Source organism: Phyllobacterium myrsinacearum (assembly GCF_014138285.1).
In the GTDB taxonomy this organism is placed as follows: Bacteria; Pseudomonadota; Alphaproteobacteria; order Rhizobiales; family Rhizobiaceae; genus Phyllobacterium; species Phyllobacterium myrsinacearum_A.
This window is the reverse complement of the sequence record NZ_JACGXN010000011.1, coordinates 1-57671: the sequence shown is the minus strand read 5'-3', so window position 1 is coordinate 57671 and position 57671 is coordinate 1. Positions and strand designations below refer to the sequence as shown.

The 57671-nt window shown below is 54.7% G+C and carries 50 protein-coding genes and 3 pseudogenes (1 of these 53 running past the window's edge); 29 read left to right on the top strand and 24 right to left on the bottom strand.

Annotated elements, in window-relative coordinates; genetic code table 11:
* A protein-coding gene (locus FHW16_RS23165) for an SDR family NAD(P)-dependent oxidoreductase (protein WP_182551662.1) crosses the window boundary here: on the top strand, positions 1 to 426 show its 3' portion. Its footprint begins 384 nt before the window's first position; the window shows 426 of its 810 coding nt (coding positions 385-810); the start codon falls outside the window, past its left edge; the stop codon is at positions 424 to 426.
* Positions 427 to 792: 366 nt separating this feature from the next.
* On the opposite strand, the gene hisD is transcribed toward FHW16_RS23165, so the two are convergent.
* A complete protein-coding gene (gene hisD / locus FHW16_RS23160) occupies positions 793 to 2082 on the bottom strand; it encodes a histidinol dehydrogenase (RefSeq protein WP_182551661.1) in 1290 nt (429 codons plus the stop codon).
* A 195-nt stretch (positions 2083 to 2277) separates the two neighbouring features.
* Here hisD and FHW16_RS23155 point away from each other — a divergent pair, with 195 nt between their 5' ends.
* The 15 genes from FHW16_RS23155 to FHW16_RS23085 all read left to right on the top strand — a co-directional run bounded on the left by FHW16_RS23155 (position 2278) and on the right by FHW16_RS23085 (position 23274).
* Positions 2278 to 2826, top strand: coding sequence for a cupin domain-containing protein (locus FHW16_RS23155; protein ID WP_182551660.1), 549 nt, complete (start codon positions 2278 to 2280; stop codon positions 2824 to 2826).
* A gap of 97 nt (positions 2827 to 2923) precedes the next feature.
* On the top strand, positions 2924 to 3964 hold the full coding sequence (locus FHW16_RS23150) for an ABC transporter substrate-binding protein (RefSeq protein ID WP_182551659.1): 1041 nt from the start codon (positions 2924 to 2926) through the stop codon (positions 3962 to 3964).
* A gap of 125 nt (positions 3965 to 4089) precedes the next feature.
* Positions 4090 to 5151 carry an ABC transporter ATP-binding protein gene (locus FHW16_RS23145; protein ID WP_182551658.1) on the top strand — a complete coding sequence of 354 codons (1062 nt, stop codon included), beginning with the start codon at positions 4090 to 4092 and terminating at the stop codon, positions 5149 to 5151.
* Entirely contained in the window at positions 5148 to 6326 is a 1179-nt protein-coding gene (locus FHW16_RS23140; RefSeq protein ID WP_182551657.1) for an ABC transporter permease, read from the top strand. The genes FHW16_RS23145 and FHW16_RS23140 overlap by 4 nt, the downstream gene beginning before the upstream one ends.
* Positions 6323 to 7117: an ABC transporter permease gene (locus FHW16_RS23135; RefSeq protein ID WP_182551656.1), complete on the top strand. Its 795-nt coding sequence runs from the start codon at positions 6323 to 6325 to the stop codon at positions 7115 to 7117. The genes FHW16_RS23140 and FHW16_RS23135 overlap by 4 nt, the downstream gene beginning before the upstream one ends.
* 620 nt (positions 7118 to 7737) lie before the next feature.
* A complete protein-coding gene (locus tag FHW16_RS23130) occupies positions 7738 to 8523 on the top strand; it encodes an IclR family transcriptional regulator (RefSeq protein ID WP_182551655.1) in 786 nt (261 codons plus the stop codon).
* Complete coding sequence (locus FHW16_RS23125; RefSeq protein ID WP_182551654.1) at positions 8520 to 12368, top strand: hydantoinase B/oxoprolinase family protein; 3849 nt, start codon at positions 8520 to 8522, stop codon at positions 12366 to 12368. Before FHW16_RS23130 ends, FHW16_RS23125 begins: the two co-directional genes overlap by 4 nt.
* Before the next feature lie 55 nt (positions 12369 to 12423).
* On the top strand, positions 12424 to 14046 hold the full coding sequence (locus FHW16_RS23120) for an OPT/YSL family transporter (protein ID WP_182551653.1): 1623 nt from the start codon (positions 12424 to 12426) through the stop codon (positions 14044 to 14046).
* Positions 14047 to 14309: 263 nt separating this feature from the next.
* The gene (locus tag FHW16_RS29310; RefSeq protein WP_182551652.1) at positions 14310 to 14483 is read left to right on the top strand and encodes a GSU2403 family nucleotidyltransferase fold protein; all 174 of its coding nucleotides are present in this window, start codon (positions 14310 to 14312) and stop codon (positions 14481 to 14483) included.
* 69 nt (positions 14484 to 14552) lie between these two features.
* The gene (locus FHW16_RS23110) at positions 14553 to 15032 is read left to right on the top strand and encodes a GNAT family N-acetyltransferase (protein ID WP_182551651.1); all 480 of its coding nucleotides are present in this window, start codon (positions 14553 to 14555) and stop codon (positions 15030 to 15032) included.
* A 214-nt stretch (positions 15033 to 15246) separates the two neighbouring features.
* Entirely contained in the window at positions 15247 to 16686 is a 1440-nt protein-coding gene (locus FHW16_RS23105) for an MFS transporter (RefSeq protein WP_182551650.1), read from the top strand.
* A 224-nt stretch (positions 16687 to 16910) separates the two neighbouring features.
* Entirely contained in the window at positions 16911 to 17552 is a 642-nt protein-coding gene (locus FHW16_RS23100) for a hypothetical protein (protein WP_246711920.1), read from the top strand.
* A 126-nt stretch (positions 17553 to 17678) separates the two neighbouring features.
* The gene (locus tag FHW16_RS23095) at positions 17679 to 18896 is read left to right on the top strand and encodes a PLP-dependent aminotransferase family protein (RefSeq protein WP_182551649.1); all 1218 of its coding nucleotides are present in this window, start codon (positions 17679 to 17681) and stop codon (positions 18894 to 18896) included.
* 256 nt (positions 18897 to 19152) lie between these two features.
* Positions 19153 to 21849 carry a DNA translocase FtsK gene (locus tag FHW16_RS23090; RefSeq protein ID WP_246711919.1) on the top strand — a complete coding sequence of 899 codons (2697 nt, stop codon included), beginning with the start codon at positions 19153 to 19155 and terminating at the stop codon, positions 21847 to 21849.
* Between the two features lie 135 nt (positions 21850 to 21984).
* The gene (locus tag FHW16_RS23085) at positions 21985 to 23274 is read left to right on the top strand and encodes an Hsp70 family protein (RefSeq protein WP_182551647.1); all 1290 of its coding nucleotides are present in this window, start codon (positions 21985 to 21987) and stop codon (positions 23272 to 23274) included.
* Between the two features lie 34 nt (positions 23275 to 23308).
* Here the strand turns inward: FHW16_RS23085 and FHW16_RS23080 are convergent, their stop codons facing one another.
* The 4 genes from FHW16_RS23080 to FHW16_RS23065 form a co-directional block, all read right to left on the bottom strand.
* A complete protein-coding gene (locus FHW16_RS23080) occupies positions 23309 to 23605 on the bottom strand; it encodes a hypothetical protein (protein ID WP_182551646.1) in 297 nt (98 codons plus the stop codon).
* Between the two features lie 232 nt (positions 23606 to 23837).
* Positions 23838 to 24131, bottom strand: a complete 294-nt coding sequence (locus FHW16_RS23075) for a YkgJ family cysteine cluster protein (RefSeq protein WP_182551645.1) — start codon at positions 24129 to 24131, stop codon at positions 23838 to 23840.
* Between the two features lie 5 nt (positions 24132 to 24136).
* Positions 24137 to 24319 (bottom strand): hypothetical protein, encoded by a 183-nt coding sequence (locus FHW16_RS23070; protein WP_182551644.1) that lies wholly within the window; start codon positions 24317 to 24319, stop codon positions 24137 to 24139.
* A 157-nt stretch (positions 24320 to 24476) separates the two neighbouring features.
* Complete coding sequence (locus tag FHW16_RS23065; RefSeq protein WP_182551643.1) at positions 24477 to 25145, bottom strand: TetR family transcriptional regulator; 669 nt, start codon at positions 25143 to 25145, stop codon at positions 24477 to 24479.
* A 213-nt stretch (positions 25146 to 25358) separates the two neighbouring features.
* On the opposite strand from FHW16_RS23065, the gene FHW16_RS23060 reads away from it, so the two are divergent.
* Positions 25359 to 26522, top strand: coding sequence for an efflux RND transporter periplasmic adaptor subunit (locus FHW16_RS23060; RefSeq protein ID WP_182551642.1), 1164 nt, complete (start codon positions 25359 to 25361; stop codon positions 26520 to 26522).
* Positions 26519 to 29662 carry an efflux RND transporter permease subunit gene (locus tag FHW16_RS23055; RefSeq protein ID WP_182551641.1) on the top strand — a complete coding sequence of 1048 codons (3144 nt, stop codon included), beginning with the start codon at positions 26519 to 26521 and terminating at the stop codon, positions 29660 to 29662. The genes FHW16_RS23060 and FHW16_RS23055 overlap by 4 nt, the downstream gene beginning before the upstream one ends.
* Positions 29663 to 29712: 50 nt before the next feature.
* Here the strand turns inward: FHW16_RS23055 and FHW16_RS23050 are convergent, their stop codons facing one another.
* On the bottom strand, positions 29713 to 30213 hold the full coding sequence (locus tag FHW16_RS23050) for a DUF3592 domain-containing protein (protein WP_182551640.1): 501 nt from the start codon (positions 30211 to 30213) through the stop codon (positions 29713 to 29715).
* A gap of 49 nt (positions 30214 to 30262) precedes the next feature.
* Between FHW16_RS23050 and FHW16_RS23045 the strand changes: the two genes are divergently transcribed.
* The 4 genes and pseudogenes from FHW16_RS23045 to FHW16_RS23030 all read left to right on the top strand — a co-directional run.
* The gene (locus tag FHW16_RS23045; protein ID WP_182551639.1) at positions 30263 to 30613 is read left to right on the top strand and encodes a VOC family protein; all 351 of its coding nucleotides are present in this window, start codon (positions 30263 to 30265) and stop codon (positions 30611 to 30613) included.
* Positions 30614 to 30736: 123 nt separating this feature from the next.
* Positions 30737 to 31120, top strand: coding sequence for a hypothetical protein (locus FHW16_RS23040; protein WP_182551638.1), 384 nt, complete (start codon positions 30737 to 30739; stop codon positions 31118 to 31120).
* A 184-nt stretch (positions 31121 to 31304) separates the two neighbouring features.
* Positions 31305 to 32175, top strand: a pseudogene (locus FHW16_RS23035) (IS110 family transposase); the annotation flags it as partial.
* Positions 32169 to 32379: pseudogene (locus FHW16_RS23030) on the top strand (transposase); the annotation flags it as partial. The pseudogenes FHW16_RS23035 and FHW16_RS23030, both read left to right, overlap by 7 nt.
* A gap of 184 nt (positions 32380 to 32563) precedes the next feature.
* Here the strand turns inward: FHW16_RS23030 and FHW16_RS23025 are convergent.
* The 11 genes from FHW16_RS23025 to FHW16_RS22975 all read right to left on the bottom strand — a co-directional run bounded on the left by FHW16_RS23025 (position 32564) and on the right by FHW16_RS22975 (position 41855).
* A complete protein-coding gene (locus tag FHW16_RS23025) occupies positions 32564 to 32848 on the bottom strand; it encodes a DeoR family transcriptional regulator (RefSeq protein WP_432652078.1) in 285 nt (94 codons plus the stop codon).
* 71 nt (positions 32849 to 32919) lie between these two features.
* The gene (locus FHW16_RS23020) at positions 32920 to 33231 is read right to left on the bottom strand and encodes a toxin-antitoxin system TumE family protein (RefSeq protein ID WP_182551721.1); all 312 of its coding nucleotides are present in this window, start codon (positions 33229 to 33231) and stop codon (positions 32920 to 32922) included.
* Between the two features lie 92 nt (positions 33232 to 33323).
* Entirely contained in the window at positions 33324 to 33653 is a 330-nt protein-coding gene (locus FHW16_RS23015; protein WP_182551636.1) for a hypothetical protein, read from the bottom strand.
* Between the two features lie 111 nt (positions 33654 to 33764).
* Positions 33765 to 34031: a hypothetical protein gene (locus FHW16_RS23010; protein ID WP_182551635.1), complete on the bottom strand. Its 267-nt coding sequence runs from the start codon at positions 34029 to 34031 to the stop codon at positions 33765 to 33767.
* A 455-nt stretch (positions 34032 to 34486) separates the two neighbouring features.
* Positions 34487 to 35248: a 2-dehydro-3-deoxy-D-gluconate 5-dehydrogenase KduD gene (gene kduD / locus FHW16_RS23005; protein WP_182551634.1), complete on the bottom strand. Its 762-nt coding sequence runs from the start codon at positions 35246 to 35248 to the stop codon at positions 34487 to 34489.
* The gene (gene kduI / locus FHW16_RS23000; protein WP_182551633.1) at positions 35245 to 36084 is read right to left on the bottom strand and encodes a 5-dehydro-4-deoxy-D-glucuronate isomerase; all 840 of its coding nucleotides are present in this window, start codon (positions 36082 to 36084) and stop codon (positions 35245 to 35247) included. The genes kduD and kduI overlap by 4 nt, the downstream gene beginning before the upstream one ends.
* Positions 36085 to 36259: 175 nt before the next feature.
* Complete coding sequence (locus FHW16_RS22995) at positions 36260 to 37546, bottom strand: ABC transporter substrate-binding protein (RefSeq protein WP_182551632.1); 1287 nt, start codon at positions 37544 to 37546, stop codon at positions 36260 to 36262.
* An 82-nt stretch (positions 37547 to 37628) separates the two neighbouring features.
* The gene (locus FHW16_RS22990; protein ID WP_182551631.1) at positions 37629 to 38912 is read right to left on the bottom strand and encodes an ABC transporter substrate-binding protein; all 1284 of its coding nucleotides are present in this window, start codon (positions 38910 to 38912) and stop codon (positions 37629 to 37631) included.
* A gap of 19 nt (positions 38913 to 38931) precedes the next feature.
* On the bottom strand, positions 38932 to 40008 hold the full coding sequence (locus FHW16_RS22985) for an ABC transporter ATP-binding protein (protein WP_182551630.1): 1077 nt from the start codon (positions 40006 to 40008) through the stop codon (positions 38932 to 38934).
* Positions 40009 to 40045: 37 nt separating this feature from the next.
* Positions 40046 to 40939: a carbohydrate ABC transporter permease gene (locus FHW16_RS22980; RefSeq protein ID WP_182551629.1), complete on the bottom strand. Its 894-nt coding sequence runs from the start codon at positions 40937 to 40939 to the stop codon at positions 40046 to 40048.
* Entirely contained in the window at positions 40932 to 41855 is a 924-nt protein-coding gene (locus FHW16_RS22975) for a carbohydrate ABC transporter permease (RefSeq protein ID WP_182551628.1), read from the bottom strand. Before FHW16_RS22975 ends, FHW16_RS22980 begins: the two co-directional genes overlap by 8 nt.
* A 190-nt stretch (positions 41856 to 42045) precedes the next feature.
* On the opposite strand from FHW16_RS22975, the gene FHW16_RS22970 reads away from it, so the two are divergent.
* From FHW16_RS22970 to FHW16_RS29225, 6 genes and pseudogenes are all read left to right on the top strand, one after another.
* On the top strand, positions 42046 to 43167 hold the full coding sequence (locus FHW16_RS22970; RefSeq protein WP_182551627.1) for a porin: 1122 nt from the start codon (positions 42046 to 42048) through the stop codon (positions 43165 to 43167).
* A gap of 547 nt (positions 43168 to 43714) precedes the next feature.
* The gene (locus FHW16_RS22965) at positions 43715 to 44902 is read left to right on the top strand and encodes a glycoside hydrolase family 88 protein (protein WP_182551626.1); all 1188 of its coding nucleotides are present in this window, start codon (positions 43715 to 43717) and stop codon (positions 44900 to 44902) included.
* Between the two features lie 51 nt (positions 44903 to 44953).
* A complete protein-coding gene (locus FHW16_RS22960; protein WP_182551625.1) occupies positions 44954 to 46024 on the top strand; it encodes a LacI family DNA-binding transcriptional regulator in 1071 nt (356 codons plus the stop codon).
* Positions 46025 to 46044: 20 nt separating this feature from the next.
* Entirely contained in the window at positions 46045 to 47475 is a 1431-nt protein-coding gene (locus tag FHW16_RS22955; RefSeq protein WP_182551624.1) for a sulfatase family protein, read from the top strand.
* A 953-nt stretch (positions 47476 to 48428) separates the two neighbouring features.
* Positions 48429 to 48626, top strand: a pseudogene (locus tag FHW16_RS22950) (transposase); the annotation flags it as partial.
* Positions 48583 to 48816: a transposase gene (locus tag FHW16_RS29225; protein ID WP_182551622.1), complete on the top strand. Its 234-nt coding sequence runs from the start codon at positions 48583 to 48585 to the stop codon at positions 48814 to 48816. The pseudogene FHW16_RS22950 and the gene FHW16_RS29225, both read left to right, overlap by 44 nt.
* 155 nt (positions 48817 to 48971) lie before the next feature.
* On the opposite strand, the gene FHW16_RS22940 is transcribed toward FHW16_RS29225, so the two are convergent.
* The 7 genes from FHW16_RS22940 to FHW16_RS22910 all read right to left on the bottom strand — a co-directional run bounded on the left by FHW16_RS22940 (position 48972) and on the right by FHW16_RS22910 (position 56801).
* On the bottom strand, positions 48972 to 49880 hold the full coding sequence (locus FHW16_RS22940; protein ID WP_182551621.1) for a PHP domain-containing protein: 909 nt from the start codon (positions 49878 to 49880) through the stop codon (positions 48972 to 48974).
* A complete protein-coding gene (locus tag FHW16_RS22935; protein ID WP_182551620.1) occupies positions 49870 to 51540 on the bottom strand; it encodes a dipeptide ABC transporter ATP-binding protein in 1671 nt (556 codons plus the stop codon). The genes FHW16_RS22940 and FHW16_RS22935 overlap by 11 nt, the downstream gene beginning before the upstream one ends.
* 2 nt (positions 51541 to 51542) lie before the next feature.
* On the bottom strand, positions 51543 to 52427 hold the full coding sequence (locus FHW16_RS22930; protein WP_182551619.1) for an ABC transporter permease: 885 nt from the start codon (positions 52425 to 52427) through the stop codon (positions 51543 to 51545).
* Positions 52420 to 53397, bottom strand: a complete 978-nt coding sequence (locus tag FHW16_RS22925; RefSeq protein ID WP_182551618.1) for an ABC transporter permease — start codon at positions 53395 to 53397, stop codon at positions 52420 to 52422. The genes FHW16_RS22930 and FHW16_RS22925 overlap by 8 nt, the downstream gene beginning before the upstream one ends.
* A gap of 56 nt (positions 53398 to 53453) precedes the next feature.
* Positions 53454 to 55037, bottom strand: a complete 1584-nt coding sequence (locus tag FHW16_RS22920; RefSeq protein WP_182551617.1) for an ABC transporter substrate-binding protein — start codon at positions 55035 to 55037, stop codon at positions 53454 to 53456.
* A gap of 433 nt (positions 55038 to 55470) precedes the next feature.
* A complete protein-coding gene (locus tag FHW16_RS22915) occupies positions 55471 to 55920 on the bottom strand; it encodes a pyridoxamine 5'-phosphate oxidase family protein (protein ID WP_182551616.1) in 450 nt (149 codons plus the stop codon).
* A 44-nt stretch (positions 55921 to 55964) separates the two neighbouring features.
* Positions 55965 to 56801, bottom strand: a complete 837-nt coding sequence (locus tag FHW16_RS22910; protein WP_182551615.1) for a universal stress protein — start codon at positions 56799 to 56801, stop codon at positions 55965 to 55967.
* Between the two features lie 187 nt (positions 56802 to 56988).
* Here FHW16_RS22910 and FHW16_RS22905 point away from each other — a divergent pair, with 187 nt between their 5' ends.
* The gene (locus tag FHW16_RS22905) at positions 56989 to 57522 is read left to right on the top strand and encodes a flavodoxin domain-containing protein (protein WP_182551614.1); all 534 of its coding nucleotides are present in this window, start codon (positions 56989 to 56991) and stop codon (positions 57520 to 57522) included.
* The last annotated feature ends 149 nt before the right edge of the window (positions 57523 to 57671 follow it).

Below are 57671 nucleotides of genomic sequence, written 5' to 3'. Positions count from 1 at the left end.
CCCAGGATGCAGGCAGCCAAGTGGGGCCGTGTCGTGAACATTTCGAGCCTGGCCGGTTTGATGCCTCCGGCCGCCAGACCCGACTACTCGGCCTGCAAGGCTGCGATGAACGCCATGACAGCGTCGATGGCCAAGGCGGTCGCGGCCGATGGCGTGACAGTCAATACGATTTCGCCCGGCACGATACACAGCGCCAGGCTGGATACCCGGTTTCGCGAGGTTGCTGTAGAGCGCGGGCTTGCACAAGACTCTCCATGGGAACTGATCGAGCAGGCAGTACTGCCTATATTCGCCCAGGTACCCGTCGGTCGCGTTGGAACATTGGAAGAGATAGCCGATGCCATCTCATTCCTCGTAAGTCCCAGAGCCGGGTACATAACCGGAGTCAATCTCAGGCTCGACGGCGGGATGCTGCCGACTGTCTAGCTCATCGCGTTCCAATAAGGTGGTGCTTGCCTTACAAAAGCGCGACCTTTTCTGGCCGAACTACAAAGACGACACTCTCCAATCCCATCTCGGGTCGGCGGAGGTCAGAGCAGACAGGGAATTTGCACGCTCCCCATGATCGCTTCCTGCTTTCCTTCGACTCGACCGCCTCGAGATCGCCGTTATCTCCTCCATAGCGCAGGCCGAGCGGAAACCGATGATAGAGCGAGACAGCCCGAGCAATGATCCGGGGCGGGAGATGATAATTTTTGCAATCGGTGATGGTTCATTCCCATGATCATCATCGATTGTTCCTTAAGTCAAAACAAGTGACATCCCCGCGCCGGCCGTTGAGCCTGCAAAAACTTATGCGGATTGATCATGCAGGCGCATGGCTGCCGCCCTCCTGTGTCCTTCCATACCCTCGGTGTGACTTTGTCTGATAGCTGAAGGCGCTACTGCAGCCACACCTCGTTGGTCGAGCCATTGATGTGTGCAGATCTTCACATATGAACCCACCCAGAGGCCCCCCGTATAACGGCCGGCAGCCATTGTCGGCAGCGTATGGTTCGTGCCGCAACACTTGTCCGAGTAGACGACACTTGCAAGTTCGCCGATGAAAAGGGATCCGTAGTTCCGCAATTTCTGCGCTGTGGCCTGCGCGTCTCGGGTGTGCACTTCAAGATGCTCGGCCGCAATGAAATCCGAATAGGCGATCATGGTTTCCTCATCGTCACAAACGACAATCTCGCCATAATCGCGCCAGGCCACGCCTGCAACGTCGGCTGTAGGCAAGGTTGCGAGCTGGCGTTCGATCTCCTTCAGTACCGTTTCTGCCAATGCGATATCGGTTGTTATCAGACCTACGCGGGTACGCACGTCATGTTCAGCCTGGGCAAGCAGATCGGTGGCTATCATCCGGGCATTGCCCGTTTCATCGGCGATAACGAAAATCTCACTGGGTCCGGCCAGTTGATCAATACCGACCTGGCCGAACACTTGCCGCTTTGCTTCGTTTACATAAGCGTTGCCTGGTCCGACGATCTTGTCCACTGCCGGAACGCTTTCCGTGCCAAAGGCCATGGCCGCGATCGCCTGGGCTCCGCCTATCCTGAAGATGCGATCTGCGCCTGAAAGGTGACATCCGGCAATCATCGCCGGATGAGCATTGGGCGGCAGACACGCTACAACTTGATCACATCCTGCAACCTTCGCTGGCACGATCGTCATGACGGGTGCGGACAGGATGGGATAGCGGCCTCCCGGCACATAGGCGCCGACAGTCTCTATAGGGATGACTCGATGCCCAAGATGAAGACCAGGAAGCGCGTCAAATTCCAGCGGCAGAATCGTCGCCAATTGCGCTTTGGCAAAAGCCGTCACACGTTCAATAGCGAATTCGGTGTCTTTCCTTGTTTGTGGATCCAGATTTGCCACAGCATCGCGACGCTGTTGCAAGGTAACCTCAAAAACCGCGAGATTCGATTTGTCAAAGGTTGCCGCATATGTCCGAACCGCCGCGTCGCCGTTGCTTCGCACATTCGCAATGATGTCTTTCACCGTGGTTTCGATCAGCGCCGTATCCCCTGAAGTCTCAAGTGCGGCACTCTTGAGATAGGTTATTTTACCCTTAAAGTCTTCCAGACGGCGTGCCATGCAGATCTCTCTTGATGTGGGAGCAATGATAATTTCCCGCACAATCAGACAGGTCGGCCCCGCTTGCAATTGCCCGGAGCGTATACGTCTAGTATTCTCACCAGCACATAAACATGCTTGTGATCCGTATCTTGTCCCAGCGCAGAATTATCGACGCGGCGAAGGAACAGATACTCAACTTTGTGACGGGAACCCATGCCAAAAATTGGTACAAAACTAAGAGAACTGCGGCGCCGGCGTGATCTTGGTGTGCGCGAGCTTGCAGTAAGATCGGGTATTTCTCATTCTACGATTTCTTTGATCGAGAGGGACAAAATGAGCCCTTCTATAGATACTCTCGGGGCGGTTCTGGATGCTCTTGGCACAACGTTGCCGGGCTTCTTCAGCGATTTGCAGTCAAGCCTTCCATACACCCCCTTTTACAGGCAGGAAGATCTGGTGGAAATTGGCAAGGCAGACGCTATTTCCTATCGCGTCGTGGGGTTCAACTATCCAAACAGACAATTGTTGATGCTTCACGAAACATATGCAGTGGGCGCTGACACCGGGGAAGCATTCGCGCATGCAGCACAGGAAGCGGGGATGGTTATTCGCGGTGCCGTTGAAGTTTCGGTGGGAGATCAGACAAAGATATTGCAGGAGGGCGATGGCTATTACTTCGACAGCAGGCTTCCGCATCGTTTCCGGAATGTGCATGATGAGAAAAGCGAGATTCTGAGTGCCATAACGCCTCCCACCTACTGAGGTATGGTGATTATAATCACCGGCCTGATGCTGGATGCTTTCAATCAGCTCAAACTATGATTTGCTAGACTCAGTTATAAAAAAAAGGGGAATAACAATGAAAATCTCAAAGGCAGTATTGTTTGCATGCTCTCTTCTCGCGATCAACGTCACGGCGGTTGAGGCTCGGGATCTTACAGTTGTGTCTTGGGGCGGCAATTACCAGGACGCCCAGCGCAAGATCTATTTCGAGCCATTCGCGAAGGAGTCTGGAAAGCCATTGCTGGATGAAAGCTGGGATGGCGGGTACGGCGTTCTGCAGGCCAAGGTCAAGGCCGGGGTACCGAACTGGGATGCTGTTCAGGTCGAGGCCGAAGAACTTGCGCTCGGCTGTGCAGACGGGATCTATGAAAAGATCGATTGGAACAAACTTGGAGGCAAAGACAAGTTTCTGCCCGACGCTGTTGGGGATTGCGGCGTAGGCGCAATCGTCTGGTCCACGGGCATTTCCTATGATGGTGACAAACTCAAACAAGCTCCGGCATCCTGGGCAGATTTCTGGGATACCGAAAAGTTTCCGGGCAAACGAGGACTGCGCAAGGGTGCAAAATACGCACTTGAATTCGCCTTGATGGCGGACGGCGTCGCTCCCAAGGAAGTATATACAGTCCTTGCCACTCCCGAAGGCGTTGATCGCGCATTCAAGAAACTGGATGCTCTCAAGCCCAATATCGTATGGTGGGAAGCAGGAGCTCAACCGCTGCAACTGCTCTCTTCCGGCGAGGTCGTGATGACCACTGCCTACAACGGCCGCATCAGCGGTCTGAACCGGACGGAAGGCAAGCATTTTGGTTTTGTGTTTCCTGGCAGCATCTATGCAATCGACAGTTGGGTCATTCTTAAAGACAGTCCGAACAAGGACGCCGCGATGGACTTTATCGCCTTTACAAGCAAGCCTGACAATCAAGCAAAACTGCCGGAGTTCATCGCCTACGGACTTCCCAACATTGAAGCGGGGAAGCTGGTGCCGGAAAAATTCCAGGCCGAACTGCCCACCGCACCTGACAATTTGAAGGGCGCGATTTCACTTGATATCGATTTCTGGACGGATAATTCCGAGGCGCTGACCCAACGCTTCAATGCTTGGCTCGCCCAGTAAGCCAGTGAGGGCAAGGGCGGGTGCCTCCACGCCCTTGCCGCAACTATGGCTCGATCAATATTGCGGCGGGACAGTATCCTGCGGCGCTTTATTGAATGAATGTCGCCAGCCAAGGTTTGTGAAAAATGGACAATTCCTTTATTCGCTTTGACGATGTAAGCAAATCCTTTGGAGCACTCAAAGTCGTCGAAGAGCTTAATCTTGATATCGGAAAGGGTGAGTTTGTCAGCCTTCTTGGACCTTCAGGGTCCGGCAAGACAACGATCCTGATGATGCTTGCCGGTTTCGAAAATCCCACGAGCGGGGCGATTTGGTCTGATAGAAAACGGATCGACAAGCTGCCACCCCATAAGCGCAACATGGGGGTCGTCTTTCAAAACTACGCCCTGTTTCCGCATATGACGGTGTCGGAAAATATCGCTTTCCCCCTGAAGATGCGAGGAACTTCGCGTGCCGACACTTCCGAACGTGTGAAGCGTGCACTCGACATGGTTCAACTTGGTGCGCTTGCAGAGCGCCGCCCTTCGCAGCTTTCAGGCGGCCAGCAGCAACGTGTGGCTTTGGCCCGGGCGTTGATATTCGAACCCGAAGTGGTGTTGATGGACGAGCCGCTGGGAGCCTTGGACAAGCAATTGCGCGAGCAGATGCAACTGGACATCCGGGACCTTCATAAGCGGCTTGGTCTAACGGTGGTTTTTGTAACACATGATCAAACCGAAGCGTTGACAATGTCGGACCGTATTGCGGTCTTCAATCACGGGAAGATCGAACAAATAGGTTCGCCTTCGGAAATCTACGATCACCCTTCCACTCGTTTCGTTGCCGAATTCATTGGCGAAACCAACCTTGTCGCAGGCTCGGTACACTCCATTGACGGCCATGAAGCAGTAATACGCCTTGAAAACAATGAGGTCATAAAAGTCGTCGCCAAAGACCGTCTCCGGTCAGGCAGCAAGGTTGTCTTTTCAATCAGGCCCGAACGGATCGGCCTGGGCGCCGGACCGGGGAACACACTCGAAACCAGAATTTCAGATGTCGTCTACTATGGAGATCACCTGCGGCTTCTGCTCTCGGGTGGCGGCCAATCCTTCGTTGTAAAGACAGACCGCAATCGATTGCCCCCTTCGGTTGGTGACAGTCTGACGGTCTCTTTCCTGCCGTCCGATTGCTGGGCAGTTGATGCATGAGCGTCTTGTTTCGCAAACAGATGGTCTCCCTCGCGTTGGTCGCGCCCCTGTTGCTGTTCCTGATCGTATTCTTCGCGTTTCCCCTTTTCACAATGATGAAATCGGCGGTGTCTGATCCAGTTGCAACCCAAGCCCTTCCGGCGAGCACAAATGCTCTGTCAGATTGGGATCGTTCCAGCTCACCCACGTCCGAGATGAGTGCTGCTTTTGTGGAAGATCTGCGGCAGATCAACGATGATCAGTTGTTCGGCGATCTTGTGCGACGGCTGAACAGTGCCAAGGCTGGCTTTCGGACGTTGATAACCAAGACGCGTACAGCAGTAAAAGCGACGGCGGGTCCGATCGATCTGACGGCCGTGGACAAGCGCTGGGCCGACAACAGCTATTGGCAGGTGATTGCCATTGCTACCTCCTCGACAATTACCGACCGCAATCTTCTCGCAGCAGTGGACCTTGAGAGAAACTCGTCAGGAGCGATCGACACAATACCCGCTGGAGCATCCGCCAACAGAACCATTCTGATCCGGACTTTCACCATGGCGTTAGCTGTTACAGCGGCGTGTATCCTGATTGGTTTTCCGTTTGCCATGATCGCCGCATCGGTCGAAGGGTGGCGGCGGCAGCTCCTGCTGGGTGCAGTTTTGTTGCCTCTGTGGACATCGTTGCTGGTGCGGACGGCAGCCTGGTTTATTCTTCTGCAGGATACCGGCCTGATCAATTCCACTTTGATGTTTCTGGGTTTGACGACGGAACCCGTCTCGCTGATTTTCAACCGCGTAGGCGTTGTGATTGCCATGACGCACGTGTTGTTGCCCTTTATGGTCCTGCCCATCTTCAGCGTGCTTGTTGGAATTCCGAAAACCCTGATGCCGGCAGCGGCCTCGTTGGGTGCGCATCCCGTGCGCGCCTTCCTCGCCGTGCTCCTGCCCCTGGCATTGCGTGGCGTGATTTCGGGTTCCCTTCTCGTGTTCATGAGTGCACTTGGCTATTACATCACACCAGCCTTGATCGGCGGCGCGAAGGATCAGATGATAAGTTCTGTTATCGCCTATTATGCGACAGGTGCAGCCAACTGGGGCATGGCCGGTGCCCTCGGATTGGTACTCCTGGTCGCCACGCTTCTGCTATACGTGGTGTATTTGAGGCTTTCCGCTGAAAGGGAGTTGAAGCCATGAACTTCCTGCGTGTTTCAAAAATTGTCTTTGGCTCGGTCGCAGTATTCTTCTTGCTTGCACCACTGTTCGCGATTTTGCCTTTGGCTTTCACAAATAGTGCGTTCCTTAATTATCCAATTCCCGGTTATTCCACGCGCTGGTTCGAGGAGCTTTTGACAGCCGAGGTTTGGCGGCGGTCAATTATAAACAGCCTTATCATCGGCTGCGGCACGACGCTCCTGGCGACAGTTCTTGGCACCCTTGGGGCGCTTGGCCTGCGCGGGACCCAACTCTCGCCGGTGTTCAGTTTCATCAAGACTGTGTTTCTGCTGCCAATGGTGGTTCCGGCAGTGGTGCTGGGCGTCGGCATGCAATTGATGTTTGCGCGCTATGGATTGGCCAATAGTTATCTCGGTGTGATCATCGCGCACACGGTTGTCGGTGTACCCTTCGTTGTCGTGAATGTCCTGACTGTATTACAGGGAAGCGACCGGCGCCTTGAACAAGCAGCAGCCAGTCTGGGCGCTGCTCCATACGTCGTACTTGGCAAGATAACCTTGCCGCTTGCTCTTCCAGGGATTGTATCGGGTGCTGTCTTTGCTTTTGCCACCTCGCTGGACGAGGTGGTTCTGACACTCTTCGTGGCCGGTCCGAACCAGCGGACACTGGCCAGGCAAATGTTTTCCACCATCCGCGAGAACATCAGTCCCGCAATTGCGGCAGCAGCATTTTTATTTATCGTCGGGACAACTCTTATTGCCATTGCCCTCAACCTCTCCGTGCGGGTATCGCAGCGTGGAAGCAGGCAATGAAATCCAGTGCCCTTCGTGAGGTGGTGGCAGATTTATCAGGCGCCACAGAGAATGTTCGACATCAAGGCCGAAAATGCTGGTTCTCCAGGAACATTCCCTTGTAAGCACTCTTTTGAGCGGCGCCATGAAATCTTGATCGCCTTCCAGATTCTACGGATCTGAATGGCGTATAAAAATGATTGTATTGGAGTACTCGGTGTTTCCACCACACTCCGTTCCGAGTTCAAGTTTGACAGATGATAACCGTGTTATGTGGCGGGGATACCGGCACATGCCCTTTGACGAAGCAGTCCTTTTGCCTTGGCTCCCGCTACCTTGTTCCCAGCGGCCGCGAGATTCTCTAAACACCTGATCATATTACGGATTTTATAGAACTACGGGTGGTAACAAACGCCCACTTCAGGGCACGAACGCGTCCTTCCGCCTGCGATTGTCAACTCCGCAGCACGAAAGATTGCCGCTGATCCCGACGCGATCCAATCGTCCATCTTCAAATTCAGAAGTACCCCCAACTGCAAGGGGCCAATCCAACACGCGATTGACACACGCGATTTCCCATGCAAAGTTTCATTTAATAAAACTCAGGTTCCATTTTATGGAACAAATAAGGGCGAACGGCAATGACCATTCTTTCGGCGGCAGTCGCAGTATTGCGTTGTTTTTCCACGACAAGGCCTGACGTAACTGTCACGGACCTTGTTTCCTTGCTGGGAATGCCAAAAAGCAATGCCTCCCGCCTGCTCCGCGCCATGCGTGACGAAGGCCTTCTCGAAACAGTGGGGGACACAAAGCGTTACCGCCCGTCTGTGTTGATTAATCAGGTCGGCCAAATGTATCGCTACGCCGCGTCTCTCATTGATCGTGCGGACACAGTGGTTGCGGGCGTTTCAGAAGATGTCGGGCATACAGGCTATATCAGCGTGCGCCGAGGAACAGAGGTCCTGGGCGTCACCGCCCATGCAGGCAAACATGCCCTGCGCGTGGTTACGACGATTGGTGACCGCCTCCCAGCATTTGCTTCGAGCACCGGACGCGCGTTGCTCGCGCGGCTAAGCGATGATGATGTCCGAGCGCTCTACGCCAATGGATTTACCCCGCCATCTGTCACCTCACCCCAGGATATCAGCGACCTGCTTGCCCGCCTCGCTTTCACCCGCGCGTCAGGATATGCCGAGTCACGCAACGAAGCAGTAAGCGGCGTACGCGCCATATCTGTTGCCGTCGGCGATCCGGCAACCGGTGATGAGGTCGCCCTGTGCATTTCGTTTCCAGATGCAATGGTCGCGCCGGAAGAACGTCTAGCCATCATACGTCGATTGAGAGAAGGCGCTGCAGAAATTGCAGCGCTGACCAATGACGCTCTTTTCAACACAGCAATACCTGTTATCGCGGAGGAAAATTCATGACAAACCGTTGGCGCATTGGCTTGGACATCGGAGGGACTTTCACCGACTTCATTCTCTACGACAGTCACAATGGATCCGTTCAGTTGCATAAACGTCTGACGACACCGCATGATCCTTCTGAGGCGGCATTGATCGGGCTCGGTGAACTGACTGAACAAGCAGGGATTGCGTTGGCCGATATCGGAGATATCGTCCACGGCACTACATTGGTAACAAACGCCATTATCGAGCGCAAAGGCGCTAAACTTGGCCTCATCACGACGCAGGGCTTTCGTGACATATTGGAGATGGGTACCGAACAGCGCTACGACATCTATGATCTGTTCCTTACCTTCCCCGAGCCTCTTGTTTCCCGCGACCTTCGTCTGGAGGTCCAGGAACGCATGGACCGCGATGGTCAGGTTGTTGAGAAACTTGACATTGCAGCGGTGCGGCAAGCTGCCTCGGTTCTTGCAGAAGCTGATTGTGAAGCAATCGCCATCTGCTTTCTCAACAGCTACCGCAACGCCGACCACGAGCAGGAAGCCGCACGGATCGTTCGTGAAACCTGCCCGCATATGACCGTTTCATTGTCGAGTGAGGTGGTTGCCGAAATCTGGGAATATCAGCGGTTTGTGACGACGGCGGCAAACGCATACGTACAGCCGCTCATGCGCCGTTATCTCGAGCGGCTTGAGCACGAGCTTGCGTTGCGTTCATTCACCGGATCACTCCGCCTGATGCACTCTGCTGGTGGTTTGGTGTCTCCGGAGACCGCCCGCCAGTTTCCGATCCGGTTGCTGGAAAGCGGACCTGCCGGCGGCGGATTGGCGACTGCTCTGTTTGGAAAGTTGGCCGGCCACAAGGATGTCATCTCCTTCGACATGGGAGGTACAACGGCAAAGGCCTGCATGATCGAGAACGGTCTTGCTGAAATTGCACCGATGCTGGAGGCAGGACGCGTCAACCGGTTTGCCAAAGGTTCTGGCTTGCCCATTAAAGCGCCTGTCATTGATATGATCGAAATTGGTGCAGGCGGCGGTTCGATCGCCGCTATCGATGAGGTTGGTCTGCTCAAGGTGGGCCCGCACTCTGCAGCGTCAGACCCGGGACCCGCATGCTACGGCATGGGGGGCAAGAAGCCGACAGTAACCGACGCTAACCTTGTGCTGGGTTACTACGATCCGAATTTCTTCCTTGGCGGACGCATGTCTCTCGACCTGGAAGCCGCACGCAATGCAATTGCTTCGATCGCAATACCGCTGGGTCTTTCGATCGAAGAGGCCGCCTGGGGCATACACAAGGTTGTTGTCGAAAGCATGGGGGCTGCAGCCCGCGTGCATCTTGTTGAAAAAGGCAAGGACCCGAGACATTACGCCATGGTTGGGTTTGGTGGCGCAGGCCCCGCGCATGCGGTTGACGTCGCCCGCGTGCTGGGCGTTCGTCAGGTGATCATTCCGCCGGCGTCCGGTGCTGCGTCCGCGCTCGGATTTCTGGCTGCACCCCTTTCCTTCGATATCGTTCGCTCCTTGCCCACGGAATTTTCAAAAGAGTTCGATGCACAGGGCGTTAATGTGCTGCTCATGGAACTCGAGGCGGAAGGGCGCAAACACCTTGTTGAAGCCGGGGTACAGCCGGCTGATATCACGGTTGAACGCACCGCCGACATGCGCCTCATAGGCCAGATGCATGACATCGCTGTGCCGCTTCCAGCAGGCAACATTGCCGCGTCAAGCCTCGATACCATTCGCGGCGCTTTCTCGAAGGCCTATTCAGCACGCTACACATCGGTATATGAAGACGCTCGGCTTGAGGCTATCAACTTCCGTGTCCACTGCGTTGGTCCCGTTCCGACATTGTCCTTGTCGGGGGCAGCAGGCGGGGGAGACAAACAGGCGAAGGTGAAGGGTACCCGCCAGGCTTGGTTTGAAAATGCCTGGAGCGAGGCAACCGTTTATGACCGTTATGCGCTGCGACCCGGCGATACGATCACCGGTCCAGCGATTATCGAAGAACGGGAGGCAACAACCATTGTTCCTCCAGGCGATACGGTGGCGATCGATGCGGTGCTCAACCTGCTGATCAATGTCAGCCAGGAAGGCACCGTTGATATCCGCATTACTGAGGATATGCCGCTGGCCGAAGCAGCACGACTGATCGAAGCCGATCCTATTTCACTTGAGATCATGTGGAGCCGTCTGGTTAACGTGGTTGAAGAAATGTGGCTGACCGTCTGCCGGACAGCGTTCTCGCTTGTTATCTCGGAAGCGCAGGATTTCGCGTGTGAACTGCTTGATCCAGACGGCGAAACCCTCGCTCATTCACCTCGCGCCATGCCGGTATTCAATCTCACATTGCCACTGGCTGTCAAAGCGTTGCTGGAGCGCTATCCGGCCGAAACGCTGAAGCCGGGAGATGTGCTGATTACCAACGATCCCTGGCTGTGTGCAGGCCACCTCTTCGATATTGCGGTGGTCACGCCGGTATTCCTTGGCGATCGCGTTGTCGGCCTTATGGGCACGGTTGGTCACGTTTCTGACATTGGTGGCACCAAGGACAGCCTGCGAGCACGCGAAATCTACGAAGAAGGCTTTCAGATTCCGCCGATGAAACTCTACGAGGCCGGCCGCATCAATGAAACCTTTGTGCGTCTGTTCAGCGAAAACGTGCGCAACGCGGAACAGGTACTGGGCGATTTGCACTCTTTTGTGGCAGCCAATGCGATTGGCGCCGAGCGCCTGCAGTCGTTCATGAACGACTACGGCATGCGCGATTTGCGAGCTCTGGCTTCCGTGGTGCAAAACCGTTCGGAAAAAGCAATGCGGGAAGCGATCACGGCACTTCCTGATGGCACTTATCATGGCAGCGTAACGAACAATCCGCTCGGCACGCCAATGACCTACCCATTGGCTCTGACCGTCAAAGGCGACACTATTCATCTCGACTTTGCCGGCGCGCCGCCACAGCTTGCCCAGGGTGGGCTGAACTGCACGCTCAATTACACCATGGCCCATGCCACTTATCCGCTGAAATGCATGCTGACGCCGAATGTGCGCGGCAATTCCGGCTGCTACCGGGCATTCACGCTCGACGTACCCAAAAGTTCGATCCTGAACTGTGACAAGCCTCTTGCAGTGAACCTGCGCACGCGCACCGGCTGGTATATCGCACCGAATATATTCAGGGCCCTGTCGGAAGCGGCACCGCAGCAGGTACAGGCCTTTACCGGTCTTCCGGTCGCAGCAAGCGTTTATGGCCGCGATAGTGCGGGTGAAACCTATTCCGATATGCTTTTTGTTGGCGGCGGACAGGGTGGCTCGGCACACGGAGATGGCAAATCAGGCCTTCTTTATCCAACCTCCGCAGCCAATACATCCATCGAGACGTTCGAAGCACGCGTTCCGGTTCTTGTCCTGGAGAAGACCTATCTTGCGGACTCCGGCGGCGCCGGCAAACACCGCGGTGGCCTCGGTCAACGGATCAAACTGCGTAAATTGTCGGACGATCATCTCACGACCCTGGTGTCAGTCTATCCCGAGGGGGTGAACAACCCGATCGCCGGTCTCTTCGGCGGGACGGCAGGTGGCGGTGCTTCGGGTCGCGTGCTCGACGAACATGGCCATATCACACGCGACGTTGGCACCGGAGAACTTGTCCAGATTAATAACCCTCACGAAATCGTTGAGCTGGTTCTCGCCGGTGGTGCGGGTTACGGCCCAACGTCGGAACGCTCGAAAGAGGCAATCGCCCGGGACATCACGCTTGGCCTTGTTTCGCCAGAAGCTGCAACGCGCGATTACGGCAAGCAACCGGAGAAAATGAACCAAAGTGCCGGGGAGATAACTGCCAAAGCACGCGTTGCCTGACAGGAACCATCATCACACACGTATGCCTATAAAAGCCAATAAGGGGAACTGAGGCATGAAAGAAGATTTGAATCCGGTGCCTCAGCGGCACCCAAGCCTGTTTGAGCCGGCAACGCTGGTGCTGATTGCAGTACTGTGCGTCTTCGGTTCGATTATCGGCATGCAGCTGCTCGTATCGCTCGGCGTTACGGCCAACACGTCACTCATCGGAGCGATGGCTGCGATGGCTTTGGCGCGCATACCGGTGAGCATTTTCATGCGCTACCGTTCGATCCACGTGCAGAATTTGGCACAAAGTGCGATCTCTTCTGCCACGTTCGGTGCATCCAACAGTCTGCTTCTGCCAATCGGCATTCCCTTTGTGCTGGGACGCCCCGACCTCGTCTTGCCGATGTTCGTGGGTGCTTTCATGGCGATGCTGCTCGATGCCTATATGCTGTATCGCTTATTTGACTCGAAACTTTTCCCCGCTGTCGGGGCATGGCCACCCGGCGTGGCTGCCGCCGAGGCGATCAAGGCCGGTGATCAGGGTGGACGCAAGGCCGTCCTGATGGGCATTGGCTTTGTTGTGGGGCTGATCGGCGCGTTCTTTAAAATACCGATGTCGGCATTCGGTGTGGCCTTCATCGGTAATATCTGGGCCCTGTCGCTGTTCGGCGTCGGTCTTCTCCTGCGGGCTTATTCCCCGCAGCTTTTCGGCAGTCCGATGTTTGCCGATATTATCCCCAAGGGCGACCTGATGGCAGCCTACATCCCGCATGGCTTTATGATCGGAGCAGGTATTGTTGCCCTCTTCCAGGTTGCACAACAAATGCTGAAGCGTGACGGGGATGATCACAACCCTCAACGCGCTGCCGGGACGACCAACGTTGAAGTCAAACGGGCTCTTCGCCTTGGCACTGTTCTTTATCTGGTGATTGCCTCCCTCATAGCCCTTATCGGAGGCCTGATGAATGAGATGTCGATGGGAATGTTGCTTCTGTTCATTCTCTATGCGGCTTTTGCGGCTTACGTGCATGAATTGATTGTCGGGCTGGCAGCAATGCATTCCGGCTGGTTTCCCGCCTTTGCCGTGGCACTTATCACCTTGATCATTGGTACCCTGATCGGATTCCCGAAATCGGCCCTTGCACTGCTGGTTGGCTTCTCCGCCGCAACCGGACCTGCATTTGCCGATATGGGTTATGATCTGAAGGCTGGCTACATCCTGCGTGGTAACGGCGCGGATCCCGCTTTTGAGCGAGAAGGCCGTCGTCAGCAGCTGTTTGCAGCAATGTTCGCATTCGTGATTGCCGGCATTGTCGTGTTGTTCTCCTATCAATCCTATTTCGATCAAAACCTGGTCGCTCCCGTCAACAAGGTCTATGCCGCAACGATCGAGGCAGGCGTTGCCCCCGGCGTTATCTGGTCACTCGCTATCTGGGCCATTCCGGGTGCACTTCTGCAATTCATCGGCGGAACCAAGCGCCAGATCGGCGTGCTGTTCGCCACCGGACTGCTCATCAACTTTGCAGCCGCGGGTTGGGCTGTCCTGGCGGGTATTCTGATACGTCTGATTTGGGAACGTTTGCGCGGGGCCAACAGCGATGGCGATATGGAAGTGTTTGCCGCCGGCACAATCGCCGGTGATTCAATCTTCAGCTTCTTCGACTCTACCATCAAAAGTTTGAGGCGCTGAATATCGCGTATCACATACCAGCCAGACCAAGTGAGGCACGAGCGGCGATACTTGCAGTAGCAGCTCCTGCCAGTCCAGCGGCTGGTTGCACATTTTTGTCGAGGAACATGATCAGATGTTGCAACCAGGTTGAAATATCATCGATGTACTCTTGGGGGTGAAGTCACATTATCCAAAATCGATTGCAACGATATTGGTGACCGCAAATTTCAGGCGAGTGTACTGGTAACGGTTTTCCGCTCTGCCATGGTTCGCTGCGTAAATTGATTATTATTCAGTTGCGCCGTCAAGATGATCATCGAAGTGCGGCAAAGTCTCGAAAGGATTTGGAACAGGCTCGGGCATTGATCGGCGTATTGGCTATTCAACGTCCGTACGATCTAAAACATTTGTGGCAAATGCCGGCGGAAATAGTTCTTGCACCCGGGAAGATGTAAAAGTCTGGACCCTGTTTAGAGAGGTTTATTTCCGCTAATGCGAATTCACATGTCGGAGAGGATGCAGTCATGATCAGTTTCAGACCCATGGATGAAAATGAGTTTGAGGGCTATCGCGATTATTTTATACCGGACTACGCCGCCGAGATTTCAGCCAATTATGATCTCTCAGAGTCCGACGCCCTGGCTCAAGCCAGACGCGAGATTGAAGTTGATTTACCGAATGGTCCGCAAACCCAAAGCCAGACACTGGTTTGTATCATTGAAAACAGAGCCGGTTCCGACGGGATTATCGGCTATCTCTGGTATCACGTTGATCCAGCGGCAAGTTCTGCGTTCATTCATGATTTTTATGTGTTTCCTCATCTTCAGGGCAAGGGGTTTGGCAAGGCGGCATTGAGCGCGCTGCAAGCAACGCTTGCCGATGAAGGCATCCAGCATCTTCGCCTGCGCGTGGCTGGCAACAATGACCGTGCAAGACATCTTTATGAATCCGACGGGTTTCGGCTTACAGGTTTCAATATGTCCAAGCGTATCGGCAGCGGCTAGCGGCTGCTTTCGGCGCAATTATTTTGTATCAGGTACAATGAATCACGCAATTGTATATGGATATCGCATACAGCCGGGTTTATATCGGTGGTCGTTTCCCCACGGCTGACCGCCGTTTGCAAATCCGCGACATTTTCTTTCCGATGTGTACGCGCTATTGAGAGCGACCCCGACCATGTCGGACCAAACTTGCCAGAGCTCCCAGGCTCTGCCGATGACAACCCAAGCGCCTGAAAACCAAACTGCAGGACCGAACTTTCGCACCATAGCGCTTATCATTGCCAGCGCCATGTTTATGGAACAGCTCGACGCGACGGTGCTGGCAACGGCATTGCCGACTATGGCTCGTGACTTTGACGTCAATCCACCGGCGATGAGTCTGGCCCTCACGTCCTATCTCCTCAGTCTCGCCATCTTCATTCCTGCGAGCGGCAAGATCGCTGACCGGTTCGGATCCCGCACGGTTTTCAGCGCGGCGATAGCGGTTTTTGTTTTTGGCTCGATCCTTTGTGCGCAGGCTCCAGATCTACGCTTTCTCGTCCTGGCTCGAATAATACAAGGGCTCGGCGGCGCGATGATGATGCCGGTCGGCCGCCTCGTTCTGATGCGCAGCGTAGCGCGCAAGGATCTCGTCTCGGCTATGTCCTGGCTATTGGTGCCCGCGCTCGTTGGCCCAATCCTCGGACCGCCCGTTGGCGGGCTGATCGTCACCTATTTCGACTGGCGCTGGATCTTCTACATCAACGTGCCGATCGGTTGTCTTGGCTTCATCCTCGTGACGCGTTTCATCGAAAACGTGAAAGGCGAACCCGATGGGCCGTTTGATTTTGTCGGTCTTGTTCTTTCCGGCATTTCACTCGGTTCGCTTCTTTTCGGCTTCGAAATGGCAAGCCGTCCCGGTGAAGGGCAACTGGCAGCCATTCTGGTCGTTGTCGGCGTCATCTTCGGCATTGGCTATCTGGCTCATGCCAAGCGTCACCCCTCCCCGATTCTCGACTTTTCGCTCATGCGCGTCAGCAGTTTCAGTACGTCGGTTATTGCAGGGTCACTGACGCGTATCACCCAAGGCGCACAGCCTTTCCTGTTGCCTTTGATGCTGCAACTGGGTTTTGGCCTTTCTGCAGCCCGTGCCGGCGGCATCATTGTAGCGACCGCGCTTGGCTCCATGGTAATGAAGGCTGTCGCACCCAAAATCCTGCGGAATTTTGGTTTTCGCACGAGCCTCATCGTCAACGGCCTCATCGCCACGTTTGGTTATACGCTTTGTGCCGCATTCCGGCCCGATTGGCCCCTGCCCCTCATCTTCGGAATTCTGCTTTGCTGCGGGTTTTTCATGTCATTCCAGTTCACGGCCTACAACACCGTGGCCTATGACGAGATCGGGCGGGAACGTATGAGTTCAGCAACCAGTTTCTATACGACGTTCCAGCAGTTGATGCTGTCTCTGGGCATTTGTGTCGGTGCGCTGGCCCTTTCGGGTTCCATGCTGGTTCGAAGCCACGCCTCGCCTGAGCTTGATGACTTTTCTGCAGCCTTCCTCGTTGTGACGGCAATCTCCTTGACGGCGACAATCTGGAATCTTCGCTTTTCGCGGTCGGCGGGATCGGACATCAGCGGGCATACAAAGGGTCTGGTCAAGGCTCCGGGCGAGTGATCCTGTTTCAATCTTGTCTCACTTCAACTTGATTGGTGCCGCCGTGGTCTATCGGCTAGGGATAGAGCCCGACAGCCAGCGGACGTTTTGACGACACGGTAGAGAGCCCTCCTCGCCCCAAGTTTATTTCCACAGATACAGCGTTCCATCGGTGAACGCTGGCGCAAAGGCATGTATGGGCCCTCGTCGTTACTGGTTACATCGGTAAACAAAGGAGCAAGAGCATGCACTTGAAGTACGGTTTGGACCGGTTATCCGCAGCGATCATCGTCGCGCTCGGGGCGACATTCGCAACACTTCCCGCCCAGGCGCAGACCTCGACGGATGCTGTTCAGCGCGTAAGAGTGCGCGGTACCGTCAGCAGCCTTGACGCAACGACACTTACCGTCAAGACAAGAGAGGGCGAGACGGCCAAGGTCGCCCTGAAGTCCGGCTGGCAGGTTGCCGGTGTCATCAAGGCATCGGTCGACGATATCAAGCCCGGTGACTTCGTTGGGATCGCATCCGTTCCCAAAGCTGAAGGTGGCGACGGTGCGCTGGAAGTTCTGATCTTTCCGGCAGCCATGAAAGGCACTGGCGAGGGCAGCTATGCCTGGGATGTCAAGCCGAACAGCTCGATGACAAATGCTACCGTTGCCGACGCAGTCAAGTCGGTCGACGGGCGGACGGTCACGGTCAAATATCAAGGCAAGGAAAAGAAAATTTCCATTGCCGATGGAACACCCATTGTCACGTTCGCGCCTGCGACGGTGACCGATTTGACCCCGGGGGCTGTCGTTTTTGTTCCAGCGGAGAAAGCGGCGGATGGGGCCATTTCCACAAACCGCGTTGTGGTCGGTACCAATGGTGTGGTTCCGCCGATGTAAATTCGGATTGTCTCATCTGAATTTGAAATCAACACATCCAAAAAGAACATCACCCGATATGTCAGCATTATTGACATATCGGGTGATTTGCGTTGCTATGCCTTAACAAACAGCCGGGAGGAAGAAATGGGCGATTGGGATGCTCTGTACGCAACGCGTACCAAAAACATGCGTGCGTCCGAGATACGTGAACTGCTCAAACTGCTCGATCAACCCGACATCATATCCTTTGCAGGTGGCATTCCCGATCCTGCCCTTTTTCCCAAAGAAGCGATCAAGGAAGCTTACGATGCCGTTCTGAGCAAGAATGCTGATATTGCATTGCAATACTCGGTGAGTGAGGGTTATCGCCCGCTCCGCGAGTGGCTTGTGCAACATATGGCATCACTTGGTGTGAGCTGCACCATCGACAATATCGTTATCACCACCGGGTCGCAGCAGGCTCTCGACTATCTGGGCAAGCTGTTCATATCGCCGGGTGACACGGTGCTGACGACCTGGCCTACCTATCTGGGAGCCTTACAGGCGTTCAATGCCTATGAGCCGCGCTATGATCGCCTCAATCCCGAACAGGGCAATATGACCCCGGCCGCCTATCGCGACAGCGCAAAAGCTGCAGGCGGTGATGTCAGACTGGCCTATCTCACAGCTGATTTCTGTAATCCAACGGGAGAGACAGTCAGCCGCGAAGGCCGCAGCCGATTGGTGGAGCTGGCACACGAGCTCAATATTCCGCTCATTGAGGATGCCGCCTATCGGGCATTGCGATTTGATGGCGACCCGGTTCCCACGATGCTGGCCCTCGACTGCGAGCGTGAAGGACATATCGACCGCACGCGTGTTGTCTATTCGGGGAGTTTTTCCAAGACACTCACACCGGGTTTGCGCGTTGGTTGGGTTTGCGCGGCTCAGCCTGTTATCGCCAAGCTTGTTCTTATCAAACAGGCCGCTGATCTTCATAGCCCCACGATCAATCAGATGGCTATTCATCACGTGGCCGAGCGGTCTTTCGACAAGCAGGTGGAGAAGGTTCGCGACAGCTATCGCAAGCGCCGGGACTACATGCTGGATGCCCTCGCCCGTTTCATGCCAGCGGGCGTGACGTGGACAAAGCCGGAAGGTGGGATGTTCGTATGGGTGACCCTGCCGGATGGCATGGATGGTGCGGCCCTTCTCGCCAAGGCCTTGCAGAAAGCGCGGGTGGCGTTTGTTCCCGGTTTTGCTTTCTATGCGGATGGAACAGGCAAGAATACCATCCGGCTCAATTTCTCCCTTCCCAACAAGGAAGCGATCGAGACAGGTATTTCACGCTTGGGAAAATTGATTGCCGAAGAGGCCATCTGACAGCGTCAATAAACAACACCTCAAGGAAGTCTGTTTGCAACGCAGACTTCATGGGGTCGCGTCGTAATTCCATATCGGGGCTGTACCAATCTAAACCCAGGAGCGCCTCTGTCAGGAGAAGGCAACAGGGAGAGTGTTTGCAGCCATCAGTAGCAACTTATTAACCTTCATTTTCTATTCGATAAGGCAAGTTTACGAGCAACATCCAATCGTTTCACTTGCAGGTATCATGCGTATTCCAAGAACAAATTTCTCAATGAAGTCAGATGATTACGTAGATGGCTACGAAGATTTGAACGAATCGCCGGCGCCGGTACCGCCACCATTGGCTGCCAAACCATATGTTTCGGAGCCAGCACCGGCGCCGGTTCAGCGCCAATCCGCTTCCAACACCCGTGCTGCGGCACCATCACCCTATGAGCCCGTCTCGACAAGACGCTCTGTAGAAGCCCCGGCATCGACTACTCCGGGCAGCGTTTCACGCGCGCCGATGCGGGCCGCTGTAGCACCTGAACCGGACACTGATCCCTCGGCGCCCATTTCCAAGCGGATGTTCTCGCTTTCTGCCAATGTGCGTTTCACACGCACGCCGGATGCAGTTCTGCAGAAGCATCGCGGTGGAGCCGAAAATGGGACACCTGCGCCAGCAGTCAAGCCAGACAAGCCGGTTGTCACGTCTAAAACTCTGGTACCGCCCACGTCCGCTCCTGCAGCAAAGATACGCTCCGATGTTACGCCTGAATTGAAATCCGCTGCATCAAGCGCCGCTTTTCAGAAGACGCCTGCGCCGGTCGAGGCAAGTCTGCTGCGTAGCCCCTCATTCCCTGCGAGCTATGCGTCGCCTGTTGTAACCCATAAACCAATTGCCACGGTAGCGCGGGAAAATCGTCCAGGTCTTCAAACAGAGCCTGCGCAGGCCGTGCCGCACAAATCCGGATCACTCGACTATCTCTCGGACTATGCATTCTGGGAATCGATGGAGTTTTTGGGTGGTCCTGCAACCACATCTGTATCGCCGGTGCCGCGACCTGTGCGCAAGATGGCGCCGGATGCCATTACAGCAATGTTCCGTGTTGTCGAACTGCGTCAGCCGCGTCATCAGCTCGATGAAATTGCTGTGCCCGAAGTGCCTGTATCATTGCCCGTTCCCGTTGCTCCAAAGGCAATTGTGGCCGCTGCGCCGGTTCCTCGTTCAGAGCCGCACGCTGAAGAAACGGTGACCCTGGTACCAGTCGTCGCAGCTGAAGCAGTGATTGCAGAACCCGTCGCTGTCACACCGCAGCCCGAACCGGTTGTTGAAAACAAGCCATCACGGTTGCAGGTTACAGTTCGCCAGGAACAGCCTTTCGTCGTTCCCACACGGCTCACGCCGGTGCCGGTTCAGTCTTATGGCACGAGCTATGAACGCCCGCCCTTGACGCTGTTACAGGAACCGGCCGAACGGGCGGAAGTGATCATTACACAGGAAGCGCTCGAGCAGAATGCCGGTCTTCTGGAAAGCGTGCTTGAGGACTTCGGTATTCGCGGTGAGATCATTCATGTGCGCCCTGGCCCCGTGGTCACGCTGTACGAATTTGAACCGGCACCGGGAATCAAATCGTCGCGGGTTATTGGCCTTGCGGATGATATCGCCCGTTCCATGTCGGCCCTGTCGGCCCGTGTTGCAGTGGTGCCCGGCCGCAATGTTATCGGCATTGAACTGCCGAACGCAACACGTGAGACCGTCTATTTCCGCGAGATGATCGCCTCTGCGGATTTCGGCAGCACCAAGCTCAAGCTGGCGCTTTGCCTCGGCAAGACAATTGGCGGCGAGCCGGTTATCGCCGAGCTCGCCAAGATGCCTCATCTGCTGGTTGCAGGCACCACCGGTTCCGGCAAGTCGGTCGCCATCAATACAATGATTCTTTCGCTCCTCTACCGGCTGACACCGGAAGAATGCCGTCTGATCATGGTTGATCCCAAAATGCTCGAGCTATCGATCTATGATGGTATTCCGCATTTGCTCACACCCGTGGTGACTGATCCGAAGAAGGCGGTCATGGCACTGAAGTGGGCTGTGCGGGAAATGGAAGACCGCTACCGGAAGATGTCAAAGCTCGGCGTGCGCAATATCGATGGCTTCAACGCCCGCGCTGCGCTCGCAAAGGAAAAGGGCGAGACGGTGATGTGCACCGTCCAGACGGGTTTTGACAAGGGAACGGGCGAGCCCATCCACGAGCAGGAAGCCATGGACTTGACGCCGATGCCTTACATCGTCGTCATTGTCGACGAGATGGCCGACCTGATGATGGTGGCAGGCAAGGATATCGAAGGCGCTATTCAGCGTCTTGCCCAGATGGCCCGTGCAGCAGGTATTCATCTGATCATGGCCACTCAGCGTCCCTCTGTCGATGTCATCACCGGCACGATCAAGGCAAACTTCCCGACGCGTATTTCGTTTCAGGTCACATCAAAGATCGACAGCCGTACTATTTTGGGTGAACAGGGTGCGGAGCAGTTGCTCGGCCAGGGCGATATGCTGCACATGGCTGGCGGCGGACGGATTTCCCGCGTCCATGGTCCCTTCGTTTCCGACGAGGAAGTCGAGCGCGTGGTTGCGCATCTGAAGGCACAGGGCCGCCCGGATTATCTCGACACGGTTACGGCTGACGAAAGCGAAGAGGAAGAACCGGAAACTGAAACCGGCGGAGCTGTCTTTGACAAGGGATCGGTCGCAGCTGAAGACGGCAATGAGCTTTATGATCAGGCGGTCAAGGTCGTCATGCGCGACAAAAAGTGTTCCACGTCCTATATCCAGCGCCGCTTGCAGATCGGTTACAACAGGGCTGCATCTCTGGTGGAAAGAATGGAAAAGGAAGGACTTGTCGGACCGTCCAACCATGTCGGCAAGCGGGAAATTCTTTCGCACAGCCGCGACAACGCCCCGTTCAGCGCTGCAGACAGCGTGGATTAGCCGGTCGTATTAAAAACGCACCTTGCGTCCCCACGTTTGCTATGTCATGACGCGCGTCCTTGATTTGGGCGCGCGAAGCCCATTCGACGGGCCTCGTCCCGATTTCTGACATTCATGGCATAAAGGAGCGCAGCAATGGCTCAGGCGCTGGGTTTCGACTTTGGCACGACCAACACGGTTCTGGCACTGGCGGACGGAAAAACGACACGCTCGTTGTCATTCACCAACGCTACCGGCACGGCTGACAGCATGCGAACGGCACTGTCCTTCATGAAGGATCCCCTCGCGGGTGCGGCGGCATTGAAGGTTGAGGCCGGACATGCAGCCATCCGCCAGTTCATCGATAATCCCGGCGAATGCCGCTTCCTGCAGTCGATCAAGACATTCGCGGCAAGTGCCCTGTTCCAAGGCACGCTGATTTTTGCAAAGCGTCACTCATTTGAAGACTTGATGGAAATTTTCGTGCGGCGGCTCAAGTCCTATGCCGGCGATGAATGGCCGACAGATGTCAAACGCATCGTGACCGGCAGGCCCGTGCATTTTGCCGGAGCCAATCCCGATCCAGCATTGGCAACAGCGCGCTACAACGAGGCACTGACCCGGTTTGGCTTTCCTGAGATTCACTATGTCTATGAACCCGTGGCAGCGGCTTTCTATTTCGCCCAGAATCTCAAGGCAGACGCCACCGTATTGGTCGCCGATTTTGGCGGCGGTACGACGGACTATTCACTCATCCGGTTTGAAACCAAGGGTGGAAAGCTCAGTGCAACGCCAATCGGCCATTCCGGTGTCGGTATTGCAGGAGATCATTTCGACTTCCGGATGATTGACAGCATCGTCGCCCCGCAAATCGGCAAGGGAAGCTTCTTCAAGAGCTTTGACAAGACCTTGGAAGTCCCCTCTTCCTACTATGCCAACTTCGGCCGGTGGAACCAGCTTTCGATCTTCAAGACGTCGCGGGAATTTTCCGAGTTGAAGAAACTGGTGCGTTCCAGCCTCGATCCGGAAAAGCTCGAAGTTTTCGTCGATCTGGTCGATCATGACGAGGGCTATCCGCTTTATCAGGCGGTCTCGGCGACTAAAATGGCGCTATCTACTGCTGATGAGGCTGAGTTCAACTTTGAACCGTTGGGACGTGGTGGCCACAGAATAATCAAGCGCAGGGACTTTGAGAGCTGGATTGCGACTGACCTGGCACGCATTGAAGGTGCGCTTGATGATGTCCTGGAAAAGACAAGCACGTCAGCGAGCGATATCGACAAGGTATTCCTGACCGGTGGTACGTCGTTTGTCCCGGCGGTCAGGCGCATATTCACCGAACGGTTTCCTCAGGACCGGATCGAGAGTGGCGGTGAATTGCTCTCGATCGCGCATGGACTGGCGCTTATCGGCGAACGTGAAGACACCCCGCAGTGGACCGCCTGATCGGTCCGGGTTGCGGCCATGAACAAGCGGTTTGTCAGATATCGAACTTCTTCCACAGCAACAGCTTTTGGTCAGCCTTTGTGGCATCCTCAACATTGTTGCAGAACGTCAGCGGTGTTTTGTCGTCCACCCTCTGGTTAAGTCCTGCCTTTGTCGCAGAGGCGGTTACAGTCGTGACATCCGGTGCTGTGGATTCATAACCCACCGCGGTTGTGGCGACCAGAGCCGCACACAGTGCCAGACTCAGCAGGTATATCCGACCCAGGTTCCGTGGTCCTCCGGTACGCTCTCTAACATATTCCGGTTCACGATCGACATTGCTTCTATGCATGATGAATCTCCGGATAGCGTGTTCGTTTGAAATGCTGGCTGCTGACAATCGTATTCAAAAGGCTGCCAGAAATACGAACCCAATCAGGGCAAGTTTTTGACCGATACGCACACATCTGAATCACATCTTGTTGATGGGTATGGCGTGGGAAATTTTAATGATTTCACTCGTGCGCAGGGCTGCTTAGGATTGAGCCTGTCCGGCTTGCCAGTCGCACAGGAAATTGCCCGGGTCAGAGATTGTGCGCGCGGCGCGCCATGAGGCATTCCGGGTCGCCCGGCATACAGGAACGGCATACTTCGGGCCGTACGTCGTAAATTCCGCAAGCTGTGGTTTTGCCGATCTCACCATTCAATGCCGAGCAGCGAACGCCAATACAGCGCATGCCACTTTCGTCACTGGCAACGTATTTGGCTGGAATAAGCGCAAGCTGTTCGTCATCTTCTGTGGAAAATCGCGGCCACTTTGACGAGTAGCAGCAACAGGCGCCGCAGGTCTGGCAATCAAAAATCTCACCTGCATCCATACGTGTTATTTGCCCTTGCGTTTGCGCGGTGGCAGCTTGGATGCCGCGTTGAACAGATCGCTATCGGCCGATTCAACATCAGATGTCGAATCCACCGCATCCGGTTCGATCTTTGCAGGCTTCGCGACCTTTGCGGGAACCGGAAGTTCGTTCGGTGCGGGGTCCTTGGCTGTAAATTTGATGGCCATTGTTCAATCCTCTCGTGTTCGCCCTGATGAGCGATACGGATTGCCGATGCAGGCCGTCAGCGCAGGAAGGGAGCCGTTGTTTACCCTGTATGGACCTTTGATACTAGGCTTGCGGCCCATTTATCTGGGGAACCAGGATAAGACCATCGGTAAATATCTACGATACAACCAACAGTTTCTTTGCTTTGACAGCAGGCGTCTCGACCCGAATCTCTTTCTTTCGCAGGGAGTCGACAATGGCTGTCATCGTCATCGTTCCTGCAGCGACCAGATCAAATGATTTTTCCAGCCGCATCCATTCAAACAACAGGCCGGTCATTGTGCTTTGCAGGGCTCGCGCTGCTATATCAGGGCGCCATGCGATCGAAAGTACCCCGCGCTTTCTGGCCAGCGTGGTCAAACGCAGAAGCATCTCATGAACCTCGTCATTGAGGTCGCGAAGCCGTTCCAGAACCTGTGCCATTTCGCCTACATACTCACAGCGCTGGGTAATGATGGTAAAAACGCGTTGTTTTCGCGGGTCCCCGGCAAAGTTTTCAAGACAGAAGATGCCCGCATCCAGGGCAATGTCGAGCGGATTGCTGTTCTCGCAGTGAACTGCCTTGGTCAGAAGATCATCTTGCGGGAGCCGTACACGTTCAACAACCTCCTGATAGAGCCCGATCTTGTCCTTGAAGTGAAAATAAATGGCCCCGCGCGTCACGCCGGCATGCTCGGCAATCTGGTTGAGTGTTGACTGATTGACACCATGTTCCAAAAAGACCGTTTCCGCGGAATCCAAAATGGTTTCCCGCGTTTCTCCGGCCTCGGCTTTGGTCCTGCGCATAACGCCTCCTTCGCTCGGGTGTTTCCTCCTGGAATGCCGGAACATCGTTCTTCGGGTGCTCACCTGCGGCCATTTCGTACCGCTGGTTCGATAACCCAAACGTGATCGTGTCCGGTCTATTTTCCGACACAATATCACGCTTTCGTTTATTTACAATCACGGATGTATGTTTGTACATGCGCCCAGATATTCCTCGGACAAGCGAATCCTCCCATGACTTTGCTCGGCACCCGTTTTCTCGGTCTCGTTTTTCTTGCAAGCGCGACGCTGGCACTCAATTTGCCGGCTAATGCTCAGCAGGCCGGCAGCAAGACCCCTCCTCCGCCACAGGTGACTGCGGTTGCCGTTCATCCGGAGGAAGTTGATCTGTCCTACCAGTATGCAGCGCGGATCACAGCCTATCGCGATGTACAGGTTCGTGCCCGCGTCGGCGGTATTCTTATGAAGCGCAATTTTGTTGAGGGTTCGGAGGTAAAGGCAGGTGATCTGCTGTTTGAGATCGACCCGGCCCCTTACGAAGCCGAGCTCGCCCGCGTTCAAGCCCAGCTCCAGCAGGCACAGGCACAATATGCCCAGTCGGTGCGTGACGCCGACCGTGCGCAAACGCTGGTGGACCAGAAAGTGCAAAGTACGGCGGCACGCGACACAGCCGTATCGACGCGTGATTTGAACGCAGCTGCCGTCGCGGCAGCAAAGGCGCAGGTCAGAACAGCAGAGCTCAATCTGCAATATACGAAGGTTACTGCGCCCATCAGCGGTGTAACAACCCGGGAGCAGGTTTCGGAAGGCAGTCTGATCGGAACAGATGCAGCTTCAAGCCTGCTGACCTCCATTACCCAGACCGATCCGGTCTATATCAATTTCTCCTTTACGGACACGGAAGCGGCAGAAATTCGCCGATTGCTGGACGAGCGCAAGGCCAAGGGACTGGAGGCCAACAAGCTTTCAGTCAAACTCTCATTTGGCGATGGAACGGTTTACAACCATCTCGGCACTATCGATTTTACCTCCAGCAGCCTTGATCTTGAGACAGGCACGCTGGGTGTTCGGGCCATTATCGACAATCCGGATCGCCGTCTCCTTCCTGGCCAGTTTGTCCGTGCGACTGTAACGGGTGTCACGGTGAACGATACCATTGTCATTCCCGAAGCAGCATTGATGCAGGGTCCCAAGGGACAGTTTGTCTATGTGGTGAACAATGAGGGCAAGGCGGAAGTCCGGCCGCTCAATCTTGGTCAACAGGTCAATAAGGGCTGGATCGTGCTCTCTGGCCTTGCCGCAGGTGACCGCGTAGTGACGGAGGGGGTTATCAAGGTGAAGCCGGGACAGCTTGTTTCGGCGACGGAAAGTGTCAAACAGGCGCTGGTGACCCAATGAACCGCTTCTTCATTGACCGGCCTGTTTTCGCAGCTGTCATTTCGATCATCATCGTTCTGGCAGGTATCGTTGCGATAAGGGTGCTCCCGATTGCCCAATATCCGGAACTGACACCTCCCCAGGTGGTGGTCAGTGCCAATTATCCGGGCGCCAGCGCTGAAACGATCGCGCAGACCGTTGCATCGCCGCTGGAACAGCAGATCAATGGCGTCGAAAACATGCTTTACATGCAGTCGACAAACTCGGCCAGCGGCCAGATGCAGCTGACCGTGACCTTTGCGCTGGGCACCAATGCCGATCAGGCGACGATCAACGTCAACAATCGCGTGCAGCGCGCGACATCGACCCTGCCGCAGGATGTGACCCGTCAGGGCGTGACCGTTACCAAGCGCAACTCGTCGATCCTTGGTCTGGTGGCCATGTTCTCTGAAGGCAGTCAATATGACCGCACCTATATTGGTAACTATGCGCTGCTCAACGTTGTTGACGATCTGAAGCGTATTCCCGGCGTCGGCGACGCTCAAGTTCTCGGCAATCCCAATTATTCGATGCGCATCTGGCTGCGCCCGGACAAGCTGGCGCAGTACAATCTGACCCCGACGGATGTGGCGACGGCCATTCGCGAGCAGAATTCCCAGTTTGCCGCCGGCAAGTTCGGTGATCAGCCCGATCCACAGTCGAATGCATTCACCTATTCGGCCACGACCATGGGTCGTTTGCCTGACGCGAAGGCTTTCGAGAACATCATCCTGCGCTCTTCTCCCAACGCGGCAACCTTGCGGCTTGGTGATGTTGCCCGGGTTGAACTTGGCGCACAGAGCTATGCCGTCGACAGCAAGCTCAATGGAACGCCTGCCATTCCCATCGCGGTCTATCTGCAACCGGGGGCCAACGCGCTCAACACGATGGAAGCTGTGCGCAGCCGCATGGATGAGCTGAAGGCGGCCTTCCCGACGGGTATGGATTATTCGATACCCTACAACACAACCAAATTCATCCAGGCTTCAATTGACGAAGTCGTCACCACATTCATCGAAGCGATTATTCTTGTTGTGCTGGTGGTCTTCATCTTCCTGCAAAACTGGCGCGCCATGCTTATTCCCGTCATCGCCGTTCCAATCTCGATCATTGGCACATTTGCAGGCATGTATGTCCTTGGTTTTTCCATCAACCTGCTGACGCTGTTCGGCCTTGTGCTGGCGATCGGTATCGTCGTCGATGATGCGATTGTGGTTCTGGAAAACGTCGAACGTATCATGTCGACGGAAAAGCTGCCGCCGCGCGAGGCCGCCATCAAGGCGATGAGCGAGGTCACCGGTCCGGTTGTTGCCATCGTGCTGGTGCTGTGCGCGGTGTTTGTGCCCGTTTCCTTCATGGGCGGGCTCGCGGGCGCCATGTACAAGCAGTTTGCTGTCACCATTGCCATGTCGGTGACCATCTCGGGCATTGTCGCGCTGACGCTGACACCGGCGCTTTGCGCCCTGATCCTCAAGCCCGGTCATCACGAACCGGCACTGCCGTTCCGGATCTTCAACCGTGCCTTTGATCGCGTGGCATCCGGCTATACATCAGGAGTGCAGTTCCTGATCAAACGGGTGGCCATCGGACTGACGCTGTTTGCCTTCCTCATCGGCGGCACCGCCTATATGTTCTACAAGATACCGGGATCGCTTGTTCCTGATGAAGACCAGGGTGTTCTTCTCAGCGTCGCAGTTCTGCCGCCTGCAGCTTCGTTGACGCGAACCAAGGCTGCCATGGAACAGGCATCGCAGAACATGGCCAAACACCCCGCTGCAGAGAACGTCTTTGCCATCGCCGGTTTTGATCTTCTCTCCGGTGGTCAGAAATCCAATGCCGGAACGACCTTCCTCACATTGAAGGACTGGAGCCAGCGCAAGACGCCGGAACTCGACGCCCGCAATATGACAGGTCCCATCATGGGCATGAACGCGGGCATCAAGGACGCCATGGTATTGGCGTTCAATCCACCGCCGATTCAAGGGTTGAGTACGACAGGTGGCTTCGAGCTTTATGTACAGGACCGCACCGGAAGCAACGTGGCCAAGCTTACGGATGCCACAAACAAAATCGTCGAGGCAGCGTCCAGGCGCCCTGAACTTACCAGCGTGAGAACGACATTCGACCCGAATGTGCCGCAGTATCAACTCGATCTTGATCGCGACAAGGCCAAGGCGCTGAACGTCCCGATCAATTCTGTCTTCGATGCCATGCAGGCATCTTTCGGCAGTCTCTATGTGAATGATTTCACGCTCTACGGCCGCAACTATCAGGTGAACCTGCAATCCGAAGCGGATTTCCGGCGGACACCGGACGATCTGCGCCAGGTGTTTGTGCGTGCCGATTCCGGCAGCATGATCCCGCTGAGTGCCCTGGTCACCGTCAAGCGCATTGTTGGCCCTGATCAGCTTGAACGGTTCAATGCGTTCAGCGCAGCCAAGGTGACAGGCAATCCGGCCCCGGGATACACATCGGGTGATGCAATCAAGGCCATGCAGGAAGTGGCCAGGGAAACGCTGCCCGAAGGCTTCCAGATCGCCTGGACCGGTTCTTCCTTCCAGGAGCTGGCAACCAGCGGTACAGGTTCGCAGGCGATGATTTTCGGCATCCTCATGGTGTTTCTGATCCTTGCGGCCCAGTACGAAAAATGGAGCCTGCCGCTGGCGGTTATCATGGCGGTGCCTTTCGCACTCTTTGGTGCTTTAGGCGCGACCATGCTGCGCGGATTGACCAATGATGTGTACTTCCAGATCGGTATGGTGACGCTGATCGGTCTTGCGGCGAAGAACGCTATTCTGATTGTGGAGTTCGCTGTCCTGAAACGGCAGGAGGGTTATTCCGCAGCAGAGGCTGCCATCGAGGCGGCGCGGTTGCGCTTCCGGCCGATTGTCATGACCTCGCTTGCCTTCATTCTGGGCGTTGTGCCGTTGGCCATCAGCTCCGGTGCCGGTTCGGCAAGTCGCCATGCGATCGGTACCGGCGTTATCGGCGGCATGCTGGCGGCGACCTTTATCGCGACGTTCTTTATTCCGATGTTCTACCGGCTCATTGCCTGGAAAGATCCCGGCAAGAAGAAATCATCCTTGCCCGACACGCAGTCCGTGCCTGCACCGGCGGAATAAACAAAGAGCCCCCTCCCCGCTTCGGACTGAGGGGGCTCTGCACTTTCGGGCTATGATTTTGCCTGAGATGTCTGCTTGCGCCGGGGCTTTTGCGCGGAAGACCTTACGCGAAGATAAAAAGCGGCCGTAAATCCCGCGAAGGCGATGCACAGTGCGCCTGTGATCAACACTCCGCCCCATAGGGAAAAAAAGTCACTGATCTCGGCAGACTGCGGTTGTGACGGGTTATAGAGCACGGTAACGATTTCGTTGCGTGCAAAGGACGGCGGAGAAGAAGCGCTGGTCGAATGGAATTCGATTTTGGTGCCGTCAGCTGTCATGAACTCGACCACCGGTCGTGAAAGCGCAGATCCTCCGTTGCTGGACGGTTCTGTCAGCATTTCAACAACGCGCCCCTGAGCCCGTTCCGCGTTAATGATAAAACGATGTGTATGTATCGCCAGATAACCTGACACTCCGAAGAGGATCAACGTTACGGCGAGGAAAACCGGTTTGGCGATTGCTGAGCCACGCATGGGTAAATCTTTTAATGACCTTGACGTGTAGATCAAGTCTGCATTGAGCGCTAAGATAAAGACCGGCGATCAACGGGAGGAAGCGATGGCTGTTCGACGTATAGTGGCAAATCTCAAAGCAACCGATCCCGCGCTTGCCAGAACCTTTTATGAAGAGCTGCTCGACCTTAAGGTCGTTATGGATCACGGATGGATACTGACATTCGCCTCCGATACTATCTCCAAACCGGAATTAAGTGTAGCAAGCGAAGGCGGTTCAGGTACGCCCCTCCCCGCGCTCTCCATCGAGGTCGATGATGTGGATCAGGTGTATCTGAAGGCAAAAGCAGCCGGATTGGAAATTCCCTACGATATTACCGATGAACCTTGGGGCGTGCGCCGTTTTTACGTTCGTGATCCCTACGGAAATATCGTCAATATCCTTTCCCACGTTTGAACCGGTATTGCTGTTAATAATTTAAAGATTTGATTTCAAAAGGAAATCGCCTTGCCAACCCACCGCTATTCCTTCCTCCCGAAACACCGTCATCCAAACGGAATAAGCATTGAGATGACACTGATGACGAAGATCGTCATCTATGGAGGCACAGGCAGCGGCAAATATGTTCTTGCCCTGCAGATGCAACAGGACAATCCGACCTTAAGCGATCCTGTGATCATCAAGTCACCGTCGGATCTGCGGCCATTCCTGAGCTCGCCGCATACCCGCATCGGCATCGTGAATGCATTGAGTGTCGATCACATCATTTCAAAAAGCCGAATGATGGAGCTTGGTCCGGTTTTGTTTGTGCCAGCGCCAGCTGAAGTCGAGGCATGGGGCGAAGATCTGAGCACCGATGCGGCCGCGTGGGACTGGCTCATGGGACTTGATGTGACTGACAGCGATATCAGCGACCAGGAAGCATCTCAGGCAGCAATTCCAGAAGAAGTACCGGCACATTGACTTCTGCGCACATTGGATTAGCATAATTCGTAATTGTTGTTTTATATCAATTACTTAGATTGGGTATTCGACTTGGTGCCCATCTTCAGAAGATTTGAGACTGTGGAGAGGGTGCTGCGCCTCGAGTGATGATAAAACGTGGTCTGTATCGCAACAGCCACAAGCATCAGAAAGGAAGCGCAGCATGAACCATTATGTCGGATTAGACGTCTCGGTAAAAGAGACTTCCCTATGCATCGTTGATGAAACGGGCAAGATTTGCCGTGAAGTCAAAGTGGTCAGCCATCCTGATGACCTTATTGAGATTCTGAAAGATCCCGCCTGGCATCTTGTCCGTATCGGCCTTGAAGCGGGGCCATTGTCACAATGGCTGTTCGAGGGCCTTGCCAGCGCCGGATTGCCGGTTGTCTGCATCGAAACCCGTCACACCAAAGCCTTCCTGAAAGCGACCGTAAATAAAACGGATCGCAATGATGCATTGTGGCATTGCGCACATGATGCGGGTCAATCTGTTTCGACCTGTACATGTCAAAACGATATCGAGCCAGCAGCGGCGAGCCTTACTGACAGCGCGCAAGCTCGTATCAAACAAGACCAGAGATATCGAAAACGATATCCGGGGTCTCCTGCGTAACTTTGGTCTCAAGGTTGGCATCATTGGAAGCGCTGGCTTTGCCGCACGGATAAGAGAACTTCTTGAGAATATGACTGATCTAAAGGAAGTCATTGAACCATTGCTTGCGGCCAGGCAGCAGCTTCGGGAAACGTTCACAACTCTGCACCGAAGGGTGTTATTCATTGTTCGCAATGACATGACCTGCTGACGCCTGATGACCATTCCCGGCGTTGGGCCCGTCGTAGCTTTGGGTTTTGTCAGCACGATCGACATACCTGGCCGCTTCAAAAACTCCAAAGCAGTTGGTCCTGCATTGGGTCTAACTCCGGTTCTCAATCAATCGGGCGAGAGTAGTCGTGTGGGCCGCGTTTCTTTGTGTGGTGATCAAATGATGCGAACGCTACTCTATGAGGCAGCCCAAGTAATGCTGACTGCGATCCGCAGTCGCCCTGGCAGAAAGGCACAGTCGAGAACACCAACAGACGGGCTGTCGAGAGAAGTTGATCCACTGTCGATCAGCGACGGTGATCTCACGGAAATCTGCAACAGGCTGAATTCCACGCCACGCAAATGCCTTGGCTACAAAACGCCAGCAGAAGTCTTCCGGCAAAAACTGCTCGCACAGAGACGGCGTGCGGGTTAGCTTCAAAAGCGCGCAAGTCGCGCTTCAGCGTGAACTCACACCGAAAACCTCGGCAAGTGTAAGCTAACCGAGGCTTGTTGGCTGAAGGCACGGAAGAGACGTGGCCTTCAGGAAATACGGGCAGGAAGCGGGCTCGATGCCCGCGATCTGCACGAGGGCGGGTTATGGATGCCTCTTGGTAAGATTAAGCCGCCGCACTGACATCAAACTCAAAATGGATGCGCTCATAAGGAAAGCTGACGCCGTTGTCCATGCGGTCGATAACACCCGCATTGACAAGGGTCGTGATGTCTCGGTGAACTGCCTGCACATCACGATTAACGCGGCGTGCTACTTCTCTGATCGGTAATGCACCTTGTCCAGCAAGTACCTTGACGATGGCAAGGCGCAAGGGGGCGAGTACCCGATGCATGTCGTCATAACTCAGGAAATTGACGGTCGGTTCAGCGGCCACAATCTCGCCAGCCATGGCCCGGCGCCCTGCTTCGACAAAACGGCTTTTGACATCTGCCATCGTCGCCAGCTTTACAATCAATGTTGTCATCGCAGCATCCTTTCCATGTCAGCTTGAAACGCATCATACAGGGCTTCAAGTGAGGTGAATTCAATAGGCTCTTCTGTATTACCGGTATGCCGGTGATCCCCCTTGCCCCGTTCATTGTCGTAACGCAGGACACAGACATCATTCACGACGAGAGCAAGCCGGTATTTGAATGGGTGGGTGCTTCCAGGAACCGGTGACGGCAAATGCCAAAGCACAACTTCAAAGAATGCCGTGTCGTTAATGACCGTTCGGGATTTTTCGATCAGCTTGGCCTTTGGCTCCATGTTGTTATCAATAACAACAACCATAGGCGTTGTCAACGATAACAACATCCTTTGACTGTCATTATCCTCCGTCGCTCATGTTTAGATTGGGGCAGCTTGCGCCGCCCCTCACCTTGCTACTCTGCGGCTTCTTCGAAATCATCCGTTTCCACGTCCGCATCATCGTCATTCTCTATGTCGTCAATGCTCTCCGGATCGGACGCTATTGCTGCCATCGGCTGTTCAAACCGCATCGGCTCGGGCAACCAGTTAGTGTCTTTGACCAGACGTTCGGCAATGACAACGGCTTCGGCTTTCTTCCTGGCGCTGGCAATTGCTAGCGCTGCCTGTGATCCCGCTGCTTGTTCAACCGCAATCTGGATGCCGTTGCGATTGAGATGTTGGAAGCAGCTTTCTCCTGTCGCCTGATACCAGCCGGTCATGTCAATGTTCAGAGCCTCGGCCAATCGATGGCTATGCTGAACGGCTTCGCTGTTGCTGTCATGTTTGAGGACAACGACATTGACGGACTGCGCGGCGGCAAGGCAAACAGGTCAAGCAACTGCTGCGTTGACTGTTCAAGACACCAATCCCAAAGATCGGCAGGTTTGCGTCTCCATATCATCGCTGGCAAAGGCAGCCTGCATGCTGGGCACTGGGGCCAACATAACTGTCGCAAACTCAGCATTGGTGCGAAATGTCATGGAACCTGGCGGTCGACAAACATTGACGACCCCACCCATCGACGTTTCTATTTGGGTTCCAATATCCTCAGGAATTGCAGAGAACATGCCTTCGCCGTTATTCTGGTCAAGTTCTACAAGAATATGGTCGATTGATACCATTCATCACACACAATCATTCAGTCCGACCACGCAAATCAAGCGTACGACCAACCCTTTGTACGAAGCGCAAAAAGGGCGAACACCCGTTAGAAGATGCGAGAGGCAGCTTTGTTATGAATCGGGGCATCTTCGATGGCGATTTACCTCGATCACCGCTCCCGAGCGGAACAATCAAGGCCTTCCTATTCCTGCAGAGGACCTCAATGAAAAGGGAATTTTCCCTCTAGACCATCGACTAGATCCGGCTGCTTGATAAATCAAATATAAGAATTTTATACTTTCCATTGATATGGTCTATACATCGCAACGGCTGGTTAAGACCTGGCGGCATTACGTTCTACCTCGTTGCCCGCAAACTCCTCCCTTGGGGCCGGGCACGAAATGATTGATGGCCGTGACGTCGTGAAGCGCTGCCATGAGAGGATGCTGGATGGCTTCCGTTTACAGTCTGACGCCTACCTTGCGAGCCAACCTCCGTCGACAGGGATCACTGTTCCAGTGATGTAGGACGATGCTGGGCTCGCCAGGAACAATATCGTTGTCGCCAAGTCTTCCGCGTGTCCCCAGCGCCCCATTGGGATACGCTCCAAGATTTGACTCTCGCGCAGGGGATCGGCGCGCAGCGCGGCCGTATTGTCAGTTTCCATATAGCCCGGCGCGATAGCATTGACTGTCACCCCTTGACCCGCCAGCTCGTTGGCCATCGCTTTCGTCAAACCGGTGACGGCGTGCTTGGAGGCCGCATAAGCCGAGACACGAACACCACCCTGGAAAGAAAGCAAGGAAGCGATATTGATAATACGGCCAAAACCGCGGGACACCATACCTCGTGCCACCGCTTGGCTCAGGAAAAAGAGGCTCTTCTCGTTGACGAGCGTTACTGCGTCCCAGTCCGTTTCGGGATATTCCAACAGATCGGCACGGCGGATCGTTCCGGCATTGTTGACGAGGATGCCAATCGGGCCAATCTTTTTTTCGGCTCCTCCGACCAAGGCACGAAAGTCCTGCGGCTTGGATAGGTCAGCTCGAACCTCGACAAAGCGTCGGCCAATCTCTTCGATTAGGCGGCATGTGTCCGGCATCGGCGAAGATCCGAGACCGACGATGTCGGCACCTGCTCTGGCTAGCGTTATCGCCATTCCCTGTCCCAATCCACTGCGCGCGCCCGTCACCAGCGCAGTTCTTCCGCTTAGATCGAACAACTTTGATGGTGTCACCGCAGGCTCTCCATCGAAACCATATCCATATCGACGAATGACTGGTTATCTCCGGCCATCGCCCACACGAACGCATAAGAACCCGTTCCACTTCCGCTATGAATTGACCACGGTGGAGAAATAACAGCCTGTTCGTTACGCACGATCAGATGACGAGTTTCGTGCGGCCGCCCCATAAGATGGACAACAAACCGATCTGCCGGCATATCAAAATAAAGGTAGGCTTCCATGCGCCGGTCATGCAAGTGGGCCGGCATTGTGTTCCAGACGCTACCGGGTTCAAATCGGGTAATGCCGAGCATTAGCTGACAGGTAGGCAACAATCCTTCATGAACGTATTTATAGATCGTTCGTTTGTTTGCCGCTTCAACGGTACCAAGTGCCTGCGGTGAAGCCTCGTTCTGACTAATTTTCCGACTTGGGTGATGTTTGTGGGCCGGAGCGGAGACGCCATAGAGTTTTGGCGGATTTGTCTGATCGGCAGCTGCGAACACAACGGACTTCGTGCCCCTTCCAACGTAGAGGGCCTCCAAAGGTTCAATCAGATAATCTTCACCATCGGCAGAAATCCGTGCCGGACCTCCGCCAATGTTGACGACAGCGAGTTCTCTGCGTTCTAAGAAGTAACTGACCCCCACTACATTGGCCAGATCGTCAGCAATGATAATTGGTTCTGTTACGGGACTGATACCAAGAAGCACCAAACGGTCGTAGTGGCTATAGGTGACGCGCAGCTTTCCAGTCACGAAGAGTCCTTCAACCAGGAAATGTCGGCGCAACTCCTCGGTGTTGAGTGTCTCGGCTTGTTCGAAATGAATTGCTTGGCGGATGTCCATGGGTTACCTCGCTTGATTGTGACAGAGGGTTCGATCGGAGTATCTTTAATGACTGGATTCCAGGAGTTTCATTGCAGAAAACCAGCATTTCTGGTGGCGAAATAACTCTTCCGCCACGCTGTCATGGTCGTCAAACGCTGTGTGAATCGAAACTGTTCTGACCTGGATTGAGATGCTATCCTTTGAGCATACGTGCCCCTTCGGCAACGAGCTGTGCGGCGGCTTCCTTCGGCTTCATCTGACCGAATGCAACCTTGTCCGCTATCGGGCGAAAAGCACGTGAGTCGAATTCAGAAGCACCCAACGGTACCGGCGGGGGATAGGGGCCGACACGGTCCGCAATGGAATTGATATAAGCGACACTTTTGCGCGACACGTCATCGATCAACGGAGTTACAGCTGTCTTGATATCCGTATTGATCGGTACACCGCGCTCAACACCAAGGATTTTTCCAACCTCCGGATCGTTGACGAAGAAGTCCAGAAATTTTGCTGCAAGCTCGGGGTTCTTCGATGTCGCAGCGATGACGAAATGCAGCCCGGGACGATAGAACAGCCCCGATGGTCCGCCGATCTGCGCGACCGGCAAAGTCGTTATCCCCAACGGGTTCTTGCAGACATTCTGGTAACCAAGCAACTGATTGGAAAAGGCGATGGCCATTGCAGCATTGCCCCTAGCCATAGGGTTGGAATCAATCTGTACCTGATCCGCGGCCTGAACTTCGGCCGAGACGCAACCGCCACTCTTTGTGAGGCTCTCCCAATAGCCATACCAGTCCTCAGCATCTTTCGCCTCAAAGCCGATGACACCAACATCGCTATAAAGCCGCTTGCCACGCTGTGCAAGAAAAGCCTCGAACGCATAAGTGTAGCGGGACGCATTACCGACTGCCCAGTAATTCTTCTGACCGACCGCTTTGGTTAGATCAATGCAAAGCCTGGCAAAATCATCCCACGTCGTTTGCGCGCCAGGAGGCGTCAGACCAGCCTTCTTCAAAACCACCTCGTCGTAAAGCAGAGAAAATGCATTGATCGACAACGGCATGCCTGCAACTTGACCATCGACTGTTCCCAGGTCCATTACACCGGGTGCCAACTTGTCTACGCGAATGATCTTGCCAATATAATCATTCAGCGGAAGCGTGGTTTTTCGGCGGGCATAGTCGGCGAAGCGGCCCGGCTCCAGCTGAAAAATATCAGGTGCGTTGCCTCCGGCCAACATGGTTGTCAGCTTCTGCCAGTAGTCGTTGCCACCAACTTCGCCCTTGATTTTCACGCCGGCATTGGCCGCTTCGAAAAGCTTGGCAACGGCCTGCGTGCGCTCGTTGCGGGTGGGACTTCCCCACCAGTACAGACGCATGGACGTTTCCTGTGCCAACGCACGCACTGACAGCAACGATGGCAATGCTGCCGCACCGCCAAGAATTGCGCCGTTTCTGAGTAATTCACGTCTGGTAAGCATCTTCTTCTCCCATCAATGGCCAATCGGCCGAATGCACCGGAGGCGGCGGCTGACGAAGCGCCGAACCCGCGTGTCAGGTTATCTATAATTTCAGAATACGGTTCGCCTGCGAGATCAGCTCTTGCGCTGCCTCCGCGACGGACAAGAGGCCAAAACCCAGTTTGTCGGCGATAGGGCGATAAACTCGCTCCTCGAGTTCCGAAGCACCAATTGGCACCTGTGGCGGAAAGTCTCCGACACGATCCGCGATCGAAGAGATATAATCGATCGATCGTTTCGAGACCTCGTCCACAGTCGGCGCGACCACGTCACGTACGGCGAGGTTGAGCGGAACACCGCGTTCAACGCCTAGAGCTTTGCCTGCCTCGAGATCGTTTATGAAGAAATCCAGGAATTTGGCCGCGAGCTCCGGATTCTTGACGTTGTTGGCTACTGCCATATGCAGGCTTGCCTTGTAAAACAGACCCGATTGGCCAGAACCCTCCAAAATTGGCAATGACGTGAGCGCGATCTTGTTCTTGGCCAATTGCTGATAGCCGACGAGTTGATTGGAGAAAGCAATGGTCATTGCCGCATTTCTCTTGCTCATCGGATTGGAGTCGATCTGGTTCTTGTCGAGCGCCTGTATTTCTGCCGATACGCATCCGCCTGCTTTCGACAGGCTGTCCCAGTAGCCGTACCATGCCTTCGCGTCTTCGATATCAAAGCCAATCTGGCCGTTATCAAGATAAAGGCGCTTGCCGCGCTGGACCAGGAATGCCTCCAGAGCGTAGCTGTAGCGGGCGCAGTTTCCGACTGCCCACAAGTTCGGTTTACCAATTGCTTTGGTCAGCTCGACGCACAGTTTGGCGAAGTCGTCCCACGTTGTAGTTTCAACTGGCGGCTTCAAACCTGTCTGCTCGAATATCGCTGTATCGTAAAGTAGAGCAAATGCGTTGATCGCCAGGGGTATTCCCGCGATCTTGCCGTCGACCGAGCCCAACTTCAGCGCGTTCGGCATCAACTTGTCAGTGCGAATAATCTTGCCAAGAAATTCATCCAGAGGAAGCGTCGCATTACGCCGCGCATAATCGGCAAAGCGGCTTGGAGCCAACTGATAGATATCCGGCGCGTTGCCGCCTGCGATCATCGTGGTCAGTTTCGACCAGTAGTCATTGCCGCCGACTTCACTGTTGATCTTAATGCCTGGATTGGCAGTTTCGAACAGTTTGACGACTGCCAGCGTACGTTCGGCGCGGGCCGGAGACCCGAACCAATATAGACGCGTCGCCTCATCAGCGAACGCCATGCCTGTGGGGAATTGCGACAGTGCCGCCGCGCCGCCGCAGAGCAACCCATTCTGTAGAAGTTGGCGCCGGTTGAGCATAGAGTTCCTCCCTGTTCTGTTAGCCCAGTCGCTGTCCGGCGGCATCGAAGAAATGACAATTATCCAAAGTAGCGCCGACCTTCAGCGTATCTTTGGGATGGACCGTTCTCTGGCCGTCGAGGGTAACGTTTATTGACTGCCCGTCCGCCATGCGGCCGTAGACGATCGTCTGTCCGCCGAGATGCTCAACGTGGGTTACAGTCAAATCAGCCAAAGCAACGCCATCCTTGGCGTCATTGGTGATGTGCTCGGGCCGTATGCCAAGGCACAACTTCGCGTCCACCGTGGTATCTATCTTCGGCACCACGATATTGGTACCGGCAAGACCAAGCGTAGTCGTGCCAGCTTGCTGGCGTGTCACCGTGACATCAAAGAAGTTCATCTTCGGCGAACCAATGAAGCCGGCAACGAACTTGTTGGCGGGCTTGTTGTAGATCTCGAGCGGCGTGCCAAACTGCTCGATCTCGCCGGCGCGCAGAACCACGATGCGATCGGCAAGTGTCATCGCCTCAACCTGATCGTGGGTAACGTAGATCATCGTGGCTCCAATGTCGGCATGAAGCTTGGCAATTTCGACGCGAGTTTGGACACGAAGCTCGGCATCAAGATTAGATAGCGGCTCGTCAAACAAGAAGATTTTGGGGTCGCGGACAATGGCGCGCCCGATTGCCACGCGTTGACGCTGTCCACCAGACAACTGCTTCGGCTTGCGATCGAGCAATTGCGTAATCTGCAGGATCTCGGCCGCCTGACGAACCCGCGCATCAATCTCGGCCGTCGGCATTTTTGCAGTCTCAAGTCCAAAGGACATGTTTTTGTAGACGCTCATATGGGGATAAAGCGCATAAGACTGAAAGACCATTGCGATGCCGCGCTCAGATGCTGCCTTGTGGTTTACCCTTTCGCCGCCAATCTGCAATTCGCCGCCGCTGATCGGTTCGAGGCCCGCAATCATGCGCAACAGTGTGGACTTGCCACAGCCTGACGGCCCGACAAAGACAATGAATTCTCCACTGTCGATCTTTAAGTCGACTCCTCGAATAACTTCAGTAGCACCATAGCGCTTCTCAATCTTGTTCAACGCGAGCGTCGTCATGTGATTTCTCCATCGTTCTTGATTAGAGTTTCCGTCATCAGCGCTTCATGCCGGTGGTCGCGATGCCCTCGATCAACAATCGCTGGAACAGGACGAAGAGAACAAAGATCGGCAGCACGGTAAGTGTGGACATGGCCAGCAGCGCGCCCCAGTCCGACTGAGCAGTCGCATCGACGAAAGTACGCAAACCGAGCTGGGCAGTGTATTTTTCAATGTCGTTCAAATAGATCAGGGGCGCGAAGAAATCGTCCCAGGTCCAGATGAAGGAGAATACTGCCGCAGTCGCCAATACAGGCATCGAAAGCGGCAGAATGATTTTCAGGAAGATCCGAAGCGGACCCGCACCGTCCATCACCGCCGCCTCATCAAGATCCCGCGGGATACCGCGGAAGAACTGCACCATCAGGAAGATAAAGAAGGCATCGATGGCGAAAAACTTCGGCACGACCAGTGGCAGGATCGTGTTCACCCAACCGAATTTGAGGAACATGAGATATTGCGGGATCAGTACCGCGTGCTGCGGCATCATCATGGTCCCAAGCATCAGCGCAAACCAAAAGCCACGCCCCTTGAACTTCAGTCGCGTAAACGCATAGGCGGCCATCGAGCACGAGATCAGGTTGCCGATGACGACCAGTACAGAAATGACAAGTGAATTGAAGAACATCCAGCCAAAGCTGACGCTGAGGCCGTTCCATCCCCTACGGTACGCCTCCAGCGTGAAATTCTGTGGAATAAGCGACGTGGTCGAAAAGATCTCGTTCTCGGGCTTGAGAGAGCTCGAAACCATCCACAACAGGGGATAGAGCATGATGAAGCTGACCACTACAAGCCCACAATAGATCAGTGTACGACCGATCAACGACGGCTTCTTGGTATCGCCCGCGCCCCGCGCTGCGTCGAAAGCTGACTTGTGAGTAGCATCAGTCATCGTAGTGGACCCAATATTTTGCAGAGATGAAGGACAGCGCCGTGAAGATCGCGATAATCACCACCAGCACCCAGGCTAGCGCCGATGCATAGCCAAAGCGGAAGTTCGTGAACGCCTCCTGGTAGAGATAGAGCGTGTAGAACAAAGTCGAGTCGATCGGCCCACCGCTACCGTCACTGATTACAAAGGCCGCGGTGAACGCCTTGAAAGCTTCGATGGTGAGGATGACGCCATTGAAGAAGATCACCGGGGTCAGCAATGGTAAGGTGATCTTGAAAAACTGCCGCTGGCGGCTGGCGCCGTCGATGCTGGCCGCCTCATACATATCCTGTGGAATCTGTCGCAATCCGGCGAGAAAAATGATCATCGACGAGCCAAACTGCCAGACCGCGAGCATTACCAGCGTGTAGAGCGCCGTTGATGGATTCGATATCCAGCTAGGTCCCTCATAGCCGAACAGGGCAGCCAGAACCTGGTTGAGGACACCGTCGCCGGCGAAAATCTGCCGCCACAGCACGGCAATGGCCACGCTGCCGCCAATAAGCGAGGGAAGGTAGAATATGGCGCGAAACCAATTCAGGCCGCGCAGCCCTTTGTCGAGTGCGACGGCAACCGCCAGTGCAAACATGAGCTTCAGCGGGACCGACAACAGGACGAACGTGAAAGTTACATTCATTGCTGTCCAGAACCGAGGGTCGTCGGTAGCAATGCGGAAATAATTCTCCGTTCCCACCCAGTTCGGTGACCCCATGAGGCTGAAATCGGTCAACGAAAAATAAAGCGAAGAGACGGCGGGTCCAAGCGTGAGAACAAAAAAACCGATCAGCCACGGCAGCAGAAACCCGTATCCAGCCAGTTGATTGTTCAGGCGCTCCGACAGCGGTGCTTTCGCGGCTGACGTGACAGTGACGGACATAGTTCAAGACCTCCCAGACAGGAGCCGCGAAGTTTTGCAAGCTCTCGTTCATTCATCCATGGCAGGAAGAAACTTTTCCGTCAATAGAAAATTTTCTCTATTGACGAAATATACGATACACACAAAAGTGTTTCGTATTCTATCTTGAGTTACGTCGCGGCGTCATTTCAGCAAATATGGAGAGAAATTAATGAACATGAAAAGCCTTCTACTTGGCTCCGCTGCGGCATTCGTCGCAGTAACCTCCGCAGGTGCCGCAGACATAGGCGTTGTCGGCGAACCAGAGCCCGTCGAATACGTTCGCGTTTGCGACGCTTATGGCGCAGGCTTCTTCTACATTCCGGGAACCGAGACTTGTCTGAAGATCGGCGGCTACGTCCGTTACGATGCCAGGGGCGGTGACGACCTTTATAAGGGCGGAAACGTCGGTGCTAATAGCGACAAGACCTGGTTCAAGCGTACACGCGCAACGGTCCGTTTCGACGCCCGTTCGGAAACCGAACTCGGCACTCTGCGTTCCTACATCGAAACCCGCTTCAATTTCACCAACGGCGATGACAGTGGCGGCTTGATTCCGCAGGCCTACATCGAACTCGGTGGCTTCAGCATCGGTGTTAACAACGAAATCTTCGGTTCGTGGACCGGTGCTGCTGGCAAAGTCATCAACGACGACGTGATTAACTACCAGTCAGGCACGACCAACCAGGTCAGCTACACCTTCGCTGGCGGCAACGGATTCTCGGCGATCGTCGCTGCTGAACAAGGCGAGAATGGCGAATCTGTATTCGGTGGCGACTATGTCATCGAAGACTACATGCCACACGTACTTGCTGGCGCGAAGTGGGCGCAGGGTTGGGGCAGTATCTCCGGTGTTGTTGGCTATGACTCCAATGTTGAAGACGTCGCTGTAAAGCTGCGTTTGGACGTGAAGTTCACTGACACGATCTCCGCCTTCGTCATGGGGGCGTATCAGTCTGACTACTCATCTCCGACGGTTGATCCGGTCACCGGCGCTATCGGTAACCTCGGCAACCGAAACTGGTTCGGCGAATGGGAAGGCGATTGGGCAGCTTGGGCAGGCTTCTCCGCGAAGCTGACCGACAAGGCGACCCTCAACGGTCAGGGCGCTTACGAAGGAGAAGGCACCTATGCTTTCGCTCTTAACGTAGCCTACGAGCTGGTTCCTGGCTTCGTGATCACGCCAGAAATCAACTACACCAAGTTTGATGGCGCCCGTGCAGACCTTTCCGAAGCTCGTGGCGGCAGCGACGACGCATTCGGTGGCATGATCCGCTTCCAGCGCAATTTCTAGGCGTTGTTTCTGCAAAGAGTCGGGGGGCCATGCCCCCGGATTCCCCAACTGAATGGCGACAATCATATTGAGCTTAGTGCTGCAGCGGGACTGCGACGCCAAAATGTGATGATGGGATCTACGGCCGCCTCATTTTCACAGAGCGGTGGACTGCAAAGCTCAACATTTTTTTCAGCTTCCATCCGCACCATAAGGGTTGAAGACGACTGTCGACGGCCTAGATAATACGCCCAGACAACACTGGTGAGAACGCCAACGCCCGCAAAAAAACTGCCGCCACAACACATCAACGACGGGAGATTGACGGCGAAACCAGTTCAATCCGCGCAGAAGCCAACCCGCCACAGCAGCAGAAACCCGTAACCGGCGAACTGGCTATGCAGACGCTCCGACGACGGTGCATTCCGAGATGACGCGTCAATGACGGACTTGCTTCAAAACCTCCAATAGTTGTTTGCGAAAGGTTTCTTTCAAAAAGAAATTTTCTCTATTGACGAAATCATTGATATGGGTGAAAAGAGTTTTCGTATTACGGAGCAAGCATCAAATGAAACTTGAATCAGGCAGCTATTTCGCCGCAACCGAACCGGCATCGACAACGCTCAACGCCAATCGGCATCAGCAGGCGTTGCAGCGCTGTATAGTCAAGCTTCGGGACACGATGCCGATCATCGGCGTACGCAACCCGAAAATCGGAACAAAAAACAATCATTGGACATATTGCCGGCCGTACGATTGGGTCGTCAGCTTTCATGCCGGTCAACTATGGCTGGCATATCAACTGACTTTCGATCCGGTTTTCCTGAACGCGGCACGGGCACGGCGCCCGGTTTTCCGGGCTATCCTTGACCATCAACGCGCCCAGGACCATGATCTTGGCTTTCAGTTTTCATTAAGCTGCGTGGCTGAATGGCTGATGACGTGTGAGCCCGAATCGCACGCCATGGCGCTTGAGGCCGCGCGATTGCTCCTCAACAGATACCGACCGGAAGGACGCTACATCCAGGCATGGAACGCCTTGCCACCGCATGGCGGCATGGATGCCGAGCTCGCCAATGGCCGCATTATAGCTGACACGATGCAGAATCTTGCTCTGCTCTATTGGGCGTTCGCCGAAACCGGTCGCGTCGATTTCCGGGATGCAGCCAATGGACATGCCGAAACCACATTGAATAAACTGGTGAGGTCCGATGATACCAGTTTCCATACATTCCGATTCGACCCAATGAGCGGCAAGCCCGTGGGCGGAGAAACACATCAGGGATATGCAGATGATTCATGCTGGTCGAGAGGACAGGCATGGCTGATTCACGGTTTTGCCCAAAGCGCTGCGGTAACAGGGAGCCAGACATATCTCGATGCTGCATGTCGTTTGGCGGCAAAGGCCGAAGAACTGATGGGTAGCGATACCGTGCCCGCCTGGGATTACAACGCCCCGAAGGACAAACCTGTCTCTCGCGACAGCTCTGCCGGTGCGGTGATGGCTGCCGGCCTCTATATGCTGGCCCAGCAGAGCACCGTCGACGCCGCGCGCTGGCGCGATTTCGGTGATCGGTTGATCGCGGGCTTGCTCGATAGTTGTGATCTGACAGCCGATCCACAAGCGCTTGGCCTGCTCGCACATGGGGCGGCCCATGTTGGATCGGGCTATTCCGACACCATGCTCCCCTATGGTGACTATTATTTCATGGAAGCGTTGATGCGATCCCTTGGGCATACACAATTCTTTTGGTGAAATTACCGGCAACTGCTCGCCAATGACGCCCATATCTGATTGGTTGTACAAATGAATGAGAACACGCTCACAACCTTACGCGACATTGCCGAAGCCGCCGGTGTTTCAATAGCATCTGTTTCCAAAGTACTGAACAATCGCGCCGGCGTAAGCGATGAGAGCCGGCAGAAAATTCTCGCGGTCGCCGAACAGCTTGGCTACCAGGGACGCATGGCTCGTGCCTTCCATCGTGCTGGCATTGGAACTGCCGTCATGATCGTGCCGGCGGAATATTATTCCGGATCGCAATTCTATGAAGATATCATTCGCGGCGCCTTGGACGAGGCTGCGGCCAGCTCTCTCAATCTTGAAGTGAGGCTCGTGGCGTCTAGCGCTTGCAACAACATTGAGGAAATCAATGACATCCTGCAGTCCAGCAATCACGGTGCCATTGTTGCCATCGGGCTGGATGATCGCCAGACAATCGACCTGATCGCCGAATGCGGTCTGCCGGCAGTTCTTATCAACAGTATGGACCGCACGATGCGGATCGACACAGTTCTTCCCGACAATTGGGCCGCAGGATGGCTGGCGGCCAGGCGCCTGTTGGATGCTGGCCACCGTGAGATAATGCATGTGACATTGCCGCGCCGGCTGTCAATGCAGCGACGACTGGAAGGATTTCGCCAGGCTCTCGAAGAGACAGGCATTTCGTTCGACGAAGGCAGGCACATTCTCGATCTAGACAAAATGGGTATGCAGGAAACGCAGGCTCAGCTTGCCATCCGTCAAGCGCATGACGCTGGCCGTTTGGACAAGGTGACAGCCTTTTTCTGCAGCATGGACGTGGTGGCTCTGGGCGTGATTCAAGGGCTGCAAAGCAAGGGCTTCACGATCCCTGAGGACTATTCAATCGTAGGGCTCGATGACGTTGCCGTAGCATCACGCAGCCGCCCGCCTCTGACAACGATACGTATTGACCGGCTCGACCTTGGCCGCAAGGGTATTCAGCTTTTAACGAACCGCATCGCAAACCCAAGTGACAGTGTCGCACGGATTAATCTGGGCGTAAAAATGATCGAGCGCGCTACGGTTGCGGCGCCCCGAACCTTGCCAGACACCAAAAATCCTCACCAGACTTAACAAGACACCAGGACCATTCGATGAATAAGCCGAACGTCATCGTTATCATGGCAGATCAGCTTCGGTATGATTTCTTTGCCTCGCGCCACATGCCGAATCTGCAGGCGCTTGCCGCCGAGAGTGCGGTTTTTGCCAATGCATATTGTGCTGCGCCGCTTTGCGTTCCCTCACGCGGATCGTTCTTCACGGGACACTATCCCAACACCACCGGCTGCCTGATCAATGCTTGGGTTGAAAGCGACAAACAGCACGGCATCATCGCGGAAGGGACTTCTAATCTCTACGATCTACTCGCGCAGGAGTGGGATTGCTGGCACACCGGCAAACAGCATTTGCTTTACGAGCCACCGCTGGAACGGCGCCCGGCAACGGGCATTCATTGGCATACACTTGAGGACCATTACGCTTCAATGCTCACCTCGCGTGGGCACCGTGCACCAGGCGGACCGCGATTCCGAGCCCGTGTGCCTGAGCTCGCTTCGGGTAAACACACAGTTTTAGGGGATTATTCGACACCTGAAACCGGTTGCTATGAACCGGGCTTTGACAGCTTTTTTGATGGGTACATATTGCGGTCGTCCCTGGACGCTTTGGACAAGCGCGACCCGGCGAAACCGTTTTTCCTTAGCGCAATGTTTCTTGCGCCACACCCCCCATTTGACGTTCCGGAGCCGTGGTATTCCATGGTGCACGAGATCGCGTTGCCGCAAAATGTAGGCGAATGGAGCGCGGGTCAGAGCCCGCTTCAGCTCTACAATCTGACGGGCTTTATCGGTTCACGCTATTCACGCGACGATTGGCAGGAAATTTGGCGTGTCTATGCCGGCCTCGTCGATCTGCTCGATCATTGCGTGGGCGCTCTTGTTGCCAAGCTGAAGGCGTTACGGATCTATGACGATACACTGATTGTATTTACCAGCGATCACGGCGAAATGCTCGGCTCACATTGTCTCTGGCAGAAGATGTGCCTGTACGAAGAGGCTGTCCGAACGCCGGTTCTTTTCAAATGGCCCAAAGATACGCACGCAGTAGGACTACACACCAGACCAGTCAGTCATCTCGACGTCATGCCGACGATTTGCGACGCAGTGGGTCTGCCCGTGCCTGTCGATCTGCCCGGGCAGTCGTTAATTCCAACAATGACCGAAACGACGGCCGTTCACCGTGACGTGTTTATCCAGTACGACGGTAACGGTGGCCTCGGTAATTTCTCCCGGTGCATTGTTCGTGGAACCCAAAAGCTCATCGTCGATATCTTCAAGGATGAGATATTCTTCGAACTCTACGACCTGGCCGACGATCCGCAGGAACAACATAACCTGGTTCGAGAACACCCCGATCTGGCGGCCAGCCTGTTTTCTGCTCTGATAACTCATATGCGCAAAACTGGCGATCACCTGGTATTGACGGACCAGCAACTCGGCAGGTTCATTAAGCAAGAAACCGATTAACTATCATAGCGCAATTCGAAGACCCGCATATTACACCGGATAGGGTCCCGCAGCGCCTGCCGGCCCACTGAGCCAGGTTCGTTAATTGTCCACCTGCTCGCGGCGATTTTTTTAGTCCCAAGCAGGCCTCTGAACATCTGTGGACCGGCATGGCCTTGGCCAATGTCCTCGAGGCGTTGAGGTGGAATCGGGCGAAAACCCATTGGGGCTTGCGGCGAAGATTATCAAGCCGCATTCAGAAGCCGGATACACCAGCAATTGTGATCATAGATCCAGATTCAATCAACCTATTGCAATCGGGCGGGGTCCATATACGTCCACAGATGTTCAGGAGCATTTACTATTCGATTGGAACACCGTTTGCCGCATTTTCACGTAGTAAATCTTATTAAATATATCTTCTATGTCCGCCAGAATACATTTAACATCGTGATCAGCATGTCGGTCAAAGCGACATTTTAATTTGCTGTGACAAGGCTGTGGCAGCATTTTAGAAATGTCATCATGGTGACCTTTGAAGCTTGTCGCCGGTTGGGGCGCAGACCTCAACATCGCAGCCCGGACCGGCGGCAACCGGTAGTGTCGTTGCCGCATTTTCGCGGGCCCGCCGGTCAACCACCTTATCAACCCAGCTCTTGGGTCCTGACCTTGTGCGCTGGCGTTTCTGATATGGCACGCCTTAGTCTCCGGTAGTGGCCTCTAGTTAAAGGCAGTCTCAGACTTTTAAACGAGTAAGCTAAATATTGGCGGCAAAAGCCCAATGACCAACATGCCCCCTTATCTAGAGGCGGCGACAAGAACTGTTCCAAATCCTACGCCGCCTTTACCACCCAAAGACAGCTACTGCTTGAAGGTACTGGGTTTTCATGGATTCTTGCGATTATGGTGAAATCGGAGAATAAGTATGCCGGTCAATACCCATGAGATACTTTCCGGAATTCGAACCGTAGTCGGCCTTTAGAGACGAAGGTCATTGCCGATCGTTGCTGGAAGCTTTGGTTTGGCCCAACGGTCGCATTTGTCCCTGCTGCGGTTACCGTAAATCAATTCCACTTGCAGGGCAGTATCTGGGAAAGCGGTCGAGACCTGGTCTATACCAATGTTCGAATGGTAGCTGCCGGTATCAGTTTACGGTCACCACCATCATTCCCAACGCGAGTATGCCACGGTCCTATCCATACCGATTCTGCGGAAGGGTATAATGACCGGGTGCGTCGTACGTTCTTTGGCGTGTTTCACCACATCAGCCCTCCTCACGCCAACCTCTACTTCAATGGGATCAGCTTTCGGTGGTCACAACGGGTTGTAGCGACACAGGCTCGGCGCCGTACGATTTCGTAGTGTTCTTGTCGCCGCCCCAAAAAGCCGCGATCAATCCATTGATCGTGGCTTTTTTTATTTTACCATTGATCAGTCGCACCAATACAACCCGCCCACGCGTCAAAACAATTCCGCCGCCCTTTCGAGGCGGCGGATAGAGCCATCTGAAGAATGGTTCAGAGGTAGATCGGATTAGACCACGCGATCTTGCCGTTATTGTCCATGACCATAAGACGGCACCAGTCTCCAGCGAACTTCTTCCAGGGCAAACGCGCTGATGTCAGATCGAAGCCGGACACAGCTTCGTTCTTCGATCCGCGGCCAACAAGCATGATCTGAATTGCTGCCGAACTGGTCACTTCGATTACATCACCATCGACAGTCAGATGTTCGATCGATGGCCCCTGACTGGAATAGTAATGTCCGTTTTTCAAAGCTTCGAGGAGGTCGGCTGGATCGTTCCGCTCGGCTTTGACCATCACCCAACCCCCAAAGGCATCGCGGTTCTCATCACCTTTGACAAACCAGTGCGCATCATCGCAGGCGAGTGCGTTGATCCGCCGGCCGCCATTGAGAATGTCATCCAGATAATAGGCTCCGCCTCCCCGCGCCTGGCGCACCTGACTGGTGTGGTTGTACACTTCGACGGCGTGTGCACAGGGAATGCTCGCCGCGTCCGCTTGGGTTAGCGCGTACCATTCCGGATGCGGGATAGCGACGAATGCTCCGGCGTCGGCGCATCGCTTAGCGATCTGCGGCCCGGTTTCACCGGGGAGATTTTTCGGAAAATCGAGTGGCAGCCCGACCGCAAGGACGTGCCACTGTTCGCCGCCACTGGTGGCTGGCGCATGGCATTCAGCACCGAAGATCGTTGTAAAGCCATCCGTCCTGTAGGGTGTCGTGTCGACAACCGGAAAGTCATAAGCCGGGGTGAAGTGATCGGAGAGACAGATAAAGTCGTAGCCCTTCTCGCGGTATCGTTTGCACACTTCTTCCGGGCTGATCATCCCGTCGGACCGCGTCGAATGGGTGTGCAGATTGCCCCGGAAAAAGCGCCCCGCAGCATTGAAGGCATCAAATGACATTCTTGAGATTCCCTTGTGCAATGTGACCGGAAGCAATTGCAAAAGCCTCCAGCAGTTTTCTGGTGTACGGCGAATTCGGATGGTTCAGGATCGTCCCGGTGTCAGAATAATCGCGAATGCGGCCGCCTTCGAGAACCAGAATCTGGTCCGACATATCGGCAACAACGGGAAGATCGTGTGAAATGAAGAGATAGGCCGTGTTGTGCTCACGCTGCAGCCGCTTCATCAGCCCCAATACGTGCGCCTGTACGGTTACATCCAGCGCCGATGTCACTTCATCACAAAGCACCAGATCGGGTTTGCAGGCGAAAGCCCGGGCGATTGCCACCCGCTGCTGTTGCCCGCCCGATAATTGCCGGGGCAAACGTCCAAGACATGTGACTGGCAGATCGAGTTCCTCCAGGAGCTCCACAATCCGATCCCGGCTGGCAGCGCGGGTCATCCCGAAGAATATCTGCAAGGGCCGCCCAATAATCTGCTCAACGGAATGCTGCGGATTGAGCGACGAGGCCGGATCCTGAAAGATCATCTGAACGCGCCGGCGCAACTCGCGTTGACGACCAGTGGCCAATCCCGACAAAGGCTTGCCGTCGAAGGTGATCTTGCCTTCATTTCCATCGACGAGCCCCGCCACAAGACTTGCAAGCGTTGACTTTCCGCTGCCTGACTCCCCTACCACGCCAAGTGTTGAACCCGGCTGGATCGTCAGAGAAATATCCTGCAACGTGGGTGGAGGAGAAACACGCTTGAAGACATTGAACAGGGACCCGGCGTTTTTCGGCCGTCCATAGGTGAAATCCAGTCCTTTGACCGTCAGGATTGGGGCACTGTCCGCCAAACGCACAGGAGAAGGCTGCTTTGCATGCTGCAGCTTAGGGATGGCAGCGATGAGCGTACGTGTGTACTCCGTTTGCGGACGGTTGAAGACAGATTTGGTTTCACCCTCCTCAACCACTTTGCCGTTCTGCATGACGAGGACCCGTTCGCACATTCTGGCAATAACATTGAGGTCATGACTCACGTAGACAAGCGTCGTGTTGGTCTCTTTCTGCAATCGGGCAACGAGTAACAGGACCTGCGACTCGACGGTCTTGTCGAGGGCCGTGGTCGGTTCGTCGAGAACAATCAGTTCGGGCTCGGCGACGAGAGCCGCCGCGATGACCACACGTTGCCGTTGCCCGCCGGAAAGCTGGTGCGGATATCGTTTGTAAATGGCAACCGGGTCCGGCAACTCCATCGCAGCAAGGAGATCGAGAGCTCTCTGCTGGGACGTGATACCACCATTGGCGTTGTGCTGACGTATAAGTTCGGTCAGGTGCTGACCAATGGTGAGATGAGGCGTCAACGATGAAAGAGGATTCTGCGGAACCAGGGCCGCACGCCCTCCCCGGTATTTGAGAAGCCCTGAACCATCAAGCCGAAGAATATCGACGCCTGAAACGTAAAGCTGTCCGTCGGCGATGCGCGCGCCCGGACGAGTATAAGACAGGAAAGCCCGAGCCAGTGACGATTTTCCGCAGCCGCTTTCCCCAACAATGCCGAGAGTTTCGCCCTTGCCTAAAGTGAAGTTGATATCATCCAGTGCCGTCAGCTCTGAGTTGCTGCCCGTTTTGTAGACGAGTTTCAGATTGCGGACATCGATATGCGGAGTTCTTTCCATATTCAGCCGAGCTCCGATGAAGAGATGCCGAATGCCCTTGAAAGGCCATCCACCATGAAGTTCACGCCAACGATCAGACTAGAGAGCATCAGGGCCGGCAAGAGGAGAAACCAGGGATCAGTGAAAACCACCCCCATGGCTTCCTGGACCATCAGACCCCAATCCGGAGTGGGCTGACTGATGCCGAGCCCAAGGAAGGAGAGCGCACTGATCCTCAGCACCGCAGATGATATGCGCACGGCAAGCTCCACTCCGAGGATACCGGTGAGGTTTGGGAAAATCTCGCGCGCAATGATCGCCCATCTACTTTCGCCACGCAGTTCGGCTGCACGCACGAAATCCAGCATCGACAGGCTTATGGTTTTGGCACGGATCACGCGGATCGCTCCCCATGTATAGACGATGGCGATGACCGGTATGAGCGCGAGCACATCCTTGCCGAGAGCAAGCGTGAGGATTGCAATCAAGATCAGTTCCGGAATCGACATCATGGCATCAACGATTCGCATGATAATTTCATCGACGCGTCCGCCGATATATCCAGCCGTGATACCAAGCGCCGTTCCAACAAAGAGCGCCAAAGAGACACCAAAGAATGAAACCATCAGGGCAATCCGGCCGCCATTTATAATCCGGCTGAAATAGTCGCGACCAATCTGATCCGTCCCCATGAGGAAATCCCATGAAGGTATTTGCATGGGATCGCCCACCAACGCGCTCGTATCATGGGTGGCAATCCAAGGACCGAACACGGCAAGAAATAGATGGATTGCCACCAGCACAAGTCCGAACACCGTTGCCGGTTCAGAGAGCGCGCGCCTCAATGCAGGGCTTTTGAGTTTTCGCATAGCGGAGGGAAACGCTGAGGGATGGGAGATATCAGCCATGTTGCGCACTCGCTCGAACGCGCGGATCGAGGCCAAGGATAGCAAGGTCCGCAATGAAATTGGCAGTGACAACGGCAAGCGCGGCAAGAAAGGCGATCGCCTGTATGGTCGGTATCTCGCGCTGCGCCAATGCACGAAGCAATTCGCTGCCAACGCCCGGATACTTGAAGACGGTCTCGACGACGACTGATCCGGAGAGCAATCCTGCAACAAACTGAGCTGTGCCGTTGAGCATGGGGATCATGGCGACTGGAAGCGCGTGGCGTATGCAAATGTACCATGTCGGCAGTCCGGCCAGCCGCGCGCGCTCGACGTAATCGCTGTTCAGGGCTTCGACCATTCCGGCGCGCAAAAGCCGAAATTGATACGCGGCACCATGAATACACAGTGCCGCCACGGGCAGCAGCGAGGCTAAAAGAATGGTGAGCTTGGGTGCGTTGGTCGGTGCAAAGATCACAGCGGGTGTCAGTCCCAGCCAGACCGCAAATATGACGACAAAGACATTGCCGACAACGAAATCCGGCATCGAATAGGTAAACAGCGTTGTCGCGCTGATGGCGGTGTCGAGGCGTCCGCCCGGCTTCAGACTTGCCAATATGCCCAGCACCAAGACAAGCCCAAGCATGACCAGCATGGCCAGTCCGGCAAGAATGCCTGAATTGATCATGGGGTGTGCAATGTGATCAAGGACAGGTTCTTTCTTGATCAGCGTCGTTCCAAAATCAAAGGTGAAAAGCCTTTCCCAGACTTCAAGAAACCGGACCGGGAGCGGCCGGTCGAGCCCATACTCCTTGCGCAGATCGGCAAGCTGCTCCGGTGTATAGAAAGCCAGTTCCTCGGCCGGAATTGTCGCGGTTATCGCATCGCCCGGGAGAACTTCCGTGCCGAGGAAGACGATTAATGATGTGAGACTCAAGATGGCGAATGACAGGATCAGCCTTCGTCCCAACATGTTCATTATGCTACCCATGCCATCTCAACTCCCTGCCTTGGACGGTATTGCGAGCACCTACCTTTGCCGTAGGGTCAGACGTTTATCCACACATCATCAAAGCGGCTCGACCAGTTCTGGGAGTGCGATCGCAAGTTCTGCACGCTTGGAGCGTGCGCCAGCATATTGCGGCGGCCGCCCAGAACCAGCGCGGGTGTATCGGACTGCACGATACTCTGGAGTTCGTGATACATTTCGGTGCGTTTCGCTTCATCTGGCTCGGCGATTGCCTTGCCATAAAGGGAAGCGAATTCGTCGGCCTTTGGTCCTTTCCATCCGGCTGCCTCACTGGCATTGGTGACCATGCGACCAAGGTTGATGGCCGGGTTGCGAGGTCCAACAAGCGAGCGCGCTGGACGTCCGATCGGGCCATTCACCTGAACCACATAATCATTGAAACCGTCACACGGCATTTCGCGGATATCGATGTTGATGCCTGCCTTTTTCAGCGACTCGGCAACAATTGCCATGATCTTGGGCTCTTCAGGGAATGACGGGCAGTAAACCATCGCAGGCAAGTTTAGGCCGCTGGGGTGACCTGCCTCGGCCAGCAGTCGCTTTGCCGTCTCCGGGTCATAAGGTTTGGCCCGGGGCTGGAACTCCGCATTCAGTCCGGACATGTGGGTATCGTTTCCGACCCAGCTGCCTGGATCTTTATAGACAATCGTATTGATAGCATCGCGATCAACAGCAAGACTGATTGCCAGCCGAATCCTGGGATCATTCCAGACGAGGTTCAAATTCTTGGGCAGGCTGAGCAGAAACTGATCCCCGCCCTTTGACTTGTGAATAATACCGCCGGTACTTTCATACTGACCGGATGTCGTTGGATCGATATTGAACACCGCATTGAATTGACCTGACCGGAACCCGTTGACGGCAGTCTGCGAGTTGACGATGTAGCCCTCCAGCTCATCGAGAAACGGCCTGCCCTTCAGCCAATAATTTTCATTGCGGACTGCCCTAAAACCGCGACGGTTATCGACCTCTACCAGCTTGAATGGACCGGTCCCAATCCCGTCGGTTAGGATAAGTTCGGGGGAAGCGGAAGGCACAATTGCGATACGGTATTCCGCCAATGCAAATGGCCATTCTGCGTAGGGCGCATTGAGGGTGAAACGTATTCCATACTGCCCTTGCGCTTCGACCTTGTTGAACCATTTGTTGATGAAGGAGCTTCCCTTCTGCGCAACATGGGCGTTGATTGACGCCACCGCGTCGGCGGACGTCATTTCCCTGCCATTGTGAAACATCACGCCTTCGCGCAGCTTGAAGTCCCAGACCGTGAGAGATTCATCTGCCGGCTGCCAGCTTTCTGCCAGTTCGCCTTGCAACTTGAAATCATGATCGACCCAGATCAGACAGTTCCAGATCGAGCGCGTCAGAAGGTCAATCCAGTAGTAAGGATGCTTGCCGTTTCCCGAGGTTCCGATCGCCCAATTCGGATAGGTCTGGCCGTAGACAAGTTTGCCGCCGGATTTTGGTGACGCGCCTTCGGGCAGTGCTGCCCATGCAGGCAGATCGGCAGCCGCGGCGATGTCGGGTCCAAGTATTTTAGTCGTTCCAGCCGCAACAAAGCCAATGCCCAGCAGTTGCAAGAAATCTCTCTTGGAAAGCATGGTTTTCGGATCCCCTCAAGACAGCGCTTTGGCCGTTCTTTTTATTGTATTTGTTCCAAGGGCCGCATCTTTTGACCCATGGCTGAAAAACTCGCATCAACCGCAGAATAGGTCAAATCTAATATATCTATGATATATATATGGTTTATCTATGGGCGTTGAACCACCATGACGGATATAAGAGCGCATGATTTCGAACAACTCTTGTTGCTGCCCTGTCTTCACATAAAATGCCCTGAATAATTAGTAGCCAACGCGCTGACTATATCGCCTGAGATGTCTGGTCTGAGAACAATGCCGGAAAGACACCCTCCCTCCTTTGATTGTAATTGATAAAATCACAGTACGGGATTTATGGAACTTTGAATTTTCTCGTTCTTGATATTCGACAGTATGTGACGAGTTGGCATCTGATTGCCTTGTTTCCTCAAGCCTATTTCGTAGCCTTGTGGCCAGTTTTCTCATCGACCAAGATGCGGAAATAAACCGGTTCGAGCTTTCGCGTGTGATCCCGAATGACAGTATTAACGTAAGCCGGTTGCCACCATTCGGCCCGCTTGCTCAAGAGATTGTAGGCCTCGTTGCGAGCCTCCAGATGTTCGGTATCGGAGGTCAGCTCCTCATACCGCCCGGTGACAAGCACAGTCTGCCAGTCATTGGTCGCCGAGATATGGTCAAATTCGACACAGACCTTTGGATTGGCGCGCATCCATTCGACTTTCTTTCCGAGTGTGGTGAAAGAATAAAGGCATCCAAGCCGGTAGACGAAGTTTAACGGAACGATGTATGGCTGCCCCTCAAAGGCACACGCCAATCGGCCCACCTTTGCGGTATTCTCCAAGACTTCCATGATTTCGTACTGATTCATTTCGCGGATGATCATTGGAAGGGTTCCCTCATGTGAAATGGATTGATCAGTTGCGGCGTTTAATGCGCCATCAGCATTGGCACGTCAGATTCATCGATCATTGATTTGGTAACACCGCCAAAGATGCGCTCGCGCAAACGCGAATGTCCGTATCCACCCATGACGATGAGGTCAGCACCGATATCAATCGCATGCTGCTTGAGAACAGTAGCAATCGGATCACCGCCACTTGGAAGCCGGTCAACGATTATCTTGACGCCGTGGTGGGCGAGATAAGCGGCGATATCGGCGCCTGGTTCCGCGCCATTGGCTATGGAACTCGTATCGGGATCAATCATCGTCACATGAACCTCCGTTGCGGTCGCCATGAAATCGAGCGCCTCCCGGGCCGCACGCGTGCATTCCACGCCGGAATCCCAGGCCAACAACACGCATTTGGGCTTCAAGGTTGGCTTGCTGTCTTTTGGGACAATCAGAATCGGCCGGCCGGATTCAAACAGAGCACCGTCAATTGCCTTGGTCCTCAGGCCCTCGTTGGCTAGTAGATCCGCGCCAATCAACGTGACATCTGCATATCGTGCACGTCGTCCAATCAGGTGCCCTGCTCTTGCCATTTCCGGATATTCATCGGTTACCGCCGCCGAGATATCCGCATCCTGAACAAGAAACTCGATTTCATCGACCCGCCTTGCAAGCGCATCCTGGTCCTCTTGACGCTGTTTAAGCCAGACATCGGCGGTACCGATCGGATAATCACCGATGGGTGGAAGTTCGGCCAAAGCGACAACCATCACGGAAAGCTGAGCATTCAGCTCCGAACAGAGGTCGATGGCGACATTGAGATCATCGTTTGACTGGTTGACGTCAACGACACTGAGCAAGGTTTTGAAGTACATCGCATGTCTCCGACAGGGTTGAATTGTTCATGTCGTCAGAAGTAGCAACACGCCATGCCCTTCACATTGCGCTGGATCAAACCCGTCGCAAATACGGTTTGACCAGTATCAATGCGTTGAATTGCGGCGTCTCACAGAATTGGTGGAGCCCGGGCACAAGTCCGGGGCATTCACAGGAGAGACGGCCATGAAATTCGTGGTGCTTTATTCCAGTATCGAAGGGCAAACCCGCAAGATTGCTGAAGCGGTCGCAAGTCATCTGCAATCACAGCAGCACACAGTCATGATCAGTGATGCCAATCAAATTGGGTTCGCTGATCCTGGCGTCGGTGATGCAATCATACTGTGCGCGCCTGTTCACGGTGGCCACTATCCGGCCCCGTTCGTTCATTTCGTCCACGATTGGGCACAAGTGCTTAATGACATACCCACTGCATTCATCTCTGTGTCCTTGTCGATTGCAAGCGCAGATGTCGATGAGCAGCAGGAAGCGAGAAGCTATCCCGGTGGGATTTCAGAAGAGACAGGCTGGTCTCCATCCGCAATCCTGAATTGCGCCGGAGCGCTCAAATATTCGGAATATGACTATTTCAAAAAATGGATGCTGAAGAGAATAGCCGCCACCGAAGGCGGGCCGATCGATACCAGTCGTGACTATGAACTGACAAACTGGACCGAGGTCAAATCATTCATCGATACGTTCGTGGGTTCAATCACTTAAGATGATTTAGGCAGGATATTGATTGTCCGGTAAGCGCCCAACCCAATCTGTCCGTGGAGTGCCCCCCGTTTCGCCGGACAGTTCAGCTATTGAGATAATGCTTTGATAAACTGCCGAGGGGAAGCCATCTTTAGCGCGGAATGTGGATG

Coding starts and splice junctions, on each gene's coding strand:
- hisD (WP_182551661.1), bottom strand. CDS start 2,082: ATGGCACGCCGTCTGGAAGACTTTAAGGGTAAAATAACCTATCTCAAG.
- FHW16_RS23155 (WP_182551660.1), top strand. CDS start 2,278: ATGCCAAAAATTGGTACAAAACTAAGAGAACTGCGGCGCCGGCGTGAT.
- FHW16_RS23150 (WP_182551659.1), top strand. CDS start 2,924: ATGAAAATCTCAAAGGCAGTATTGTTTGCATGCTCTCTTCTCGCGATC.
- FHW16_RS23145 (WP_182551658.1), top strand. CDS start 4,090: ATGGACAATTCCTTTATTCGCTTTGACGATGTAAGCAAATCCTTTGGA.
- FHW16_RS23140 (WP_182551657.1), top strand. CDS start 5,148: ATGAGCGTCTTGTTTCGCAAACAGATGGTCTCCCTCGCGTTGGTCGCG.
- FHW16_RS23135 (WP_182551656.1), top strand. CDS start 6,323: ATGAACTTCCTGCGTGTTTCAAAAATTGTCTTTGGCTCGGTCGCAGTA.
- FHW16_RS23130 (WP_182551655.1), top strand. CDS start 7,738: ATGACCATTCTTTCGGCGGCAGTCGCAGTATTGCGTTGTTTTTCCACG.
- FHW16_RS23125 (WP_182551654.1), top strand. CDS start 8,520: ATGACAAACCGTTGGCGCATTGGCTTGGACATCGGAGGGACTTTCACC.
- FHW16_RS23120 (WP_182551653.1), top strand. CDS start 12,424: ATGAAAGAAGATTTGAATCCGGTGCCTCAGCGGCACCCAAGCCTGTTT.
- FHW16_RS23110 (WP_182551651.1), top strand. CDS start 14,553: ATGATCAGTTTCAGACCCATGGATGAAAATGAGTTTGAGGGCTATCGC.
- FHW16_RS23105 (WP_182551650.1), top strand. CDS start 15,247: ATGACAACCCAAGCGCCTGAAAACCAAACTGCAGGACCGAACTTTCGC.
- FHW16_RS23100 (WP_246711920.1), top strand. CDS start 16,911: ATGCACTTGAAGTACGGTTTGGACCGGTTATCCGCAGCGATCATCGTC.
- FHW16_RS23095 (WP_182551649.1), top strand. CDS start 17,679: ATGGGCGATTGGGATGCTCTGTACGCAACGCGTACCAAAAACATGCGT.
- FHW16_RS23090 (WP_246711919.1), top strand. CDS start 19,153: ATGAAGTCAGATGATTACGTAGATGGCTACGAAGATTTGAACGAATCG.
- FHW16_RS23085 (WP_182551647.1), top strand. CDS start 21,985: ATGGCTCAGGCGCTGGGTTTCGACTTTGGCACGACCAACACGGTTCTG.
- FHW16_RS23080 (WP_182551646.1), bottom strand. CDS start 23,605: ATGCATAGAAGCAATGTCGATCGTGAACCGGAATATGTTAGAGAGCGT.
- FHW16_RS23075 (WP_182551645.1), bottom strand. CDS start 24,131: ATGGATGCAGGTGAGATTTTTGATTGCCAGACCTGCGGCGCCTGTTGC.
- FHW16_RS23070 (WP_182551644.1), bottom strand. CDS start 24,319: ATGGCCATCAAATTTACAGCCAAGGACCCCGCACCGAACGAACTTCCG.
- FHW16_RS23065 (WP_182551643.1), bottom strand. CDS start 25,145: ATGCGCAGGACCAAAGCCGAGGCCGGAGAAACGCGGGAAACCATTTTG.
- FHW16_RS23060 (WP_182551642.1), top strand. CDS start 25,359: ATGACTTTGCTCGGCACCCGTTTTCTCGGTCTCGTTTTTCTTGCAAGC.
- FHW16_RS23055 (WP_182551641.1), top strand. CDS start 26,519: ATGAACCGCTTCTTCATTGACCGGCCTGTTTTCGCAGCTGTCATTTCG.
- FHW16_RS23045 (WP_182551639.1), top strand. CDS start 30,263: ATGGCTGTTCGACGTATAGTGGCAAATCTCAAAGCAACCGATCCCGCG.
- FHW16_RS23040 (WP_182551638.1), top strand. CDS start 30,737: ATGACGAAGATCGTCATCTATGGAGGCACAGGCAGCGGCAAATATGTT.
- FHW16_RS23025 (WP_432652078.1), bottom strand. CDS start 32,848: ATGGCTGGCGAGATTGTGGCCGCTGAACCGACCGTCAATTTCCTGAGT.
- FHW16_RS23020 (WP_182551721.1), bottom strand. CDS start 33,231: ATGGTTGTTGTTATTGATAACAACATGGAGCCAAAGGCCAAGCTGATC.
- FHW16_RS23010 (WP_182551635.1), bottom strand. CDS start 34,031: ATGGTATCAATCGACCATATTCTTGTAGAACTTGACCAGAATAACGGC.
- kduI (WP_182551633.1), bottom strand. CDS start 36,084: ATGGACATCCGCCAAGCAATTCATTTCGAACAAGCCGAGACACTCAAC.
- FHW16_RS22995 (WP_182551632.1), bottom strand. CDS start 37,546: ATGCTTACCAGACGTGAATTACTCAGAAACGGCGCAATTCTTGGCGGT.
- FHW16_RS22990 (WP_182551631.1), bottom strand. CDS start 38,912: ATGCTCAACCGGCGCCAACTTCTACAGAATGGGTTGCTCTGCGGCGGC.
- FHW16_RS22985 (WP_182551630.1), bottom strand. CDS start 40,008: ATGACGACGCTCGCGTTGAACAAGATTGAGAAGCGCTATGGTGCTACT.
- FHW16_RS22980 (WP_182551629.1), bottom strand. CDS start 40,939: ATGACTGATGCTACTCACAAGTCAGCTTTCGACGCAGCGCGGGGCGCG.
- FHW16_RS22975 (WP_182551628.1), bottom strand. CDS start 41,855: ATGTCCGTCACTGTCACGTCAGCCGCGAAAGCACCGCTGTCGGAGCGC.
- FHW16_RS22970 (WP_182551627.1), top strand. CDS start 42,046: ATGAACATGAAAAGCCTTCTACTTGGCTCCGCTGCGGCATTCGTCGCA.
- FHW16_RS22965 (WP_182551626.1), top strand. CDS start 43,715: ATGAAACTTGAATCAGGCAGCTATTTCGCCGCAACCGAACCGGCATCG.
- FHW16_RS22960 (WP_182551625.1), top strand. CDS start 44,954: ATGAATGAGAACACGCTCACAACCTTACGCGACATTGCCGAAGCCGCC.
- FHW16_RS22955 (WP_182551624.1), top strand. CDS start 46,045: ATGAATAAGCCGAACGTCATCGTTATCATGGCAGATCAGCTTCGGTAT.
- FHW16_RS29225 (WP_182551622.1), top strand. CDS start 48,583: ATGGTAGCTGCCGGTATCAGTTTACGGTCACCACCATCATTCCCAACG.
- FHW16_RS22940 (WP_182551621.1), bottom strand. CDS start 49,880: ATGTCATTTGATGCCTTCAATGCTGCGGGGCGCTTTTTCCGGGGCAAT.
- FHW16_RS22935 (WP_182551620.1), bottom strand. CDS start 51,540: ATGGAAAGAACTCCGCATATCGATGTCCGCAATCTGAAACTCGTCTAC.
- FHW16_RS22930 (WP_182551619.1), bottom strand. CDS start 52,427: ATGGCTGATATCTCCCATCCCTCAGCGTTTCCCTCCGCTATGCGAAAA.
- FHW16_RS22925 (WP_182551618.1), bottom strand. CDS start 53,397: ATGGGTAGCATAATGAACATGTTGGGACGAAGGCTGATCCTGTCATTC.
- FHW16_RS22920 (WP_182551617.1), bottom strand. CDS start 55,037: ATGCTTTCCAAGAGAGATTTCTTGCAACTGCTGGGCATTGGCTTTGTT.
- FHW16_RS22915 (WP_182551616.1), bottom strand. CDS start 55,920: ATGATCATCCGCGAAATGAATCAGTACGAAATCATGGAAGTCTTGGAG.
- FHW16_RS22910 (WP_182551615.1), bottom strand. CDS start 56,801: ATGTACTTCAAAACCTTGCTCAGTGTCGTTGACGTCAACCAGTCAAAC.
- FHW16_RS22905 (WP_182551614.1), top strand. CDS start 56,989: ATGAAATTCGTGGTGCTTTATTCCAGTATCGAAGGGCAAACCCGCAAG.